Origin of the sequence: Serratia sp. JKS000199 (genome assembly GCF_900215455.1) — a bacterium.
GTDB classification, from domain to species: Bacteria; Pseudomonadota; Gammaproteobacteria; order Enterobacterales; family Enterobacteriaceae; genus Serratia; species Serratia ureilytica.
On sequence record NZ_LT907843.1, the window covers coordinates 961,996 to 1,017,517 of the forward strand.

Genomic DNA, 55,522 nt, shown 5'->3' on the forward strand with positions numbered 1-55,522 from the left:
GCAGGTTCGGCGATGCGGTATCCTCATCTTGGTCCACATATTCTGGTTGATTTTTAACCGTTGACATGATGCGGCAGACCGCACATCCGAACCTTTTCTTTTCTGCAATGTTACCGGTAATGTAGCAATGAGCTCAGGGCGTATACAGAACTGCCAACTGTGCGTGATTTTGTAAAGATTGTTATGGCTGCGATAGGTACATGCTTAGGAATAATCATGTACAATAAAGCAATGCATCCCTACTATGTTGTATAACTATATGATTACAATGTAGTAATTATCTCAGACAGGAGTTCCTAAATGTCCAAGCAACAAATCGGCGTTGTCGGCATGGCGGTAATGGGCCGCAACCTCGCGCTGAACATCGAGAGCCGTGGTTACACCGTTTCCATTTTCAACCGTTCTGGCGACAAGACTGACGAAGTGATCGCTGAGAACCCGGGCAAAAACCTGGCGCCGTATTACACCGTTGAAGAGTTTGTCGAATCGCTGGAAAAACCGCGCCGCATCCTGCTGATGGTGAAAGCGGGCGAAGCGACGGATAAAACCATTGCCTCGCTGACTCCGCACCTGGACAAGGGCGATATCCTGATCGATGGCGGCAACACCTACTATCAGGACACCATCCGTCGTAACCGCGAACTGTCCGACCAGGGCTTCAATTTCATCGGCACCGGCGTTTCCGGCGGTGAAGAGGGCGCGCTGAAAGGGCCTTCCATCATGCCTGGCGGCCAGAAAGAAGCTTACGAGCTGGTGGCGCCGATCCTGGAGAAAATCGCTGCGGTTGCGGAAGGCGAGCCTTGCGTGACTTATATCGGCGCTGACGGTGCCGGCCACTATGTGAAGATGGTGCACAACGGCATCGAATACGGCGACATGCAGCTGATTGCCGAAGCCTATTCTCTGCTGAAGCAGGCGCTGAACCTGAGCAACGAGCAGCTGGCCGAAACCTTCGCCGAGTGGAACAAGGGTGAGCTGAACAGCTACCTGATCGACATCACCAAAGACATCTTCACCAAGAAAGACGAAGAGGGTAAATACCTGGTCGATGTGATCCTGGACGAAGCCGCCAACAAAGGCACCGGCAAGTGGACCAGCCAGAGCTCGCTGGATCTGGGCGAACCGCTGTCGCTGATCACCGAATCGGTGTTCGCACGCTACCTGTCCTCGCTGAAAGATCAGCGCGTTGCCGCGTCTAAAGTGCTGACCGGGCCGAAAGTGGCACCGTTCACCGGCGACAAAGCCGAGTTCATCGAGAAAGTGCGTCGCGCGCTGTATTTGGGCAAGATCGTATCCTACGCGCAGGGCTTCTCTCAGCTGAAAGCCGCGTCCAAAGAAAACAACTGGGATCTGCACTACGGCGAAATCGCCAAGATCTTCCGCGCCGGCTGTATCATCCGTGCCCAGTTCCTGCAGAAGATCACCGACGCTTACGCAGCGGATGCCGATATCGCCAACCTGCTGCTGGCGCCATACTTCAAGCAAATCGCCGACGAGTACCAGCAGGCGCTGCGCGACGTGGTGGCCTATGCCGTGCAGAACGGTATCCCTACGCCAACCTTCTCCGCCGCGATCGCTTACTATGACAGCTACCGTTCAGCGGTGCTGCCGGCTAACCTGATCCAGGCGCAGCGCGACTATTTCGGTGCGCACACCTACAAACGCATCGACAAGGAAGGCGTGTTCCATACCGAATGGATGGAATAAGCCCACTCGTTGAGCGATAAAAAAAGCCGCCGAGGTTAACGCCCGGCGGCTTTTTTATTGCGCGTGATTTAATGTCACGCTTTTTTCTGATGCCGCTCGCGCAGCCGGCCGATCACCGCGCTCAGATCCAAATCCTGGTCCTGCAGCAGCACCAGCAAGTGATAGATCAGATCCGAGGCCTCGTTGGTCAGCTCTTCGCGATCGTTGACCGTGGCGGCCAGCGCGGTTTCCACGCCTTCTTCCCCGACCTTCTGCGCGATGCGTTTGGTGCCGCTGGCGTACAGGCTGGCGGTGTATGAGCTGTCCGGGCTGGCATGCTTGCGCTCCGCCAACAGCTGTTCCAGCTGATAGAGGAACGTCCAGTCGCTGGCGGCCGGATGGAAGCAGCTGCTGTTGCCCAGGTGGCAGGTCGGGCCGATCGGGTTGGCCAATACCAGCAGCGTGTCGTTATCGCAGTCCGGCGTGATGCTGACCACCTTGAGGAAGTGGCCGGAACTTTCGCCTTTGGTCCACAGGCGCTGCTTGGTGCGCGAAAAGAAGGTGACATTGCCGCTCTGCTCGGTGGTCGCCAGCGCTTCCGGCGTCATGTAACCCAGCATCAGCACTTCGCCGGAAACGGCGTGTTGCACGATGGCCGGCATCAGGCCGTCGGTTTTCTCCCAGTCCAGCTGGTTTCTCTGTTGTTCTGTCAGCACACGCGAATCTCCACGCCTTGTTCGACCAGGAACCTTTTCAGTTCGCCGATATTGATGATTTGTTTGTGGAACACCGATGCCGCCAGCGCGCCGTCGACGTCCGCATCGCGGAACGCTTCCAGGAAGTGCTCCATCGTGCCCGCGCCGCCGGAGGCGATCAGCGGCACTTTGCAGACCTCGCGCACCCGACGCAGCTGCTGCAGATCGTAACCGTTGCGCACGCCGTCCTGGTTCATCATGTTCAGCACGATCTCACCGGCGCCGCGGCGCTGCACTTCCTGCACCCAGTCGAGGGTTTCCCACTGGGTGACGCGGGTGCGGCTCTCGTCGCCGGTATATTGATTGACGTGATACTTGCCGGTTTCACTGTCGAACCAGGTATCGATGCCCACCACGATGCACTGCACGCCAAAGCGATCCGCCAGGCGGCTAATCAGATCGGGATCGGCCAGCGCCGGTGAGTTGATGGAGATTTTGTCGGCGCCGAAAGACAGGATCTGGCTGGCGTCCTCGGCGCTTTTAATGCCGCCGGCGACGCAGAACGGAATATCAATCACCTCCGCCACGCGCGACACCCAGCTTTTGTCCACCACCCGGCCGTCGCTCGATGCGGTGATATCGTAAAACACCAGCTCGTCCGCGCCTTCTTGCGCATAGCGCTGCGCCAGCGGCACGATGTCGCCGATGATTTCGTGGTTGCGGAACTGCACGCCTTTCACCACTTGCCCGTCTTTAACATCCAGACACGGGATTATCCGTTTTGCCAGCATGCAATCGCCTCCTCAACGCTAAATTTACCTTCCAGCAGGGCGCGCCCGACGATCACGCCGGCAACGCCGCTGCCGCGCAACTGGGCGATGTCGTCCATATTGCCGATGCCGCCTGAGGCCTGGAAGGCCACTTGCGGATAGCGGCGGCTGATCGCCTGATACAGTGCCACGTTGGAACCGGCCAGCGTGCCGTCGCGCGAAATGTCGGTGCACAGCACGTGTTTCAGCCCGTAGGGCAGGAACTGCTCTACCACCTGTTCAAGCGTGGCGTCGGAATCCTCCTGCCAGCCGCTGATGGCCACTCGCTTCACGCCCTGCGCGTCGATGCGCACATCCAACGCCAGTACCAGCGCGTCGGCGCCATAGCGTTCGAACCAGCTTTGCACCAGCTGCGGCTGTTTCACCGCGGTGGAGCCGATCACCACGCGCGTGGCGCCGGCCTCCAGCAGGGCGCTGACGTCTTGCTCGTTGCGGATGCCGCCGCCGACCTGCACCGGCACGTTAACCCCCGCCAGCAGCTTGCGCAGCAGCGGGATCTGGCGCGCGGCCGGATCTTTGGCGCCGGTCAGATCGACCAGGTGCAGCACCTGGGCGCCCTGTTGTTGATAGTCCTGCAGGCGCAGCAGCGGATCGTTGCCGTAGTCGCGCTGTTGGCCGTAATCGCCCTGATGCAAACGCACCACGTTGCCGTCGATCAAATCCAAAGCCGGAATAATCATGCTGCCTACATCTCCAGAAAGTTTTTCAACAGTTGCGCGCCGGCCGCTCCAGATCGTTCTGGATGAAACTGTACGCCGAAGAAGTTGTCTTTTTGCACGGCGGCGGTGAAGGGCTCGCCGTAGTTCGCCTGAGCGATGGTGCTGGGGCATATCGGCATCGCATAGCTGTGAACGAAATAGAAGTAGGCGCCGTCATCGATGCCGCGGAACAGATGGTGGCCCGCCTGCGCGGATACCTGGTTCCAACCCATATGCGGCAGCGGCAGGCCGAAGTCGGTCATCTGCTTTACCGGCGTATCGATGAGGCCGAGCGTCGTTATGCCGCCGTTCTCTTCGCTGCTGGCCGCCAGCAGCTGCATGCCGAGGCAGATGCCCAGCACCGGCTGAGTGCAGGCCCTGATCAGTTCGATCAGATCGCGTTCGCGCAGCTGATCCATCGCCGCCTGCGCGGTGCCGACGCCCGGCAGGAACAGCTTGTCGGCGCGCAGCACGATCTCCGGATCGCGGCTCACTTCCGGCTGATAGCCCAGGCGCCGCACCGCATAGGTGACGGAGGCCAGGTTGGCGCAGCCGGTATCCAAAATCACCACGTTCATCACAGCACTCCTTTCGAGCTCGGCAGGGTATTGCCCTCGACGCGGATCGCCTGGCGCAGCGTGCGGCCAAACACTTTGAACAGGCTTTCGACCCGGTGGTGGTCGTTTTTGCCTTTGGTCTTCAGGTGCAGCGTGCAACCCATGGTGTAGGAGAGCGAGCGGAAGAAGTGCTCGACCATTTCGGTGCTGAGATCGCCGACGCGCTGATAGTTGAACTCGGCCTTGTACTCCAGGTGCGGGCGGCCGGAGATATCCAGCGCGCAGCGCGCCAGACACTCGTCCATCGGCAGCACGAAGCCGAAGCGGGCAATGCCGCGCTTGTCGCCCAGCGCCTTGTTCAACGCTTCGCCCAGCGCCAGGCCGGTGTCCTCTACGGTGTGGTGATCGTCGATATACAGGTCGCCTTTGACGTCGATCTCCATGCGGAAGCCGCCGTGGGTGGCGATCTGATCCAGCATGTGGTCGAAGAAGCCGACGCCGGTTTTGATTTTGCTGCCGCCTTCGCGATCCAGCCAGACGTTGACATCGATCTGCGTCTCTTTGGTCACGCGGTTAACCCGCGCATGGCGGTCGCGCAGGGTCAGCTGGTGCACGATCTCTTTCCAGCCCAGCACGCCGCGCTGGTAGCGCAGCCCCTGAATGCCCATGTTTTCTGCCAGCTGCACGTCGGTCGGCCGATCGCCGATCACGTAGCTGTGGGCGGTATCGAGCACGCCGGGTTCGAGATAACCCTTCACCAGCGCGGTCTTCGGCTTGCGGCAGTCGCAGTTGTCCGCCGGCAGGTGCGGGCAGATCAACACGTCGGCGAACTGAATGCCCTGCGAGCTGAGGATCTGCATCATCAGGTTGTGCGGCGGATCGAAGGTTTCCTGCGGGAAACTGGCGGTGCCGAGCCCATCCTGATTGGTGATCATCACCAGCTGATACCCCGCCTGTTGCAGCGCCAGCAGGGAAGGGATCACGTCTGGCTCGAGCGCCAGCTTGTCCAGGCGGTCAACCTGGAAATCTTCCGGTGGCTCGGCGATCAGCGTGCCGTCACGATCGATAAAGAGGATTTTTTGGCTCACATTGGCTCCTGGCGAGTCTGGTTGGCACCGGGTAGGGTGGACAAGGCGTCCACCACGCGTTGACATTCGTCGCGGGTGCCTATGGTGATGCGCAGGCAGCCGGACAACCCGGGCTGTTTGTTTTGGTCTCGTAAGATAATGCCCTGATCCCACAAGCTTTTAAACACATTACTTGAGGCGGTGAAGCGGGCCAGCAGGTAATTGCTGTCGCTGGCGAAAACCTGCTCGACGCAGGCGCATTTCTCCAGCTGTTGCTGCAGCCAGCTGCGGGTAGCGGCGATGTCGGTGACGCGCTGGCGCATGGTGCGGATACCTTCTTCGCTCAGCGCCTGCGCGGCGATATCCGCCACCGGTGTCGAGAGCGGGTAAGGCGCGATCACCTTCAGCAGCAGGGCGATCAGATCTTCGTTGGCGAGCGTAAAGCCGCAGCGCAGGCCGGCCAGCGCAAAGGCCTTCGACAGCGTGCGCAGAATAGCCAGGTGTGGATAGTCGCTCAGCCACCCGGCCACCGAGGCCTGCGGGCAAAACTCGATATAGGCTTCGTCCACCGCGACGATCGCTCTGCCTTTGGCCATCTCCAGCAGGCTGCGCAGAGAGTCCGGGTCAATCAGGTTACCGGTCGGGTTGTTCGGGCTGCAGACGTAGATCAGTTTCACGTTGTCCAGGCTGTCCGCGATGGCTGGCAGATCCAACTGCCAGTCCTCTTTGGCGGCCACGGTGCGGCGCTCCACGCCAAAGGTTTCGGCGCTGACGGCGTACATGCCGTAGGTCGGCGGGCAGAACAGAATGGCGTCTTTGCCCGGCTCGCAGAAGGCGCGGATCAGCAGCTCGATGCCTTCATCGGCGCCGCGGCTGACCAGCACCTGCTCTTTCTTGACCCCGGCATAGGCGGCGTAGCGTTCGATCACCTGCGCCGGCTGGCACTCCGGATAGCGGTTGAAGGTTTGCGCGGTCAGCTGGAATTCCGGGGCGATCGGGTATTCGTTGGCGTTCAGCCATACGTCGCCCTTGCCGCCGAGGCGGCGCGCCGATTGATAAGGGGTCAGCTCGCGAACGTTGGCGCGCGCCAGTTTTTCGATGCTCATGCTTGCTCCTTCAGGGCGGCGACGCGCAGGGTCACGGCGTTCTTGTGGGCGATCAGCTGCTCGGCGGCAGCCAGCGTCTCGATGGTGGCGGCCAGGTTGCTGAAGCCCTGCGGCGTCAGCTCCTGCACCGTCATGCGTTTTTGGAAATCGGCCAGCCCGAGGCTTGAGCAGGTGGCGGTGTAGCCGTAGGTCGGCAGCACGTGGTTGGTGCCGGAGGCGTAATCGCCGGCGGACTCCGGCGACCAGTCGCCGAGGAACACCGAACCGGCGCTGGTGATGCCGTCCACCAGATCGCGCGCATTGCGGGTCTGAATGATCAGGTGCTCCGGGCCGTAACGGTTGCTGATGGCCACGCACTCCGGCAGATCGCGCGCCACGATCAGGCGGCTGCTCGCCAGCGCCTGGCGGGCGGTGTCGGCGCGCGGCAGCTCGGCCAGCTGGCTTTCCACCGCGTCGGCCACCGCCTGCGCCATCGCCGCGTCCGGCGTCAGCAGGATCACCTGCGAATCCGGGCCGTGCTCGGCCTGCGACAGCAGATCGGAAGCGACAAACGCCGGGGTGGCGCCGGCGTCGGCGATCACCAGCACTTCTGAAGGACCGGCCGGCATGTCGATGGCCGCGCCGTCGAGGCGCTGGCTGACCTGCCGCTTGGCTTCGGTCACGAAGGCGTTGCCCGGCCCGAAGATCTTCGCCACGCGCGGCACGCTTTCGGTGCCGAACGCCAGGGCGGCGATCGCCTGCGCGCCCCCGACCTGAAACACTTCCTGCACGCCGCACAGCTGCGCCGCATACAGGATCTCATCGGCGATCGGCGGCGGCGAGCACAGCACTACCCGGCGGCAGCCGGCGATGCGCGCCGGCGTCGCCAGCATCAGCACGGTGGAGAACAGCGGCGCCGATCCGCCGGGAATATACAGGCCCACCGAGTCGATTGGGCGGGTCACCTGCTGGCAGCGCACGCCCGGTTGCGTTTCGACGTCCACCGGCGGCAGTCGCTGCGCGTTGTGGAAGGTTTCCACGTTGGCGACGGCCACCGCCATCGCCTGTTTGATGTCGTCGCCCAACCGCGCGGCGGCGGCGGCGATCTGCTCGGCGCTGACGCGCAGCGCCGAGACTTCCGCTTTGTCGAAACGGGCGCTGTAGTCGCGCAACGCCCGATCGCCGTTGGCCTTCACGTTGTCGAGGATCTCGTTCACCGTGCGGGTGATGCTGTCGGAAGCGGCGATCGCCGGACGCATCAGCAGCTCGGCCTGGCGTTCGGCGCTGCACGTCGCCCAATCGATCGGCGTGTTGAAGGTCGACATGGCGTTACTCCATCATCTTTTCAATCGGCAGCACCAGAATCGAGCTGGCGCCGAGCGCTTTCAGTTTTTCCATGGTTTCCCAGAACAGGGTTTCGCTGCTGACCATGTGCATCGCCACGCGGTTCTGCGCGCCGGCCAGCGGCAGAATGGTCGGGCGTTCGGCGCCCGGCAGCAGCGCGACGATCTCGTCCAGCTTCTCGCTCGGCGCGTGCAGCATGATGTATTTGGATTCGCGCGCCTGGATCACGCCCTGAATGCGGGTCATCAGGCGGTCAATCAGCTGCTGTTTGGCTTCAGGCATTTCGCCGTCGCGCTGGATCAGGCAAGCTTTGGAGCGGTAGATCACCTCCACTTCGCGCAGGCCGTTGGCCTCCAGCGTGGCGCCGGTAGAGACCAGATCGCAGATGGCGTCGGCCAGGCCGGCGCGCGGCGCCACTTCCACCGAGCCGTTCAGCAGGCAAGATTTGAAGCGCACGCCCTGTTTGTCGAGGTATTGCTTCAGCAGGTGCGGGTAAGAGGTGGCGATGCGGGCGTCCTGCAGGCTTTGCGGGCCGGCGTATTCGGCGTCGAGCGGGGTGGCCAGCGACAGGCGGCAGCCGCCGAAATCGAGGCGGCGCAGGGTGAAGTAGCGCGGGTCTTCACCCTGTGCGCGGCGGCTGAGCAGCTCTTCTTCGAGCACGTTCTCGCCGATGATGCCGAGATCGACCACGCCGTCCATCACCAGACCCGGAATGTCGTCGTCGCGCACGCGCAGGATATCGATCGGCATGTTTTCGGCGAAGGCGATCAGACGCTGCTGCTGCAGGTTAATCTTGATGCCGCAGCGCGCCAGCAGTTCCTGGGATTCATCGCTCAGGCGGCCCGACTTCTGCATTGCGATCCGTAAACGTGTCTTGTCCAGCATGGTAACCTCTGTTTAATCTGTAATTTTATGAATTTATTGTAAAAACTATTCTTTTCTGTCTGTCCGGAGCCAAAAAAAAAACCCTCGGAAGAAATCTTCCGAGGGCTCTCTCTTGCGTTCTGCGCGCCACTGGAAGATTAACAAACCGTCTTCCAGCACACATCGCCTGAAAGACTAGTCAGGGTGATGGTGATGATGGTGGTTGAACTGAACGCGTGTCATGGTGTTTTCTCTCAGCAAAAGTCGGTAAAAAACCGTATGGCAATTAAGCTAAACTATCCGCTGTCCGCCGTGCAACTCTTTTTTATCGTCATAAATTTAATTTATTGAAACAGGTTGAGTTATTAGCCAAACACGGCTTTACCTAACCTTAAGCCGGTCAGATTGTATCGCCGCGCGCAGTGGCGTAGCCTTAAGGGCAGGGCGCTGCGATCTTCAGGAGAGGAAGAGGATGAAAAAGGTAGCCATTATTGGTCTGGGTTGGTTGGGCATGCCGCTGGCGTTGTCGCTGATGGGCCGCGGGTACGACGTGGTCGGCAGCAAAACCACGCCGGACGGCGTCGAGGCCGCGCGGATGAGCGGCATCGAATGTTATCAGTTGGAGCTGACGCCGGAATTGATCTGCGATCCGGACGATCTGGCGTCGTTGCTGCGCGTGGATGCGCTGGTGGTCACGCTGCCCGCGCGCCGCACCGTCGAAGGCAGCGAGAATTATTTCAATGCGGTGCGCATGCTGGTGGACAGCGCAATGGCTTTCGGCGTGCCGCGGGTGATCTTCACCAGTTCCACCTCGGTGTATGGCGAAACCGCCGGCACGCTGCGCGAAGAGTCGCCGCTGCGGCCGGTCTCGCCGTCCGGCCGGGTATTGGCCGAGCTGGAGCGCTGGCTGCACGAGCTGCCGAATACCTCGGTGGACATTCTGCGCCTGGCGGGGCTGGTGGGCGCCGATCGTCACCCCGGCCGCTTCCTGGCGGGAAAGCTCGATGTGAAGGGCGGGTCGCAGGGGGTGAATCTGGTGCACCAGGACGACGTCATCGCCGCCATCCAACTGCTGCTCAAGCTGCCGAAGGGCGGCCACGTGTACAACCTGTGCGCGCCGCGTCATCCGGCCAAGCGCGATTTTTATCCGGCCCTGGCCGAGCAGTTGCACCTGGAGCCGCCGCAGTTTGCCGACGAAGCGGAACAGGATGAGCGGCTGGTGGACGGCAACCGCATCTGCAACGAGCTGGGTTTTGAATACCAGTATCCCGATCCGGCGCGCATGCCGGTCAGTTAACGTCCGTCAGGCCCCGCACATGCGGGGCTTTTTTTCGCCGGCGCGCGCCAAATCCTCCAACAGCGCGTTCAACGCCTCGTCGGGTTGGACGGGGCGGCTGACCAGGCTGAGCGTGGCGCGGTAAGAGAGCGCTGCGCCGCCCAACTGCCGCAGCAGCCCTTGCTCCACCCAGCGCGCCGCATAGTGGGTGGGCAGATAACCGAGACAGGTGCCGCTCAGCACCAGATGGGCGACGCTCTCCATGTGGTGGGCCACCGCGGCCAGATGCGGCGGGGCGATCGGGCACAGCTGCTGCGCCAGCAGGTAGCCGCGCTTGACCCAGCGCGCGTTTTCAATCTGCTCGCGCTCGGGTTCTTCCACCGCGAACAGCGGGTGATCCTCACTGCAATAGATCGCCTGCGTCTCCTCCAGCCACGGTTGATAACGCAACGCCTCCAACTGCTGGCCAAAGTAGCCGATGCCCAGATCGAGCTGCCGGTGCAGCAGCCCTTGTTCAATCTCGTTCGGTGAACAGATGCGGCACTGCAATTGCACGTCCTGGTGGCGCCGCTGAAAGTGCTTGATGGCCTGACTGAACGGGTTGCCCGGCAGTGAAACCAGGTTATCCACCAAACCAATTTGCAGATCGCCGGTCAGCAGGCCGTTCAGCGACTGGCTGACCCGGGTGAAGTCGCGGGCGGCGTTGAACAAGGAGCGGCAGGCGATCAGCATGCGTTCCCCTTTTGGCGTCAGCCGGAAGCCGGAGCGCCCGCGCTGGCACAGGCGAAAACCCAGTCGCGTTTCCAGCGAGGCCAGATGGGTGCTGATGGTGGATTGGTTCATCAGCAGCGTTTCCTGTGCGGCGCTGACGCCCTGGGCTTCCGCCACCGCGACGAACACCCGCAACAGCTTCAGATCGATATCGCTTAGGTTAGTGAGCATCGCCCCCTCCGCAGAACGTCGGCCGCTTAACCCATTTTTAACATCGAAGAAATAGGCGCGGCGCTGAAGATATGGCCTTTCTTATGGCATGAGATTGAAATAAAAATCAACACTTCAATGGGTTAGTTACATCGTGTTTTTCGATGTTTACATGCAAAAGCGGGAATGGTAGCCGGTGCGGTCAACGGGGTAGTCTGCGAATGTTGCTTAAATGTTTCAATTTATCGCAAGCCCAAGACAAGGAAACGCCATGCTGAACCAACCCCAAAGCGGCAACGACATGCCGCGCTTTGCCGGTCTCCCCACCATGATGCGCCTGCCCGCCGCCGATCAGGCGCGTGGTCTGGACGCCGCCTTTGTCGGCATTCCTCTGGATATCGGCACCTCCAATCGCAGCGGCACCCGCTATGGCCCGCGCCAGATCCGCCAGGAGTCGGTGATGATCCGCCCCTACAACATGGGCACCGGCTCCGCCCCATTCGAACGGCTGCAGGTGGCCGATCTGGGGGACGTCGCCATTAACCCCTACAGCCTGGCGGACAGCGTACGGCGCATCGAGGCGGCTTACCGCGAGATCCTGGCGCACGGCTGCACGCCGTTGACGCTTGGTGGCGACCACACCCTGACGCTGCCGGTGCTGCGCGCCATCGCCCATCGACATGGCCCGGTCGGGCTGATCCACGTCGATGCGCATTCCGACACCAACGAGGAGATGTTTGGCGAACAGCTGGCGCACGGCACCACCTTCCGCCGCGCGTTTGAGGAGGGGCTGCTGGCACCGGAAAAAGTGGTGCAGATTGGTCTGCGCGGCAGCGGCTATGCGGCGGATGACTTCGATTGGTCACGGCGCCAGGGCTTTCGCGTGGTGCCGGCCGAAGCCTGCTGGCATCGGTCGCTGACGCCGCTGATGGCGGAGATCCGCGAGCAGATGGGCGATGCGCCGGTTTATCTCAGTTTCGATATCGACGGGCTGGATCCGGCCTTCGCGCCGGGCACCGGCACGCCGGAGGTCGGCGGACTGTCGGTTTGGCAAGGGCTGGAGATCGTGCGCGGCTGCCGTGGGCTGAACCTGATTGGCGGCGACGTGGTGGAGGTGTCGCCGCCTTACGATCGTTCCGGCAATACGGCGCTGCTGGCGGCCAATCTGCTGTTTGAAATGCTGTGCGTGCTGCCGGCCCGCTGAGGCCGTCGTACTGACCCTGCCGGCGGAGCGGTTGCGTCGGGCCCCCTGATAACAATAACAACGGAGTGGAGGTACCCATGAATCTCGATCTGCTGGTTGTGGTGATTTACTTTCTGGTGATAGGCGCGGTGGGGTGGATGGGCATTCGCCGCGCCAACTCCAAAGAGGCGTATCTGGTGGCCGGGCGCAACCTGGGGCCGGGGCTGTATCTGGGCACGCTGTCGGCGGTGGTGCTCGGCGGTGCGTCGACCATCGGCAGCGTCAAGCTCGGCTACACCTACGGCATCTCCGGCGTCTGGCTGTGCGGCGCGCTCGGGCTGGGCATTGTGGTGCTGAGTCTGGTGCTGGCCAAACCGCTGCTCAAACTGAAGCTGTATACCGTCAGCCAGGTGCTGTCGCGGCGGTATCACCCGGCGGCGCGGGTCACCAGCGGCGCGATCATGCTGGCGTATGACCTGATGGTGGCGGTGACCTCGATCATCGCCATCGGCAGCGTGATGCAGGTGATGTTTGGCCTGTCGTTCAGCGCGTCTATCCTGCTCGGCGGCGGGCTGGTGGTACTGTATTCGACGCTGGGGGGCATGTGGTCGCTGACGCTGACCGACATCATTCAGTTCATCATCATGACCGTCGGCATGATGCTGGTGCTGGTGCCGATGAGCATCGTCAAGGCCGGCGGCTGGGAGGCGTTCACCAGCCTGCTGCCCGCCGGTTACTACCAGCTGTCGTCGATCGGGCTGGATACTATTCTGGTATTTTTCCTGATCTACTTCTTCGGCATTTTGATCGGTCAGGACATCTGGCAGCGGGTGTTCACCGCCCGTAGCGCCAATGTGGCGCGCTTCGCCGGGCTGGGGGCGGGCGTCTATTGCGTGCTGTATGGCGTGACCGGCGCGCTGATCGGCATGGCCGGCAAGATCGTGCTGCCGTCGCTCAGTAATACCGACGGCGCCTTCGCCGCCATCGCGCAGGCGGTGTTGCCGGTCGGCGTCAGCGGGCTGGTGGCCGCGGCGGCCCTGGCGGCGCTGATGTCCACCGCCAGCGCCTGCCTGCTGGCCTCTTCGACCATCGCACTGGAGGACGTGTTGCCGGCCATCCGGCGCAAACCTTCTGGCGGGCTGGCCGCCGGGCGCTTCACCACGCTTTTCATGGGCGCGGTCATGCTGGGGCTGGCGTTTGTGGTGCGCGACGTGCTGGCGGCGCTAACGCTGGCTTACAACCTGTTGGTGGGCGGCATGCTGATCCCGTTGGTGGGGGCTATCTTCTGGCCGCGCGCCACCAGCGCCGGCGCTATCGCCAGCATGCTGACCGGCAGCCTGTGCGTGGTGGGGCTGATGATCTGGCACGGCATCGACGCCAACAGCCCGATCTACGGCGGTCTGGTGGGCGGCGGCGTCGCCTTCGTGCTGGGCAGCCTGCTGAGCCGCCCGGCGCCGCAGCTGCAGACCCAAACCGAGCGTTGAAACGACGAGGTGGGACATGAACAATCGCAATGTGGCGCCACGCCCAAAAATTGAAGTGCGCTCGATAGACTATGTGCCCCGTCACGAGCGGCATGGCAAGGTTTGGCATCAGGCGCCGTTTTGGTTCACCGGTAATTTCGTTTTGACGACGATGGTGGTCGGTTTCACCGGCCCGGCGTTGGGGTTGGGCGCGCTTTATTCGATGCTGGCCATTGTCGTCGGCGTGGGGTTCGGCACGTTCTTCATGGCGTGTCATGCCAATCAGGGGCCGCGCATGGGGCTGCCACAGATGATCCAGTCGCGGGCCCAATTCGGCCTGCGTGGCGCCATCGTTCCCTTTGCCGCCGTGGTGTTTGTTTACATCGGTTTCAACGTGTTCAACGTTATTCTCGCGACCGATGCGATCAACACGGTATTGCCGGGTCACCGTCTGCCCTGGTATGCGTTGCTGATCGCGGTGGCCGTGCTGTTGGCGATCGTCGGCCACGATATGCTGCATGCGGTGCAGCGCTGGCTGACCTATGTGATGATGGCGGTGTTCGGCGTGCTGACGGTCGGTGCCGTGCTGTCGCTGCGGATGGACGCCGTCGTCGGCGCCGGGCATTTTTCGTGGGCGGCTTTTTTGATTCAGCTGTCGGCGGCCGCCGGTTATCAAATCAGCTACGCGGTGTACGTCTCCGACTACTCACGCTATTTGCCGCATGAAACGCCGTCTGCCAACGTGATCTTTTGGACTTATCTGGGGGCGGCCGGATCGGCGCTTTGGCTGATGTCGCTGGGCGCGTTTCTGGCCTCAGCCTTACCGGCTCCCGATGCGATCGGCAGCGTACAGACGGTGGGGAATGGCATCTATCCGGGGTTCGGCACGCTGGCTGTGCTTTTCGCCGTGCCTTCGCTGGTCGGTATCATGGCGGTCAACTGTTATGGCGCAATGCTGACCAGCCTCAGCGCGATTGACGCGTTCCGTAAAGTGACGCCAACGTTGAAATTACGCATGGCCGGCATCGGCGTCGTCGCTCTGACGGTGTTCGCGGTGGCGTTGGCTATCCCGGCGAGCTATCTCGCCAGCTTCAATACCTTCGTGCTGCTGATGCTGTATTTCCTGGTGCCCTGGACGGCGGTGAATCTGATGGACTTTTACGTGGTGCGCAGCGGACATTACGCGATAGGTGAAATCTTCAACCCGGCGGGGATCTACGGCCGTTGGGGCGGCTCCGGTCTGACGGCCTACGCGATCGGCCTGCTGGCGATGGTGCCGTTCATGACGTTGGGCTTTTACACCGGCCCCTTTGCTGTTTTACTGGGCGGCGCGGATATCGCTTTTCTGATCGGCTTGCTGGTGGCCGGGAGCGTTTATGTCGTCATGTGCCGAAAGCTCGATCTCGAAGCCGAACGGCGGGTGGCGTTGCGTTGCGAGGGATTATTGGAAGGAGAACGGGAGTGAAGGAAAAAATCAGCGTCGCATGCTGCCAGTTGACGCTGCGGGTAGGGGAAGCGGAACATAATCGGGCGCTGTCCGCCCAGGCGATCCGCCGGGCGGCGCAGCGCGGCGCCAACGTCATCGTGTTGCCGGAGTTGGTGAACAGCGGCTACGTGCTGCGCGACAAGGCGGAGGCGCGGGCGTTGGCCGAGGCCGAAGATGGGCCCAGCCTTAGCCTGTGGTGTGCCCTGGCGAGTGAGCTGGATGTGGCGATCGTCGCCGGTTTTTGCGAGCGTCTGCCTGATGGCGAGGTGGCCAACAGCGCGGCGTTGATCGATGCGCAGGGGGTGAGGGCGATTTATCGCAAAGTGCACCTGTGGCATGAAGAGAGTTTGATCTTTACCGCCGGCGATCGGCCGCCGCCGGTCGTCGAGACGCGTTTTGGCCGGTTGGCGGTGATGATCTGTTACGACCTCGAGTTTCCGGAGTGGGTGCGCTTGCCTGCGTTGGCCGGTGCTCAGCTGCTGTGCGCGCCGGTCAACTGGCCGCTGGCGCCGCGCCCGCAGGGCGAACGGCCGGCGGAGATGGTGAAGGCGCAGGCCAACGCCGCCGTCAATCGGCTGTTCATCGCGGTGTGCGATCGTTGCGAAACGGAGCGCGGCGTTGCGTGGATCGGCGGTTCGGTGATCGTCGACGCCGACGGCTATCCGTTGACGCAGAGCCTGACAGGCGAAGGCATGGTGCTGGCATCGATGGATATCGGCGCGGCTGATGACAAGCACATCGGCCGCCACAATCACGTGCATCGTGATCGGCGTCCGATGCTGTATTGAAGCAACGGGGGCGGCTGGTGATCCCAGCCGCCCCGCGATCGTTTTCGTCGGCGGGAAAAGCGCCGTTCTGGCGCTTACAGCCAGCCCGATTTCTTCAGTTTCTGATACAGGAAAATGCAGCCGACGGCGGTCACTCCCAGCGTGGCGTGATAGGCCCACGGGAACTTCAGTTCCGGCATGTCGGCGAAGTTCATCCCGTACAGGCTGAAGACCACCGTCGGGATGGCCAAGATTGCCCCCCAACCCGCCAGCCGTTTCACCACTTCGTTTTGTTTGACCGTCACCAGCGCCAGGTTGACGTGCATGGCGTTGGTCAGCATTTCGCGCATGTCGTCGATATTGCTGACCACCTGATGGGCGTGATCTTGCACGTCGCGCACGTAGGCGCGCAGCTCTTTCGGGATCACCTCTTCGTGCAGGCGGATCAGCTGGTTGCAAATTTCATCCATCGGCAGCGCGGCGTTGCGCAGCGCCAGCAGATGGCGGCGCAGGGTATAGACGTTCTCGATCGCCGCCTGATCGAACTCTGACTGAAACATGTTGGCTTCAATGTTCTCGATGGTGCTCTCGAAGCGCGCCACCACGCTGCGGTAGTTATCCACCACGAAGTCCAACACCGAATAGAGGGCGAAGCCCGGCCCGCGGCACATCTGCTTGTGGTTCTCTTCCGCCTTGGCGCGGATCGGCGCGTAACTGGGCGAAGCGCCGTGGCGCACCGTCACCAGAAAGTTTTTGCCGACGAAGAAGTGGGTTTCGCCGTATTCGATTTCGTCGTGCTCGCCCCACTGCGCGGTTTTCACCACGATGAACAGCGAGTCGCCGTAGGTCTCCAGCTTCGGCCGCTGGTGCGCGCACAGCGCGTCTTCGATCGCCAAATCGTGCAGCCCGAACTCCGCCTGCACCTTGCGCATAAACGCCGGCTCCGGCTGCCTTAATCCCAGCCAGATGAAGGTGTCGGGCTGTTTGACCACCTCACTGATATCGTCGATGGTCACTTCGCCCAGCCGTTGGCCGGCTTTGTACGCTACACAGTTCACCACCATGCTTTTGCTGTCCATCCGTCCATCCATTAATCAGTCAGCGTTTTGGTAAGTAAATAACACTCATGTTCTACCGGATACTCTTTCAGCGTCATTTGCAGCTGATAGCCGAGCTTTTCGTAGAACGGCCGCGCCTGAAAGCTGAAGGTGTCGAGGCGGGCGTAGCGGCAGCCGCGCGCCTGCGCCTCGTGCTCGGCGGCGCGCATCAGCCGACCGCCGAGGCCGCTGCCGCGCTGGGTATCCGCCACCCATAGCCACTCGACGCTCAGCCAGTTGCCCCAGGTTTCGGCGGTCAGGCCGCCGATCACCGCGCCGGCTTCGTCGCGCGCATAGACGCTGAGCGGCTTGCGGTGGCTGGCGTCGATATGCGGCAGGTTGTAAGCGCGCAGGCCTTGCCTGATCGCATCGAGGGTTTGTTCGTCGATCGCGTCGGTAACGGTAATGTCCATTTTTCCTCCTGGGTAATGGATTAACTTAAGCACATGGCGGCTAAAAGGCAACCCGTTGAAATGTAATGCAAACGACCGCGGCCGCTGAGTGGGCTACACTAAACGGGTCATTTTATCTTCAGGAGGACGCCATGTCCCGATTGACTCTGCTGGCCGGTTTGCTGCTGTGCAGCGGCCTGGCGCACGCCGCGCCGACGGTCAGCCAATTGCAGGACGGCCTGGAACACCCTTGGTCGCTGGCCTTCTTGCCGGCGGAACAAGGCCTGCTTATCACCGAACGGCCCGGCCGGCTGCGGCTGTGGCAGCAGGATAAAGGACTGTCGCCGCCGATCGCCGGTGTGCCGCAGGTCTACGCCGAAGGGCAGGGCGGCCTGCTGGAGGTGCTGCCGGCGCCCGATTTCGCCGCCAGCCGCCGGGTGTATCTCAGCTTCGCCGAACCGGGCGAGGGCGGCAAAGCCGGCACGGCGGTCGGCTATGGCCGCCTGAGCGACGATGGCGCGCGGCTGGAAAACTTTAAGGTGATCTTCCGTCAGCAGCCCAAGCTGTCGGTCGGCAATCACTTCGGCGGCAAATTGGCGTTTGATCGGCAAGGCTACCTGTTTATCACGCTGGGCGAAAACAATCAGCGGCCGACGGCGCAAGAGACCGACAAACTGCAGGGCAAACTGGTGCGGCTGACCGCCGAGGGCGCCGTGCCGCCGGACAACCCCTGGGTCGGCCAGGCAGGTAAACGCCCGGAGGTTTGGTCTTACGGCCATCGCAATCCGCAAGGGCTGGCGTTGAACCCGTGGAGTGGCGCAATCTGGGAGCATGAGCACGGCCCGCGCGGCGGCGATGAGCTCAACATCCCGCTGCCGGGTAAAAACTACGGCTGGCCGCTGGCCACCTACGGCATCAACTATTCCGGCCAGCCGATCCCCGAGGCGAAAGGGGAGCGGGTGCCCGGCACCGAACAACCGCTCCACTATTGGCGGGTTTCGCCCGGCCTCAGCGGCATGGCGTTCTATGATGGGCAGCGCTTCCCCGCCTGGCGGCACTCGCTGTTCATCGGCGCACTGGCGCAAAAGGCACTGATTCGCCTGACGCTGAAGGGGGACAAGGTGGTGGCGGAAGAGCGGCTGCTGGGCGATCGCGGCGAACGCATCCGCGAGGTGCGCAGCGGGCCGGATGGTTACCTGTATCTGCTGACGGACGAACGGGACGGCAAGCTGCTGAAGGTCGGGGCGTCGTAACGCCCCGCACGCGTCAGGTGAGTGCGCTCATCACGCCGCGCTGGTAGGCCGGGCGTGCGCGCAGTTGCTGATACCAGCGCTCCATGTTCGGCCGCGGGCGGCGGGCGATCGGCATTTCGAACCAGGCGTAGGCGAAGCTGCCGAGCGGGATATCGCCGAAACCGAACGCGCCGCCGGAGAGGTAAGGCTGGTGCGCCAGCGTCTGTTCGATGACGTCGAAGTGTTTTTCCAGCGTGGCGATCGCCGTTTCGATTTTCGCCATGTCGCGCAGCTCCGGCGCGGTGCGTATCAGGCCCCAAAAGACGATGGTGAAGGCCGGGACAATCGTCGAGGTGGTCCAGTCCATCCATTTCTCGGCGGCGGCGCGCGCCTGCAGATCTTGCGGATAGAACGTCGCGTCGCCGAATTTCGCCGCCAGGTAGCGCACGATGGTGTTGGACTCCCACAGCACGAAGTCATCGTCCTGCAGCAGCGGCACCAGGCCGTTCGGGTTCAACGCGCGGTAACTCTCTTCGTTGACTTTGCCGAACGCCCCGCCGGCGTTGATGTGGGTGTAGTTGAGCCCCAATTCGGCGGCGCACCACAGCACCTTCCTGACGTTGTTCGAATTCTCACGACCCCAAATGGTCAGCATGGGATAACTCCGTTAGCGGATAATAAGGACCCTCTATACCTACGCCACAACGCGCTTTTTGTCACACCGCAGGGCACTTTTTGTCTGCCGCTCAGCGTTCCCAGCGGCACACTTCCCAGCCGCGCTCCGCCGCCAGCGCGCTCAGTTCGCTGTCGGGGTTGATCACCGTGGCGCTGTCGACGAATTGCAGCATCGCCTTGTCATTGAGAGAGTCGCTGTAGCCGTGGCTGTGCTCGAACTTCAGGTGCGGGTGCTGCGCCAGCCAGTGCTGCAGGCGGATCACCTTGCCCTGTTGATAGGTCATGGTGCCGTAGGTGTTGCCGGTGAAGCGGCCATCGCTGATTTCCACGCCGATCGCCAGCGCATCGTCGGCGCCGAGCTGTTCGGCGATCGGCGCCACCAGATGCTCGCCGGTGGCGGAGATCACCAGGATGCAGTCGCCGCGTTCGCGGTGCCACTGCAGGCGTTCACGGGCGGCGGGATAGACGCGCGGCAGGATGTCGCGGCGGATGTAACGCTGCACCCAGCCGGCCACGGTTTGCACGCTCAGGCCGGCCAACGGCGCCAGCGTGGCCTGCATGTAGTCCTCCATCGACAGCTTGCCCTGATAGTAGAGCTGCATCAGCTGCTGCTCCTGCAGTTCCAGCTCCGCCGGCGCGAACCCCTGGCCGACCAGCCAGCGGATCCACAGGCTGGCACTGTCATCGTCAATCAGGGTTTCATCCAGGTCGAATAAGGCTAAATCCATCAGTATTTCTCCGGCAGGCAGGGTATGAGGTCGTTTACAGGATAGCGGATAGCGCACATCGCCAGCCAGCGGCGTCGGCGAAATTGCGCAGAGCATAAGAAACATTGATGACGGTTTTGCGACAGTTTGTTGAACGTTTGCATAACTTAGAACGCAACAATATTGGCCGCTCCGGCGAGCGCGGTGATAACTATGAAGCAAATGCAGCTACCCGCTGGGGAGTGACAATGTTGATTATTCGCCTGTATGGCAGCCCGATCGTGATCGGGGAAGAAGAGGAACCGCATGATGACGCATCTGACGACGCAGAAGACGCTGCCGCTGCTGGATCTTTCGCAGCTTGACGGTGATGCGCGCCAACGGCGCGCCTTTCTCGACGATCTGCGCGCGGCGGCCCGCGACGTCGGTTTTTTCTATCTGCGCGGCCACGGCGTGGACGGCGCGCTGAATGCGCGGCTGCAGCACGCCGCGCGGCAATTCTTCGCCCTGCCGGAAGCCGACAAGCTGGCGGTGCAGATGGTGCATTCGCCGCACTTTCGCGGTTACAACCGGGCGGCGGCGGAACTCACGCGCGGGCAGCCTGACTGGCGCGAGCAGTTCGATATCGGCGCCGAACGCCCGGCGCTGACGCTGTCTGATGACACGCCGCGCTGGGCACGCCTGCAGGGGCCAAACCAGTGGCCGGCGGCGCTGCCGACGCTGAAACCGCTGCTGCTGCAGTGGCAACAGGCCATGACCGCCATGTCGCTGCGGCTGCTGCGCGCTTTCGCTTTGGCGCTGTCGCTGCCGGAGCAGGCGTTCGATCGTTTGTACGGCGAGAAGCCCAACGAGCACATCAAACTGATCCGCTACCCGGGGCGGGACGCCACCGGCAGCGCACAGGGCGTCGGCGCGCACAAGGACTCCGGGTTTCTCAGCTTTTTGCTGCAGGACGCGCAAAAAGGGCTGCAGGTAGAGGTGAGCGAAGGGCAATGGATAGACGCGCAGCCGCGTGAAGACACCTTCGTGGTGAACATCGGCGAGCTGCTGGAGCTGGCGACCAACGGCTACCTGCGCGCCACGGTGCACCGGGTGGAAACGCCGCCGGCGGGGCGCGACAGGTTGTCGATCGCTTTCTTCCTCGGCGCGCGGCTGGACGCGGTGGTGCCGCTGTATCAACTGCCGCCGCAGCTGGCGGCGCAGGCGCGCGGCCCGGCCAGCGATCCGCTCAACCCGCTGTTTCGCGACGTGGGCGACAATTACCTGAAAGGGCGCATCCGCTCTCACCCCGATGTGGCGCACCGTTTTTATCAGGACGTCATCGGCGTCTGAACGCCGGGCGTAAAAAAGCCCGGCGCGTCGGCCGGGCTGATGGTGCGCTGATGCGGTGATTATTCCGCCAGCGCCTGCTGCAGATCGGCGATCAGATCTTCCACATCCTCGATCCCTACCGACAGGCGCACCAGCTGCGGCGTGATGCCGGTTTCCAGGCGCTGTTCCAGCGGAATGGAGGCGTGCGTCATGCTGAATGGCTGGCTGATCAGGCTTTCCACGCCGCCCAGGCTTTCCGCCAGGGTGAACAGGCGCGAACGCTGGATGACCCGGCGCGCATAGGCGTCGTCGCCTTTCAGCCGTACCGAGATCATGCCGCCGAAGCGCGTCATCTGGCGCGCCGCCAGCTCATGCTGCGGATGGCTCGGCAGGCCGGGGTAATAGACGTTTTCCACCTGCGGCTGGCTCTCCAGCCACTGGGCGATGCGCAGCGCGCTGTCGCTGTGGCGCTGCATGCGCAGTGCCAGAGTGCGAATGCCGCGCAGCGTCAGGAAGCTGCTGAACGGATCGAGAATGCCGCCGACCGCGTTTTGCAGGAAACCGAGCTGTTCCGCCAGCGCCGGGTTATTCCCCACCGCCGCGACGCCCGCCACCACATCGGAGTGGCCGTTAAGGTATTTGGTGGCGGAGTGCACCACCACGTCAAAGCCCAGATCCAGCGGACGTTGCAGATACGGCGAGGCGAAGGTGTTGTCCGCCACGCTGATGAGCTGATGCTTTTTGGCGATCGCGGCGATGGCGCTCAGATCCGCCAGCTTGAGCAGCGGGTTGGTCGGCGTTTCGACCCAGATCATTTTGGTATCCGGCTCGATCGCCTGTTCCAGCCCGGCGAGATCCGCCGGCGACACGTAAGTCACGCGCAGGCCGGCGGTGCGGCTGCGCACTTTTTCCAGCAGGCGATAGGTGCCGCCGTACAGGTCGTCTACCGCGATCAGGTGGCTGTCTTTATCGAGCAGCTCCAGCACCGTGGAGCAGGCCGCCAGACCGGAGGCGAAGGCGTAGCCGCGGCTGCCGCCTTCCAGTTCGGCGATGGCGCTTTCCAGCGCGGTGCGCGTCGGGTTGGCGCTGCGGGAGTATTCGTAGCCGGTATGTTCGCCCGGTGCCGGTTGGGCGTAGGTGGAGGTGGCGTAAATCGCCGGCATCACTGCGCCGGTCGCGTCCGGGGTGTAACCGGCGTGAACGGTCAACGTATCAAACTTGGCCATAATGGGTCCTTATTAACGTAATTTTTGGCGCCAGGCGTTAAGCACGTCTGTGCGGGTAATCAGGCCGAGGAAGCGCTCGCCGTCGAGCACCACCGCGACGTGGCCATGGTTGAAGGTGGCCTGTAATTCCTCGTAGCCGGCTTCCTTTTGCAGCGTCTGGACCTGCTTGGTCATCGCGCTGCCGGCCGGCAGGCTGAAGTGGGCGGCGTCGGCCTGGACGGCGTTCAGCAGATCCCACTCATCGATCAATCCGACCACCCGATCGCCTTCCAGCACCGGTAGCTGCGAGATGTCGTACAGCCGCATGCGGGCGTGCACGATCGCCAGCGTGTCGTCCGGCGCGGCGGAAACGGCGGCGCCTTCGTCGTGGCGATAAGCGATCAGATCGCGGAGATCGCCGTGCTGCGGTTTGCTCAGCAGGCCCTGCTCCAGCATCCAGTGGTCGTTATACATTTTAGACAGGTATTTGTTGCCGCTGTCGCAAACGAAGGTCACGACCCGCTTGGGTTCGGTTTGCGCGCGGCAGTAACGCAGAGCGGCGGCCAGCAGGGTGCCGGTGGAGGAGCCCGCCAGCACGCCTTCCTTGCGCAGCAGATCGCGCGCGGTGGTGAAGGCTTCTTCATCGCCGATGCGGTAAGCGTGGCGCACCTGGTCAAAGTCGCTGAGCGGCGGGACGAAGTCTTCGCCGATGCCTTCCACCAGCCAACTGCCCGCTTCGCCGATTTGGCCGTGGTCGAGATAGTCCGCCAGGATAGAGCCGGCAGGGTCGGCCAGCACGAATTCCGTCTGCGGCGAAACCTCGGAGAAATAGCGGCTCAACCCGCCCAGCGTGCCGCCGGAACCGACGCCGACCACGATGGCGTCCACGTCATGATCCATCTGCCGCCACAGTTCGGGCGCGGTGGTGGTGGTATGGGCCGCCGGGTTGGCCGGGTTGTTGAACTGATCGATATAAAAGGCGCCGGGGATCTCCCCGGCCAGGCGTTTAGCGTAATCCTGATAATAAGCCGGGTGCCCCTTGCCGACGTCCGAACGGGTCAGCAACACCTCTACCCCCAGCGCGCGCAGGTGGAAGATCTTTTCGCGGCTCATCTTGTCCGGCACCACCAGCAGCAGCTTATAGCCTTTCAGCGCCGCCACCAGCGCCAACCCCAGGCCGGTATTGCCGGCGGTGGCTTCGATGATGGTGCCGCCCGGCTGCAGTTTGCCGTCGCGCTCGGCCTGCTCGATCATCGACAGCGCCACGCGGTCTTTGATCGAACCGCCGGGGTTTTGGTTCTCCAGCTTGACGAACAGCCGGCACGGGCCGGTATCAAACTGGGTCAGTTCCAACATCGGGGTATTGCCAATCATCTCGATGACGGAATGGGGGATCGCCATGACTCATCTCCAGGATTATTCGGTATAAAAGTCGTTGTGCGGATGATAGCGCTGAGGATAAGCGCTTTAAAAAGAACAAATAACGGTTCTATATGCCATTATGGAATATATTAATCTTTTTTAGACGTATGGAAGCGCAGATGTTTAGCGGTGCAGATGCTTGGCCGTTTAGCCGTGGATGGGGGCGAAAGTGCGCGTCTCGATGCTTTTTTGAACGATAAATGCGTGCCTGCGTACAGTTATGTAAAAATGCTGAAAATTCACGCTAAACCCTGCAAAAATAAGATAAATCACATAAACTCACAGCAAGGGCATTTTCGGTGTGTTGTGTTACCCGCTACGGGCGCCGCAGGGGGTTGCGGCCGGCACGCGCGCACCGGGCCACTCTCGCTGGTTGGCTTAAAACGTGAACATGTTTGAAAGTTAACGCTATTTCAATGGTTTTGAATGGACACTCTGGCGACGTCATGATGAAAAAAAACTTATCCACTTCCCTGAAAAAACTGACCTTCAGCGTAGGCATCCTGTTGCTGGCCACCCCGGCCGTACACGCGGCCGAGCCGCCGGCGCCGCCGCAGGTAGACGCCAAGGCCTTCATTCTGATGGATTACAACAGCGGCAAAGTGCTGACCGAAGGCAATGCCGATACGCGTCTCGATCCCGCCAGCCTGACCAAGATCATGTCCAGCTACGTGATCGGCCAGGCGATCAAGGCCGGCAAGATCAAGCCGGAAGACATGGTCACCGTCGGCAAAGACGCCTGGGCGCCCGGTAACCCGGCGCTGCGCGGCTCTTCGCTGATGTTCATCAAGCCGGGCGATCAGGTGCCGGTGCTGGAACTGAATAAGGGCATCGTGATCCAGTCCGGCAACGACGCCAGCATCGCGCTGGCGGACTACGTGGCGGGCAGCCAGGATTCGTTCGTCGGCCTGATGAACAACTACGCCAAATCCCTGGGCCTGCAGAATACCCACTTCCTGACGGTGCACGGCCTGGATGCGGAAGGGCAGTACAGCACCGCGCGCGACATGGCGCTGTTGAGTCAGGCGCTGATCCGCGACGTGCCGGACGAATACGCGCTGCATAAAGAGAAAGAGTTCACCTTCAACAAGATCCGCCAGATTAACCGCAACCGTCTGCTGTGGAGCAGCAACCTGAACGTCGACGGTATCAAGACCGGTTACACCAGCGGCGCCGGCCACAACCTGGTGGCGTCCGCTACCGACGGACCGATGCGTCTGATCTCGGTGGTTTTAGGCGCGCCGAGCGATCGCGTGCGCTTTAGCGAAAGCGAAAAGCTGCTGACCTGGGGCTTCCGCTTCTATGAAACCGCGACGCCGATCAAGGCCGATAAACCGTTCGTCACCCAGAAAGTGTGGTTCGGCGACGTCAGCGAAGTGCCGCTTGGCGTGGCGAAAGACGCCTCGGTCACCATTCCGAAAGGGCAGATGAAAAACCTGAAGGCCAGCTACAAGCTGACCCAACCGACGCTGGAAGCGCCGCTGGCGAAAAACCAGGTGGTCGGCACCATCGATTTCCAGCTGGACGGCAAAACCATCGAACAGCACCCGCTGGTGGTGATGCAAGAGGTGAAAGAGGGCAACTTCTTCAGCCGCATCTGGGATATGGTGATGATGAAGCTGAGCCAGTGGTTCGGCGGGATCTTCGGCTGAATAGCCTGATGTAAGGAGCGCCCCGGGCGCACCATCCTCGACCAAGCCGCAACGGAGACGTTGCGGCTTTTTTTCGCGAGTTTCTGCGGCGCGGTGATTAAAAGTAGTCCACCAGCATGGTGGCGCCGCTGGTGAAATCGCCTTCCGCCAGGGTGACGGCGCTGTTTTTTACCGGCACCGCATCAAGCGTCGGCGGATTGGCGTAGTCGATGTCCAGCGGCGTATTGATGGCGAAGGCCTTACCGTTGGCCAACAGCTTGATGCCCAATCCAGTGACGCTGCTGGTTAACACGCTGCCGTCGAAGGCCGCCGCGCCGCCCATGATCTTCATTTTCAGCTGGCGGCTGTTATCCAGAAACTCGCATTTGATGCTGTAATCGATGCGTTGCATATAGCGGCTGCCGTCGATGCGTTTGATGCCGACCTTGCCGAAGTCGATATCGATGGTGCGCCCGTCGTTGATCACGCAAGGCGGAGGCGCCACCACGGTGGCGGTGATGTTGACTTTGGTGCCCTGATCGGCGGCCTGAGCGGCCGAGCTAATCAACTCCAGCGCCAACAGCAGGGCGCAGCCCGTTTTTATCGTCATGTTCATTCTGGCTCCCGTCTCAAGGTGCGCTGAAGATCAGCGTGGCCGAGCCCGACAGCGGACCGGTGGCGATGCTGGTGTAAGGGACATTGTTCTTCACCGGCACAAAGGTGACGGTGTCGTTGCCCAGACCGTTGACGATGCGCGTTCTGAAGGCATTGTTGGGCTTTACCACCGCGCCGTTGTGCACCATGGCCACGCCGACGTTAGGGTTGGTGGTCTTGATAAAATCGCTGGAGAAGCCGCTGGCGTCGCTGACCATCCGGATCAGAATATCCTGCGTCGCACTCTGATCGTCGCACTGGTAGCTGAGCGCTTTGTCCTGTTTGATCTGGGCGTCGTTGGCGCTCTGGGTCAGGAAGTCCTGGCGGATCTGACCAAAATCGACATTAATTTGCTGGCCGTTGTTGATGGTGCAACTGGTGGTGACGAAATAGGCGTCGTTGTCTGCGATCAGGCGCCAGCGATAAACGCCGCACTGTGGGCAGCCCGGTTGATCGTTGGTCTGAATAAAGTTGATTTGGCCGATGACATCACCCTTATTCACCTTGATGTCCGGCGTTGGGAAACGGTTCAACACGATATAGACCCGGATGGCGACAGACTGGGTCTGCAAGCCGGTGAGGCTGAGTACGCTGATGCCGGCAGGCACCGGGGAGTTATAGTCGCTGCCGTTGATGGTCGTGCCGCTGCCGATCGAGCCAAAAATCGCGCCGTTCATCGACAGCGCCGGGCTATCGGTTTTGAGATAGTCGTACCAGCTCGCGACGTCGTTTTTACAGGTGACCTGGCTGACGTTGACGATTTCGTTTTTGCCATAAGAAAGCTGCGGTCCGATGCGAACCCGGACGTCAACCGGCGTGGCCGATCCCCCTGGGGGAATAAGTCCGCCATCGGACGTGCGGCAAGTAAATGCGTTGGCGTTGCCAAACAGCAGGAAGAAAGAGAGTGCCAGGCAGCAACGTAAAAATAGCAGGGCTGTTTTTCTCACGATAATATCCCGATATATATAAATGGTGTGCGGCGTTACTCCGCAATGAAATATTGCCAATCAGGCCGGCTGGCCATATTTATTCCGTTAAAGGAGAGTGAGATGCATCTTTGTTGGGTATGCCGTTGTTATCGCCACCGCCTAACAACGCGGTGGGATACCACCTCAACGAGTTGTTGATGGAGCCGTCCGTCACAATCACTTCTTGTCGGGCGACAAGATCCAATAACAGCCGTCGAGCCCGGTAAACACCGACGTTGACGGCATTGGCCAGTTGCCGTGTCGAGAGCCACTGCTGCTGTGGCGGCGGCCCGGCGACGGGACATTGACGGGGCGATTGCGCGAATAATGTTTGCAGCAGATCGTGCTGCAATTGCCGTATTTCCTTTTGTTTCGGAGATAACGCTTCCATAGCACTTCCTCTGTATTCCGATTGCCGTATTCCTAAGAAAAAACAAACATTCGCCGTCTACCAACAACGAGGTAAAACGCGAACAAAGAAAATTCCTATCTATTTATCAGGATTGAAAAAAAAGGCGTTGCCCGCCCCGTTTTCACCTATGTTCAGGCAGGGGGGCGTCACGCAGAAACCTAAAATTTTGGTTTATTATATTCACAAAGTGCCACTTTGCGATCTGATTACTTGTGAATCTCTCAAAAACAGGATATTGCTCTATAAAAGTATTTTTTACGATCTATGAGCCTAAAAATAACAGTAAATTAACTTTAATTAGGAAATAAATTGCGAATGTTCGCCTTGATCAAAAAAAGCCTTTTTTTGCTGAGAGGCATTTGCCAGAATATTCATCGCCGGACAAGAAGGGCGGATTAGAAAGTATTGGCCCCTGCTCGTTGTGATTTCGTTTATTTTTATAGGACGAATTCATTAATGGGTGGGCCGCTGCAGACTTACCGTTATCGACTTTTTATTGTCGGTGCCTTTGGGTTTTGGCAGTTAACCAACTAGCAAGATGCTAAAGAATCAGGGCTGCGCACATATAAGCGCGAGCAGGTTTCCTGTTGCTCTTTTTCTTGATTGGAATATGCATTTTTTCTTATAAGGAATATAGGTTCTATGAAACTTAACAAAATCATGATGGCTGCAGTGATTGCATTTGGCGCAAGTTCTTTTGCACAGGCAGCCGATCAGGGACACGGTAAGGTCACCTTCACGGGCTCTATTATTGATGCGCCATGCTCTATTGCGCCTGAGTCGATCGATCAGACCGTTGATCTGGGCCAGGTGTCCAACGTGGCGTTGAAAAACGGCGGCAAATCCAACCCGCGTCCGTTTGAAATCAAGCTGGAGCAGTGCGACATCACCACCCTGAAAACCGTTAAAACAACCTTCAGCGGCGTAGCATCGTCTACCGATAAGGATCTGCTGGGCATCGCGGGCACCGCCAGCGGCGCCGGCGTAGCCATCTCTTACAATGGTCAGCCGATCAAACTGGGTGAAGCGACTACCGCGCAGACTCTGAACACCGGCAACAACACCCTGCATTTCGCCGCCTACCTGCAGGGCGAAGGCGCTTCCGCCGCCATCGTTCCGGGCGACTTCACCGCCGTAGCCGATTTCACCCTGGCTTATCAGTAAGTGAGTCCGAAGGCTTAATCAACCAGGCATGGGGTTCGCCGCATGCCTGGTGAATCTCCCTGTCAAAGGAATGTCGCGATGTTTTTACCAAGGAATCGAGCGGGTGCCGTTCTTTTGGCGTCGTTGGCGTTTGCGCCCGGCTATGCAACTTCCGCCGCGCAGGGGTGGGGCAAGGTCAGTATGCACGGCGCCATTATCGACACCGCCTGCGCCATTGCCGCCGGCAGCCGCGATCAGACGATCGATATGGACACTCTTCCTCTCGGGCAGATCATTCGTGACGGCCAGGGGATGACCAAACCTTTCAGTATTGAATTGGTCAACTGCATTTTGGAACGGCCGGAAAACAAACCTGATTGGAAATTCTTTCAGGTCACGTTTGATGGTTATGCGGAAGGCGCTCTGTTTGGCGTACAGGGCGAGGCGCGCGGCGTCGCATTGAAGATAAAAGACAGCAACGGCACGCCGGTTATTCCAGGGAAACCCTTACCGATGGAAGGAATAATACCGGGAAATAGAGTGCTGAATTATTCCATGACGTTGATGCCGAATCATCAGCCGTTGAAGGCGGGAGCGTATTTTTCCACAGTGCGTTTTAAGCTGGATTATTTTTGATTTTTTCTCGTACTGACGGTTAATTCGTTATTGAAAGGACTTTTATTATGCTTTCACCGGCAGGGAAGTTATTTCGTCTTCAAGCTTTGGGGCTCTGTGTTGCCCTTTCTCTGGGAAATCCGATCGCGTTGGTCTATGCCGCCGACGTTATTCAATTCAATACTGACGTATTAGACATCAACGATCGTAAAAATATCGATCTGAGCCAATTTACGCGCAGCGGCTACATCATGCCGGGCGTTTATACCATGGTGGTGCACGTCAATAAGAACGACCTGCCGGAACAGCCGGTGACGTTTTTGGCGCCTGAGAACGAGCCTAAAGGCAGTGAAGCCTGTCTTTCACCGGCATTGGTCAACCAACTGGGGCTGAAAGAAAAGCTGTTAAGCACGCTGAACTGGACACACGGCGGCCGCTGCCTTGACGCCTCCAGTCTGGCGGGGATGGAAGCGCGCGGCGATCTCGCCAGTTCCGCGCTGTATCTCAACATCCCACAGGCCTATCTGGAGTACAGCTCGGAAAACTGGGATCCGCCTTCGCGCTGGGATGACGGTATTCCCGGGCTGCTGTTTGACTATAACGTCAACGCCCAAACGCAAAAGCACCAGAAAGGCGGCAGCAGCTACAGCCTGAGCGGCAACGGCACCGGCGGCGCCAACCTGGGCGCCTGGCGCCTGCGCGCCGACTGGCAGGCCAACCTCAACCACCAGACCGGATCTTCTCAGCCGACTGACAAACAGTTCGACTGGAGCCGCTATTACGCCTATCGGGCGATCCCGGCGCTGCGTTCGCGGCTGACGATCGGGGAGGATTACCTGAACTCCGACATTTTCGACAGCCTGCGCTTTACCGGCGTCAGTCTGCGATCCGACGACAGCATGTTGCCGCCCAACCTGCGCGGCTATGCGCCGGAAGTGACCGGCGTGGCGAAAACCAACGCCAAGGTGGTGGTCAGCCAGCAAGGGCGCGTGCTGTATGAAACGCAAGTGGCGGCGGGGCCGTTCCGCATTCAGGACATCAACGACGCCGTTTCCGGCGAGCTGGACGTGCGCGTCGAAGAGCAGGACGGCAGTGTGCAGGAGTTCAAGATGAACACCGCCAACATTCCTTACCTGACGCGCCCGGGCACGGTGCGTTACAAGCTGGCGACGGGCAAACCGTCGGAGTGGGGGCATCACCTGCGCGGGCCGATGTTCGGCACCGGCGAGTTCTCCTGGGGCATCAGCAACGGCTGGTCGCTGTACGGCGGTGGCATCGCCGGCGGCGATTACAACGCGCTGTCGCTGGGGATCGGGCGCGATCTGATGGCGCTGGGGGCGCTGTCGTTCGACGCCACGCAGTCGCGCGCGCGTTTGCCGCAGGAGGGCACGCTTACCGGCGGTTCGTATCGGTTGAGCTATTCGAAGAACTTCGATGAATACGACAGCCAGGTCACCTTCGCCGGTTACCGCTTCTCCCAGGAGGACTTCATGAGCATGGGGGACTACCTCGATGCGCGTTACGAAGGGGGACGCAGCGGCAAGAGCAAGGAGATGTACACCATCACCTTCAACAAACAGTTCCGCGATCTGGGGCTCAGCACCTATCTCAACTACAGCCACCAAACCTATTGGGATCGGGCGCCGAACGATCGTTACAACCTGATGGTATCGCGCTACTTCGATATCGGCGATTTCAAGAACGTCAGCGTATCGCTGTCGGCCTATCGCAACCGTTACAACGAGCGCAACGACGACGGGATGTACCTGTCGCTGTCGCTGCCCTGGGGCAGCGCCGGGACGCTCAGTTACAACATGACGCTCGATCGTGAAGAGAACGCTCATCGGGTCGGTTACTACAACCGGGTCGATGAACACAACAACTATCAGATCAGCGCGGGCGCCGCGCGCAGTGGGGCGACCGCCAGCGGGTATTACAGCCATCAGGGCGATATGGCGCAGATCAACGCCAACGCCAGCTACCAGGCCGGTCGCTACAGCGCCGTCGGCATCGGCGCGCAGGGCGGCCTGACGATGGCGGCGGAAGGGGCGGTGCTGCATCGGGTCAATACGCCGGGCGGCACGCGCTTGCTGCTCGATACCGAAGGCGTCGCCGGCGTGCCGGTGCGTGGCTACGGCAGTACGGTGCTGACCAACCGTTATGGCAAGGCGGTGGTGGCGGATGTGAACAGCTACTACCGCAACAAGGCCAGCATCGATCTCAACAGCCTGGGCGACAACGTCGAGGCGACGCGTTCCGTGGTGCAGGCCACGTTGACCGAGGGCGCCATCGGCTACCGCAAGTTCGAGGTGATTGCCGGCGAGAAGGCGATGGCGATCGTCAAGCTGGCGGACGGCAGTGAGCCGCCGTTTGGCGCCACGGTGCTGAATGCCCGCAAACAGGAGACCGGCATCATCAATGACGGCGGCAGCGTTTACCTGTCCGGCCTCAACCCCGGCGAGCGCATGAGCGTGCACTGGAACGGCGCGGCGCAGTGTGAAATCCAGCTGCCGGCGCCGTTGCCGGCCGAAATGCTGATGAACACGTTGCTGCTGCCTTGCCGTCCTCTCACCGGTAACAAGCCGGCGGAGAACGCCAACTGATACCCCCGGCGGAGCGTGCTTCGCCGCTAAACCGCCGGGGCGGAATCGCCCGCCTTCGGCTGACTGGAACCGTGAAGACATGATGAATCTGACTATGACCAGAAAGACCGTTTCCCTTTTGAGCTCGCTCGCCGCCGCGTTGACGATCGGCGCGATCGGCCTGCCCGCCCATGCGGCTATCGCGCTGGATCGCACGCGCGTGATTTTCGACGGCGACCAGAAAACGGTCAGCCTCAACATCAGCAATCAGAATAAGCAATTGCCCTATCTGGCCCAGGGGTGGATTGAAGACGATCGCGGCAACAAGATCCAAAGCCCTTTCACCGTGCTGCCGCCGGTGCAGCGGGTGGAGCCGGGCAAACCGAGCCAGGTGAAGATCCAGTCGCTGCTGGCGGCGCGTCAGCTGCCGCAGGACAGGGAGACGCTGTATTACTTCAACCTGCGCGAGATCCCGCCGCGCAGCAATAAGCCGAACACGCTGCAGATAGCGTTGCAGACGCGCATCAAAATGTTTTATCGCCCGGCGGCGCTCGCCCCGAAAAAGAACGCCGCACCGTGGCAGGAGCAGCTGACGCTGACCCGGCAGGGTGACAAGTACGTGGTGAACAATCCGACCCCGTATTACGTGACGATCGTTGAGGCGAGCGCCGGCAAGGGCGGGAAAGGGGCCGCCGGCTTTGAACCGTTGATGGTGGCGCCGAAGGCCAGCGCCCCGCTGAACGTCTCAGCCGCGAGCCTCGGCAGCGGCCCGTCGCTGGCGTACATCAACGATTACGGTGGTCGGCCGCAGTTGAACTTCCGCTGCGCCGGCAATGCCTGCCAGGTCGTGCCGGTCGCCAAATGACGAGCCGCGCGCAAGCAGGTAAGACCAAGTCATGAACACAGCGGAGTGAACGAATCATGCAACGAAAGAACCCCATGCTGTTGGGAAAGGCCTATGAACGTCATCAGCGACGCACTATTGGCCTGACGGTGTTGGCCGCGCTGATGGTGCCGCTGACGGCGGGCACGATGTTGATGCTGATGCCGCCGGCCCGCGCGGTGGATAACTGGGACGTTGAGGGGGCGAACGGCACGCTCCACGTCTACGGCGCGTTAACGGAAAGCGCCTGCAGCCTGGAAATGACCACCGCCCGCCAGGAGGTATGGCTGGGCGAGACGGGAACGGCGCACTTCCAGCGCCCGGGCGATCGCGGCACGCCGGTCGCCTTCGAGCTGACGCTGAAAGACTGCCTGCGGGCGCCGGCGAGCAACCGCGACGCCTGGACCGGGGTTCTGGCCTGGAGCGGTAGCCAGCCTGCGGTGTCCGTCGCGTTTTCCGCGCCGACGGATGACGACGCGCCGGGTCTGGTCAGGGTCGCCGGCGTCACCGGTTTGGGGTTGCAGTTGGCGGATGCCCGCGGTCTGCCGGTCCGCCTCGGCGCGCGCAACAAACCGGTATTGCTGACGCCGGGACAAAACACCCTGACGTATACGGTGACGCCGGTGCGCACTCCGGCGACGCTGAGCGCCGGCGCTTACCGCGCGGCGATCGATTTCCGTCTTTATTACGACTAATACGCCGCTTGCGCCTGGCAGGCGCAAGCATAACCAAAGGGAGTGGCGTCATGCGCGCGACAGAGACGAACCGGCGCCGAAGCGCGCTGCTGGGAGCCGGCATGGTGATGCTGGCCGGCATGATGGCGCAGCCGGCGGCTGCGGCGGAAAACATGCGCTTTCACGGTACGCTGGTGGCCGAGCCGTGTGTCATACAACCGGGGGATGAGGACATCCAACTGGATTTCGGCACCATCGTCGACAAATACCTGTACCTGAACACCCGCACCCACAGCCAAACCTTCGCGTTGCACCTGACCGAGTGCGATCTCAGCCTGGGCAATACGGTGGCCATTACGTTTACCGGTACTGAGAACGCCAAACTGCCCGGCCTGTTGGCGTTGGATGGCGGCAGCCTGGCGTCGGGGATCGGCATCGGGCTGGAGGACAGCAGCGGCAAGGCGCTGCCGCTCAATCGCGCCAGCGATAAATTCCGTCTGAACGCCGGCAACACCACACTCACGCTGCAAGCCTATGTGCAGGGAGAGCCGGAAGCCATCCAGACGAAGTCCATCGGCCGCGGCACCTTCAGCGCGGTGGCCACCTTCACGTTGGAATACGAATAAGCGCCTACAAGGACAAGAAACGCAATGATGAGAAAGCACGTCAATCACGCCCTGCGCATGGGGATGCTGTGCCTGTTGGCGTTGAGCGCCGCCGCTTGCCAAAGCCAAAAGCCGGGCAAGCCTGCCGTGAACACCCAAAATCAGGCTGCGCAACCTCCGTCAGAAGAGGTGTTGCGCAAGCAACGTGAGGCCGAGCAACTGCGGCAGTGTCAGGAGCAACTGGGCGCGTTGCGCACGATCAACGAGAAACAGTATCAGCGCTACAAACAGGCGTTCGACAGCCTGATGAGCGGCGCTTCCCAGTACGCCAACCTGCGCGCCCGGGTAAACGGTGACACGCAGGAGACGGTGGATGCGCTGTATCGCTACAAGGTCAACTATCTGTGTGCCGGGGTGAATCAGGCGGTGTTGACCGGGCTGGCGGATCGCGGGGAGCAGGTTAAATGAGGCTGCGTCTGCTGGGCTGTGTCGCTTTGCTGTTCGCCGGCGTCGCGCAAGCGGACGACGGCGTGCCGGCGCTGCTGCAGTTTGCCGAGCAGTATCAACGGCAGAATATCGGTCCGGCGACCGAAAAAACGGCGCCGGACGACCGTGAGTCAGGGAAAAAAAAGCGTGAGCCGGCGAAGCGCCTGTCGGACAACAGCCAATCCACCTCACCGGCCAAAACGTTTACGCTGAGCCAGGAGTTATTGGCGCGCGATCAACAGCTGGCGCGCCAGCGAATGGCGCTGACGGCGCTGCGCCAGGAGCTCGCCGCGCTGCGGGCGGAGAAAGCGGCGCCACCCGTCGCGGCGTTGCCGGACTCGTCAACGCTTCAACAGTGGATCGCCGGGCTGGGCGCCGCCTGGCGCGGTTCGCCCGACGTGCAGCGCGCCGAGGCGCTGTTGCGTCAGGCGACGCAGGAAACCGCCAAAAGCAGAGCGACGGCGGCGCAGGCCGAACGGCGCGTCACCGAACTTGAGTCTGCCGCGCAGGCATCGGCACAAACGCTTGCACAACGCCAACGCGAGCACCAGGAGGCGTTGCGCGCTCTGCGCGCCGCGTTGGAAGAAAGCGAGCAGAAGCGGGCCGGTGAGCAGAAGGCGACTCAGCAGGCGCGCGAAGACCTGCTGGCGTTGCGTAAGCGGCTGCAATGGGAGATGACGCCGGAGCAGTTGAAGGATGAACGCAAGCGTTTGTCCTATGCGGCGGGCAGTGCGCTGGGGCGGGATATTCAGGGGTTGATGACGGAGCGTCAAAGCTGGGGCGTGCCGGTGGATCGCGACAGCCTGTTGGCGGGCGTTATCGACAGCGTGTCGGGACGTTTGCAGCTGTCGCCGCAGGAACTGAATACGTTGACGGCGCAGGCGGATGCCGCCGCCGTGGCCGCGCGTGAGAAACGCGTTAACCAGCAGCGGCGGCGCGATGACGATTACCTGACGCAGTTCAGTCAACAAAAGGGCGTAAAGCAGTCGGCGATGGGCTTCTGGTATCGGGTGGATTATGCCGGGGAGGGGGCGCTGGCGCCAACGGCGGTGGTCGATGTTGTGGTGAAAGAGAAGCTGACCGACGGCACGGTGATCCAGGATATGGATCTGAGCGGCAAGGTGCTGTCGCAACCGCTGTCCGAATACCCGCCGCTGTTCCGGGAGGCGATAAGTCATCTGCACAACCACGGCTCGTTGACGATGGTCGTGCCGCCGGCGCTGGCCTACGGTGAAACCGGCTACCCGCCGAAGGTGCCGCCCAACGCCACCATGGTTTATGAATTGCGCATCGACAACAGCCAGGCGCCGGCAAAGGGCGTCCAGGCGGTTAAACGGGAAGCCGACACGGCGGGAGGGCAGGGATGAACACGATGATAAAAATCGCGTTATTTGATGAGAATCGATACTTCAGCGCCGGTTGGCAAGAGGCTCTGGCGCTGCACTTCAGCACTTACGGCAAGCGCACGCTGTTAGTGGATGCGCGGCAGGCTCATGAAGCCGATCTGGTGTTCTGCTATTTTCCTCCCGGCGTGCAAAGCTGTTTTTGTCACCTCTCTGAGGCGCAGCCCGTGGGGCGTAAAACGCTGTATTTCTCGTTGCGAACGCCGGAGGGACGGCATAAACGCACCGTCGGTAACCGCTGCTCGCTGGAGGCCGGCGTCATCTACCACGATATGCCGTTGGTTTCGGCGCTGTATCAGGTGAGCGCCGAGCTGGAGCGGCGCAGCAAATGGCCGGGCAGACTGAACTGTGGCAGGAACTGCGCATGCCAACACCGGGGCTTGACGTTGCGCGAACAAGAGATCATGCGCTGCATGACGCGGGAGATGGGAGTCACGCAAATCGCTCGGATGCTGGATATTAGCGTGAAGACGGTCAGCAATCACAAGATGAGCGTCATGCGCAAAATGGGATTCCGGCGTAATGCCGAACTTTACGGCTGGCTGCGGCACAGCGCTCGTCCCGGGGCTGTGGGGCTTCGCGCGGGCATTCAGCCCGGCGTTGCGGCAGGAAAGGATCGCTATTGAAACGACGCCGGCCAAGTCACACCGGCCGGCGCCTTAAGTGCCTCGCCGTGGCGATCAGTTGCAGGCCACGACCTTGATCGCCAGCCCGCCCTGTGAGGTTTCGCGGTATTTGGCGTTCATGTCTTTGCCGGTCTCGTACATGGTTTCGATCACCTTATCCAGACAAACCCGCGGTTCGCTGGTCCGGCGCATCGCCATGCGTGCGGCGTTGACCGCCTTAACGGCGGAAATGGCGTTGCGTTCGATGCACGGCACCTGAACCTGGCCGGCGAGCGGATCGCAGGTCAGCCCCAAATGGTGCTCCATGGCGATCTCCGCCGCGATGCACACCTGCGCCGGGCTGCCGCCGAGCAGCTCGGTCAACCCGGCCGCCGCCATTGAACAGGCCACGCCCACTTCCCCCTGACAACCGACTTCGGCGCCGGAGATCGAGGCGTTCATCTTGTACAGCGCGCCAATCACGCCGGACGCCAGGAAATAGCGGGTGTAGGAGTTGGCGTTCACCGGGCGGATGAACTTGTCGTAGTAGGCCAGCACCGCAGGGATGATGCCACACGCGCCGTTGGTCGGCGCGGTGACCACGCGGCCGCCGGCCGCGTTCTCTTCGTTGACCGCCAACGCGAACATGTTGATCCAATCGACCACGTTCATCGGATCGATATTGTTCTTGTCTCCGGTCACCAGAATGCGGCGCAGCGCGGCGGCGCGGCGCGGCACTTTCATCGGGCCGGGCAGCAGCCCTTCGGTGTTGATGCCGCGCTCGATACCGGCGCTCATCACCTGCCAGACATCGGCGAAATGCGCGTCGATATCCGCCTTGCTGCGCAGCGCCAGCTCGTTTTGCATCACCAGGCCGGACAAGGACAGCCCGGTCTCCTTGCAATGCTGCTGCAGATCGTGCGCTGATTTGAACGGATAGGGCACCGGCGTAGCGCCCTCGGCGGACTGGCCGAAGTGCTCTTCGTCGACGATAAAACCGCCGCCGATCGAGTAATAGGTTTTGCTGTGCAGCAGGCGTTCACCGGCGAAGGCGCGGATGCGCATGCCGTTTTCATGCAGCGGCAGGTTGTCGCTGTGGAAGTTCATGCCGCCGTGCAGCGGGAAATCCACCTCGTGGTGGCCGTTGGCCAGCGGCAGGCGGCCGCGTTGCTCAACGTCGCGAATAAAGCCCGGAATGCTGTCGATGTCTACATCGTGCGGCAGGTTGCCGGCCAGGCCCATGATGATGGCGATGTCGGTGTGGTGACCTTTACCGGTCAATGACAGCGAACCGTAGACGTCGACCACCACGCGGGTGGTGTCCTGCAACTGCTGGTGCGCGATCAGCTCGTCGACGAACTGTTTGCCGGCCTTCATCGGGCCAACGGTGTGGGAGCTGGATGGGCCGATACCGATTTTGAAAATATCGAAAACGCTGACCATGGTCTCGCCTCCTTCTTCAGGTTTCAGGCGGTGAATACGGGAAATGGGGGAGTGCGGGAGGGCCGGCGCGCAAGCGGCGCCGGCCGGGCGTGATTAGCCGAGCAGGCTGAACACGATGGCAGAGATGGCGATCAGACCCATCACAACCACGAACACGTTGCTGATGTGGCCGCTGTACTTGCGCATGGCAGGCACTTTACGGATGGCGTACATCGGCATCAGGAACAGCAGCATGGCGATGATTGGGCCACCCAGGGTTTCGATCATGCCCAGGATGCTTGGGTTCAGGGTGGCGACGATCCAGGTGGTCACCAGCATGAAGATAGCGGTCATGCGGTTCAACTTGGCGGTGCTGACGGTTTTGCCGCGGCTCTTCATCGACTTGGCGACCAGGCCGTTGAAGCCTTCACGGGCGCCCAGGTAGTGGCCCAGGAACGATTTGGTGATGGCGACGAAGGCGATAACCGGCGCGATGTACTCGATCATCGGGTTGTTAAAGTGGTTGGCCAGGTAAGACAGAATCGAGATGTTCTGCGCCTTGGCTTCCGCCAGGTTTTCCGGCGTCAGGCTCAGCACGCAGCTGAACACGAAGAACATCACGGTCAGCACCATCATGATGTGTGCATAAGCCAGAATGCGGGAGCATTTCTTCTCGGCGTCTGCGCCGTACTCTTCGCGTTTGGCGACGGCGAAGGCGGAGATGATCGGCGAGTGGTTGAAGGAGAACACCATCACCGGGATTGCCAGCCACAGGGTCATGATCAGGCCGTGACCCATGCCGGTACCGCTGCCGGACAGCGACACGTTTTCGAAGATGGCGCCGGTCCAGTTAGGGATCAGGTATACCGCCAGCAGCATCAGCACCGCCACGAACGGGAAGACCAGGATGCTCATGGTTTTCACGATGGCCTGCTCACCGAAGCGCACGATGGTCATCAGGCCGACGATCAGGATCAGCGACAGGATGGCGCGCGGCGGCGACGTCATGCCCAACTGGTGGGTAATGAAGCTGTCGACGGTGTTGGTGATCGCCACGCTGTAAACCAACAGAATCGGGTAGATGGCGAAGAAGTACAGCAGAGTAATCAGTTTACCGGCGGTGATGCCGAAGTGCTCTTCTACCACGGCGGTGATGTCTTCACCGGGATTTTTACCGGACAGAACGAAACGGCACAGGCCGCGGTGGGCAAAGAAGGTCATCGGGAAAGCGATGATGGCCATGATGATCAAAGGAATCAAACCGCCGATGCCGGCGTTGATTGGCAAGAACAGGACGCCTGCGCCGATGGCGGTGCCGTACAGGCCCAACATCCACATGGTATCCGTTTTACGCCAGGTAGTGCTGGAACCCGAAGCCGCAGAGGCAATTGTGCCGGTCTGTGTAGTGTCCATAAATATCTCCGAAGTGAACACGAATTTAAAATTAAAAGGCAAAACTTAAGGTTAAACCGTCAAACGTCCTATTCAGGCAACGCTTGCGGTAAGAATCAGGTGTTGCTTGCGGGGATGTTTTGGCGTCCCCCTGGTTGTTTATTGTGTTCATTACCACAGGCACAGCGCCGGGTAATTCACCAAAGACTTTTCACCGCCACGGGGTGATAAAAGTCGTTACCGCTGCCGACAGGTCTTTGCCTGTCGATTTTTGTTGGCGGCAAGATAACGATTTACAGTAGAAACAACCGTGATCCTGCTCTCAAATGCGTAATGTGTGCAGTTATCTGCTTTTTCATCGATTTTTCGCGCATTTGTTGCACATTTGTGTAAGATTTTGTGCTGAGAACGCTCTCATAAAAATTTCTGCGATTATGCGGCTTGTACAATAATCAGCCGGATAAAGCGCTGTGCTCAGCAGCAAGCCGAGCAATATATTTTATGCGTGGTTTTGGATCTAGCTAAAAACCCGGATTAAGCAGTTTTAGTGACGTAGATCACATTGTATTTTTAAGTCAAATGAGTTGTATTTATTTGTTTTTAAAGGAGTTTCATTGAAAATCGCCGCTAGTAACGAAGGGAAATTACTTACGTGGTTAGCGGATAAAAATGCGTAACCATTCATCATATAAATAACAGATAGCTAACAGGTATTGGCGAGATTTGCTGCAATAGCCTAACCGGCCGTTTATTTAAACATCTCGGTCTTTGGCGCGATTTATCATATAAAAGCCATAAATAGTCGTTAATTCATCCAGCCGAAAGCGGGTTTGACCAGAGAGAAAATAATCACTCGGGTGACCTGTTGCATTTTATTAACCTGATGTTGCGTGAGGATAAGCGAAAAATGCGTATCGATTGCGCATTATTTGTTCATCGCGGGCTGTGGGAAAAGAGAGATTTCAGCGGCGCGCCGTCGCTTCCGACGGCGCTGAAGGGGGATCAATAGCGGGTAGCGATGGCGTTATCGTTGAAGAACGCCATGAAGTCGGCGTCCGGCTGGCGATCGGTGATCACCCGATCGAACTGCGTCAGCGGGCCGATACAGGCCGGCTTGATTTTGCCGAACTTGCTGTGATCCGCCACCAGGATCTTTTGCTGCGCCATCGCCATTGCGCGATGCTTCATCTCCAGCTCGTCGAAGTTGAAGCAGGTGGCGCCGTGCCGCAGGCTGAGACCGGCGGCGGAGATAAAGGCGATGTTCGGGCAGATGTGATCGAGCTCATTGCGGCCGCCGACGCTGGAAAAGATGTAGTTGTTCGGTTTGAACTCGCCGCCGCACAGGATCACCTTGCAATTCGGTTTGTCTTGCAGCGCCAGGAAGGTGTTCAGCGAATGGCACACGGCGGTGAAGGTCAGTTCGTCGGCAATGGCGTCGATGATCGTCGGGGTAGTGGTCCCGCAGTCGAAAAACACCGTGTCGTTTTCATTAATCAACGGCGCCGCCAGCAGGCCGATGCGCCGTTTCTCCGTGACCTGTTTGGCTTTTTGATCGGAAACGAAGTAGTTGGTTACGCCGTTGCTGCGCGGATCGGTCACCACATAGCCGCCGAGCAGCACCACCGCCGCCGGCTCGGCGCTCAGATCGCGGCGAATGGTCATCTCCGAGACCCCCAGCAGCGCGGCGGCTTCTTTCAGGTGGATCTTGTCAGCGCGTTTTAACGCCTGAACTAACCGGTTGATACGTTCTTCGCGCCGCGTTTCCATAGATCCGTCTTCCCACAGGTAGTAGAGGTAAAAAAGCGTGCCGCCGTTTCCGGCGCTAAACACAACGATGCGGGGCAATATCGGGCCGCATCGGCCGCCCGTATTGTCCCGCATCGTTGTGTATTGGCTGCGCCCGTCAAGGCGCGCCGACGATCAGTAGCTGCCAGCCGCCGCCTGCGCGCCGGATACGATGGCAACGCCGGAGCTGGTGCCGATACGCGTGGCGCCGGCTTTGATCATCTTCTCGGCGGTGGCGCGATCGCGCACGGCGCCGGAAGCTTTCACGCCCATTTCGCTGCCCACCGTCTCGCGCATCAGTTTGACGTGCTCTTCCCGAGCGCCGCCGGTGCTGAAGCCGGTGGAGGTTTTAACGAAGGCGACATCGAGTTCGCGACACATTTCACAAACCTGGACGATCTGCGCATCGCTGAGCAGGCAGGTTTCCAATATTACCTTCAACGGGATCGCCGCGCAAACCTCGCGCACGGCGGCGATGTCGGCTTTCACTTCGTCCAGCAGGCCGCTTTTCAGCCAGCCGACGTTGATCACCATATCGATCTCTTGCGCGCCGGCGGCGATCGCCGCTTTGGCTTCAAAGGCTTTGGCGACGGTCAGGCCGGCGCCCAGCGGGAAACCGATCACCGAGCAGACTTTCACGGTGCTTTCCTGCAGCAGCTGGGCTGCCAACGGCACGTAGCCGGAGTTGACGCACACCGCATAGAAGTTGTGCTGCTGGGCTTCTTCGCACAGTTTGGCGATCTGCATTTCGGTGGCGTCCATGGCCAGCAGGGTGTGGTCGACATAGCGGGCGTAATCGATGTTTTCGGAGGTCATCGCGGTTCCTTAATGAAGTTGAGAAAAGAGCGTTGATAGAGAATGTGAAAATAATAACATTACAATGCGGGTAAACCTAGCGGGATTTGAAAAATGTCGACGAGATCATAGTTATCTCACTGTTATATGTATAACTTAGGGGAGGCGTATTTGTTATTTAAATAACATTTTCAGCGGCCGCTCGCGGCCTGCGCGGGCGAAATGTCGAGGGAAAACGATGAAAATCAACATTGATCTGGTTCCTGCCGCGTTCGGGGCGCATCGGCAGGCGCTGTTCCGCAATGCGGATTTCGCGGTGAGCGCCCATCGCTGCGCAGAGCGCGGGCCAATGCTGACGCTGGCGAATCGGCGCGGGGCACTGACGGTCTTGCCGTATCAGGGCCTGGCGATTTGGGATGCTGAATTTGACGGTTACTCATTGAAATCGGGCCGCCGCAGCGGGCGGGGCGCTGGAAGAAAGCGCGATGATGTCGCCGCGTTCTGCCCCGCCTGGCCGAGTCACGACGGCGCATTGCTCCAGATGCAACGCGTGTGGCTGCAGCTGGCGGGCGATGAGCTGACGTTGCAGGGCGAAGGCGAGCGGTTGGGCGAGGGATGGCGCATCGGCCCGGCGCTGCGTTTGGCGGCGCAGAGCGCGCAGTTCGCCATTGAGATGAAAGTCACCAATCTGGCCGATCGGCCGCAGCCGCTGCGCTATGTGTGCCGCCTCAACTACGATTGCATTCCCGACGCGGTATTCCGCCAAAACTTGCCGACGCCGGCGTTGTTGGGGGAGGCGCTCGGGCAGGAACTGCTGTGTTCCGAGGATCTGTCTCGCTACGTGGACCGAGCCGAATTCTTTATGCTTGCGCCGCAAGGCCGGCGCTATGTAACGCGTTTCGCCACCGGGCAATTCAACTATGGTCTCCGGCGCATCGCCGTTCAGGGCAACCGGCAGTTGCTTTCCTTTATCCAGCCGGCAAACTGCCGCCCGAATGCGCCAGAGGGTGAGGGAGTGATGCTGGGAGCGGGAAAAACGCGGGCGTTCTGCGTGACCACCGGCGTGGTGTGAAATAAGCAGGGGCGGTAACGCCCCTGTCATGTTGTGCAGTTACTCTTTCACCCAACCGCGGCGAATGGCGAAGGCGAACAGGAAACGATACAGGCGCGACAGCCTGTCGGCGATGACATCGCCGAACAGATTCCACACCAGTTGGGCGAACAGGCAGCCCACCAGACCGAGCAGGAAACCGCCGACCATATCCAGCGGCCAGTGCACGCCGAGGTAAACGCGTGACCAGGCGATGCCGACGGCGACGATCATCAGCAGCACGCCGGACCAAACGCGGTGCCAGAACAGGAACGCCAGCGCGAAGGTAAAGATGGCGGTGCCGTGATCGCTCGGGAACGAGCTGTCCGGCGCGTGTGGCAGGAAGGTATAACCGACGCCGGCGACGAACGGGCGCTCATGCGGCAGCAGCGCGCCAATAGCGGAAGCGGCAAGCATGGCGAACAGCAGCGCGATAGTGGTTTTCGCTACCACCTGGCGTTGCGAAACCAGCTGGCTTTGCGGCCCCCACAGCCAAAGACCGACGATCAGCAACGGCACGATGATGATCAGATCGCGCGCCAAAAAGGTGGCGAAATCGATCATCCATTCAGGAGACGCCGGAGTCGCATTGATCCAGGCGAAAAGAAAATGGTTCAACTGTTCCATAACCGTTACCTCGTCTTGCGGCGCCAATAGCCGCTAACCGTCCAATAAATAGCCAACTGGCTTAACCAAACCCACCAACCCGCCCACAGGTTATGGGTAAGAAAATGTGCGCCGCGCATGATCTGACCAAAGCCCATCACCATGCCAAGCGCGATGCCGCCGCACCAACACCACCAGGCGAGGCGCGGACGCTGCGGATAAAACAGGAAAAACAACGCCATCACCGCGAAACCGCTCGAGGCGTGCCCGCCGGGGAAACAGCGGCCGGGGCCCGGCAGCGCCGGTACCGCGCCGAATAGCGGGAAAGACATCGCTTTGCCGCCGTACTCAATCAGATCCCACGGGCAGGAGTGCGCGCTGGTGGCTTTGAGAATGCCCACCACCAGCGGGCCGATGCCAATCAGCAGCATGGTCACGATCAGGCGCGCGCTGCGGCGATAGATGCCCCAAAACAGCGTCAGCACCGCCCCTACGATCACTATCTGCTTCAACAGGCGGTGATTGATCAGATCCAGCCAATAATTGTTTTGCCACGGGAAATGCCCGCTGGCGGCATCGTACCAATAGTTGCTGATCGCCCAATCCAGCTGTTCGTTGCGGGAGAGCCACAGAAACGCCAGACCGCTGATCAGCAGGCCAAAAACCTGCCAACGGTAAAAGGATGTCGACAGGGAGTAAAGGGCGGTTGTCTTAATTTGCGGTGTCGTTGAGGATTGATTTAATGACGATTCTGGATTCACGCGCAGGCTCGGTGACAGGATTGAATGACGTCACTGTAATAATTCTGTCTTAAGAAAACCTTAGTCCGCCGGCAAGAAAACCCTATCTGATACACCCGCTTGTGCGAAGGTAATCGCTTGTTTTTCTCGTCTTAACCCGAGGGTGTGCTGGCTAATTACTCCGCTTAACGGTTTATATCAGGCGATTGTCACTATTGATTGCCTATTGTAAAGAAGATTAAACCTGTGGCGGGCTTGGCGGTAGTGTATTAGTTTATAGTCGGATTATTTGACAAAGTGTAGGGATAAAACATGAACAAGGCATCCGTTGTATTTTCCGGCCTGCTGATGGCCGTTTCCGCTGGCGCTATGGCGGCGACCTCTGGCGATGACGCAGACATGAGCAAACAGCCGCTGGAAAAAGTCGCGCCTTACCCGAAAGCCGAGAAGGGCATGAATCGCCAGGTGATCTACCTGCCGAAGCAAGAGCACGAAGAGAACTACAAGGTAGAACTGCTGATCGGCAAGACGTTGGAAGTGGACTGCAACCGCCATATGATTGGCGGCACGCTGGAGACCAAAACCCTGTCCGGCTGGGGTTACGACTACCTGGTGCTGGAGAAGCTGTCTGAACCGGCCTCGACCATGATGGCCTGCCCGGACAATACCAAGACCAAGAAATTCATCGCCGCCAACCTGGGCGACGCCGCGATGCAGCGCTACAACAGCCGCCTGCCGATCGTGGTGTATGCGCCGAAAGACGCGGAAGTGAAATACCGCATCTGGAAAGCCGAAGACACCGTAAGCCAGGCTGAGCAGAAATAACCGCCGCCTGACGCCGCTCCGCTGGCCATTCCCGGTTGGCGGAGCCTTTCTCCTTCCTGTCTCCTTATCATTCCCGCATCTTTGACACTCGACTGATTGCTTTCGGACGTGGCTTTTAGGCGCGACATGGCAACGAAATACGCAAGTCAATACCTCTTCACAAGTGCACAGGAAGCACGCAGCTGCATGGATGGAAGAGGATGCGTGCGTATAGAAATAGAGCAAAGAAATCTTTACTGAAGTGTGATAATTTTGCGCATGCCCTATTAATGGAATGACACAGAAGATAAGGATATCCAATGCGTTATCGTTCGCTAACGCTCGACGAGCCCCGTAACAGCCGCACACCTGGCGAGTTGCTTGATGATGGTGCGCCTGTGCCGACCACGGAACCCTGCGAGTGGGCAGGCACCGTATGAAACTGATTCATTTCTCCTCTGAACACACGGCGCCGGAAAGCTTTTCCAGGATACTTAACCCGACAGCAGCGCGGCATGAGCTGGAACGGCATTATTTGTTCGGCGGCGCGGCCGGCATATCGATAAGCAGCCGGTATCCGATCACCCGCAATACTCAATCCGGGATTGGCGTCACCGGTTATCGTGAGGACGTGGCTATGAAGCGCAGCGTACTCGATGAGATCAACCGGGGCGGCTTGCTGGCGATTGATCAGGGAATGGGCACCTGGACGCCGACGAAATATGCCTTTTACGTCGACGCGGAAGGCCGATTACAGCGCTACCCAGGCAGCTCTCTTCCCGCCTTTTATCCTACCGGGCGCGTGATCGCCCGCTATGAAGAAATGGTCAGCCGCTATGGCCACCGGGCAAAACCGACGGTGCTGCCGGCGAGGCAGAATACGACCCGGAATCCCCCTCTGCAACAAGCCATCGCGACCGCAGTGGCAACCGTTGCCGCCACGGTGCAGGCCATCCGCCCAATGACCAAGGCAGAACGCTGGCAAGAACGCCAGTACCTGATAGGGCGAGGCAACCGCAGCATTTACCCGGATGCGCGCATGGCGGCACAGCGCCTGGCGGAGAACAACGTCGCGGTCGAAAAGGCGAAGTTGGCTCAGAATGTCTATAAGACCACTAACCCGCTCAAGGACACGATAGACATCCCTGAAGGCTGGAAGGATATCAGTAACAATGATGGGGCGCTGGGTAAACTCGGTTTAAGCAAAGATATGCTCTATGACGATGAGGATACGCCGGGCTTTCTGGCTCGGGTTTATCAGCCTGATGAGAAGGTCTTTGGCAAAGCGATGAACCCGACGGTGGTGTTCCGCGGATCGCGTGCGCCCGAGTTCCCGGAGGGAATAAGCAAGGCTGCCCAGAAAGCGTTATTGAACGGCGATTTGTCAGGGATTAAAAACCTGAGTGACTGGTCAAATAACGGCGCTCAGGGGTTGGGGTTTAATTCTGAATACTATAAACAAGCCGTTATAATTGGCGATAAAATTTCGAAAGTATCAAATATTGACGTTGCGGGTCATTCATTAGGAGGCGGTATGGCCTCTGCGACCTCCATAGCCAGCGGCAAACCGGCTTGGACGTTTAATGCAGCAGGTCTGAATGCGGGAACCGTCGAAAAATACGGTGGCTCTATAATAGGCAGCGCCGATAATATTCAGGCGTATCGCGTAAAAGGGGAGCTGTTGACCAAGCTGCAGGAGGTTGATTTGTGGGAAGATGCCAAAGACCTTAAATTTTATCCCCCGGCGGTGATGGCGAAAGAGCGGTTGTCCATGTTGGCGCCTGACGCCGTGGGAGTAAAGCACACGCTTCCCGGTGGAACAGGTTCACTGCTGGATAAGCACGGTATAGACCAGGCGATACAATGCATTGAAAATGAGAAAGACGATGACATTGCCACAATCAAGGGACGAATATGAAAAAAATCATACTCATTATCACGATGCTAGTGTCTATGCTCATCATTCAGGGGTGCAAACAAGGTATGGATTTACAACCGCAGGATTATTTTGAAGGGACGCAGCTGGACATCGCCAACATCATCTACGAGGGTGACAGGCAAAAGCTGGATAAGGTTTTACCGACGGTAAGCAAAGAAACGTTAAATCGACCGGGCAAGGCGGAGATGACGTTGCTATTCTGGGCGATAAATAACGCTATCTTTGACAAGAACACGCCAGAGCGGCTTAAGATAATTACAGATCTGGTTAAGGCAGGAGCAGACCCACTGCAGCCAAGGCCGGAAGGGAGAAGTAGTCCCGCTGAATTTGTTATGAAAGCAGATAAGGGAATCTGGATAAAATCCATGTTAGATGGGGGGCTATCTCCTAATGCAAAAGATAAAGTCAACAATAAGCCAATTATATTTAAAAGTATTCTTGCGAAGAACACAGAGACATTAGAGGTCATGTTGGATTATGGCGCTGATATAAATATAAGAAATTCACTGGGTGATACGCTGCTCATCGATGCTTTAGATTATCACTCCTATGACCACGTCATTCTTCTATTAGAAAAAGGCGCCGATAGCGATATAAGGGGCAACTCGGGTTGGACGATGGGCAATCAACTGCAACGGCTGATTAATAGAAGTCCGGACGGCAGTGAGGCGAAAGCGTCTCTTGAGCGCATCAAAGACGAGCTAATTAAGCGTGGTGGGAAATGGCCACCTCTCCCTGTCAGTCAATAAGCCGTTCTCAGTATCCAAGGGCATAGAGGGATGCTGATACGGTGAAAAAGCAAAGTTGAACCGTGGTTACGCTTAAAATGGAGATGGCATGAGGCACAGCGCTCTTATCATTATCATGTTGCTGTCGATGCTCATGATGCAGGGATGCGAACAAGGTAGGGATCTACAGCCACAAGATTATTTTGAAGGGACGCAGCTGGACATCGCCAATATCATCTACGAGGGTGACAGACAAAAGCTGGATAAGGTTTTATCGACGGTGAGCAAAGAAACGTTAAATCGACCGGCCAAGGCGGAGATGACGTTGTTATTCTGGGCGATAAATAACGCTATCTTTGACAAGAACACGCCAGAGCGGCTCAAGATCATTACGGATTTGGTCAAGGTGGGGGCAGATCCACTGCAGCCAAGAACTGAGGGGGGGAGTAGCCCAGCTGAATTTGTTATGAAGGCGAATAAAGGCGTATGGATACAAGCTATGTTAGAGGGCGGGCTCTCTCCAAATGCTAAGGATAAGGTTCATAATCAACCCATTATATTCAATAGCATCTTTGCAAAAAATACAGAGACATTAGAGGTCATGTTGGAGCATGGCGCTGATATAAATATAAGAAATTCATTGGGTGATACGCTGCTCATCGATGCTTTAGATTATCACTCCTATGACCACGTCATTCTTCTATTAGAAAAAGGCGCCGATAGTGATATAAGAGGCAACTCGGGTTGGACGATGGGCAATCAACTGCAACGGCTGATTAATAGAAGCCCGGACGGTAGTGAGGCGAAAGCGTCTCTTGAGCGTATCAAAGACGAGCTAATTAAGCGTGGTGGGAAATGGCCACCTCTCCCTGTCAGTCAATAAGCCGTTCTCAGTATTCAAGGGCATAGAGGGATGCTGATACGGTGAAAAAGCAAAGTTGAACCGTGGTTACGCTTAAAATGGAGATGGCATGAGGCACAGGGCTCTTATCATTATCATGTTGCTGTCGATGCTCATGATGCAGGGATGCGAACAAGGTAGGGATCTACAGCCACAAGATTATTTTGAAGGGACGCAGCTGGACATCGCCAATATCATCTACGAGGGTGACAGAAAAAAGCTGGATAAGGTTTTATCGACGGTGAGCAAAGAAACGTTAAATCGACCGGCCAAGGCGGAGATGACGTTGTTATTCTGGGCGATAAATAACGCTATCTTTGACAAGAACACGCCAGAGCGGCTCAATATCATTACGGATTTGGTCAAGGTGGGGGCAGATCCACTGCAGCCAAGAACTGAGGGGGGGAGTAGCCCAGCTGAATTTGTTATGAAGGCGAATAACGGCGTATGGATACAAGCTATGTTAGAGGGCGGGCTCTCTCCAAATGCCAGAGATAAGGTTCATAATCAACCCATTATATTTGAAAGTTTTGATGCGGCGAACACAGAAACATTAAAGATGTTAATTGCATACCAAGTTGATGTTAATATCAAAGGGGCTATGAACAAAACGCCATTAATTAATGCGCTGTATAACAGTTGCCCAGAACACATTGAGGTTCTGTTGGCTCATGGAGCTAATCCATTAGCCAAAGATGATTTTAATGATAGCTTCCTCTCGCTGATTTCTGCGGAAATAGCTAAAGGGGATAAGAGCAATGCGTATATAAAGAAACTAATTAAAATTAAAGAAAAAATAAAACAGGTGAATTAGATAGTCTCGACTATCATGGGGGACAATGCTGGTCTTCTTCCAGTGCAGTAACATGACGTTATGATATACAGGAAGATGATGGAATGAGCCACCAAAGAGCACCCAGCCGACGGCGACGAGAGTGCTGTTGTTAAGTCCCGTTTGTGACGCCATCTCTTTGAACAGTGGCGAACCCACAAGCAGCGTTTCTATGTTGAAACCTGCACATTGATAGGGAGGCTGGCGTAAGCGACGCTCAGAGATAGGATGCTTTATGCCTGACGACGAGGCCGCGACAGCAGGTGTTGCGGGCTGCTTCAGGCAACAAAAAACCCGATAATCTTGAACCTAAAAGGCGGGATTATCGGGCTCCACAAAATGGGGACATCAAAGAAAAGCAGTGGCACTAATTCAGACTGCGGCCCCCAACGAAAGTTCTGGCCGGCGACAAAAAAATCAAAATATTTTTATCGCCGATCCATCTCTCCCGCTAATCGATCAGCCGAGTATGCCCGGCCATAGCACCACGATGAGTGAACCCGCCAGCGTTAACAGCACGTTAGCGATGGCGTAGGTGCCGGCGTAACCCAGCGCCGGGATGTTGCTGCGCGCGGTATCGCTGATGATCTCCATCGCCGGTGCGCAGGTGCGGGCGCCCATAATCGCGCCGAACAGCAGGGCGCGGTTCATGCGCAGCACGTAGGCACCGAACAGGAAGCAGATAATCACCGGCACCAAGCTGACGATCAGCCCGGCGATCAGCATCTGGCCGCCGACCGCGCCCAGGCTGTGGCCGATGCCGGCGCCGGCGCTCAGGCCTACGCCCGCCATAAACACCATCAGGCCGAACTCTTTCACCATGTTCAGCGCCCCCTGCGGAATGTAGCCGAAGGTCGGGTGGTTGGCGCGCAGGAAGCCGAGCATAATGCCGGACATCAGCAGGCCGGCGGCGTTGCCGATGCCGAACGAGAAGTTGCTGAACTGTATGGTGATCTGGCCGATCAAAAGGCCGATGATGAAGAAGGCGCAGAACGCCAGCAGATCGGTCACCTGGCTGTGAATCGAGATAAAGCCAATTTTCTCCGCCACGCTCTTCACCCGGCGCGCGTCGCCGCTCACCTGCAGCACGTCGCCTTTGTTGAGCACGATGCTGTCGTCGATCGGCATTTCGATCTGGCTGCGGATCACGCGGTTGAGGAAGCAGCCGTGGTCGGTCAGCTTCAGCTGGCTCAGGCGTTTGTTCACTGCGTTGCTGTTCTTCACCACGATCTCTTCGGTCACGATGCGCATGTCGAGCAGATCGCGATCGAACACTTCCTTACCGTTGCGGAAGCTCGGATCCAGCCGCGCGTGGGCGTCCGGGTAGCCGACCAGCGAGATCTCATCGCCCACCTGCAGCACCGCGTCACCGTCCGGGTTGGCCAGAATGCCGTTGCGGCGGATGCGTTCGATGTAGCAGCCGGTCTGGCGGTAGATGCCCAGCTCGCGCAGGTTCTTGCCGTCGGCCCAGGCCACCAGCTCGGGGCCGACGCGATAGGCGCGGATCACCGGCAGGTAGACCTTGCGCTGGCTGTCGGTGTCCAGGCCGCGTTCACGAGCGATTTGCTGGGCGGAGGTGGACAGATCCTGGTGCTGCAGCTTCGGCAGGTAGCGCGCGCCAAAAATCAGGCTGACCAGACCGATCAGGTAGGTGAGGGCATAGCCGAGGCTCAGATGATCCTGCGCCGCCAGCAGCGCCGGGCCGTTGACGATGGTGTTGCGCAGCGTATCGCCGGCCCCCACCAGCACCGGCGTGGAGGTCATCGAGCCGGCCAGCATGCCTGCGGTCAGGCCGATGTCCCAGTGGAACAGCTTGCCGAGACCGATGGCGATCACCATCGCCGAACCGACCATCACCAGCGCCAGCATCAGGTAATTTTTGCCGTCGCGGAAGAAAATCGAGAAAAAGTTAGGCCCGGCTTCCACCCCGACGCAGAAAATAAACAGCATGAAGCCGAGATTCAGCGCCTCGGTGTTAATGGCGAAGTGTTGCTGGCCGAGCAACAGGGAAACCACCAAAACGCCAATGGAATTACCGAGTTGGACGGAGCCCAGACGGAGTTTACCGAGGCACAGCCCCAGCGCGAGTACCACGAACAGTAACAGAATGTAGTTACCGTTTAACAAACTAGCGACGTTTATGTTCACGGAGGATAACTTATTGTTTACCAGTAAGTGCTTGATATAGATAACTATAAGAGATAAATTCAGCCTTAAAACGACGTCATAAATCACCACCAGCAGAAAGCGAAGCGAACCATCGTTCGGCGGCGTTCATTCTAGACGCTATGACCGATGACAGCCAGCACAGAAAGCTGATTTCCTGCGCCGCCGTGCGCATTTAACTCTCTTTTGACCAAGGAAAAAATTCGGTTCAGCGTCACCTCACGGGTGGCCGGGCTGATTTCTATTGATGCGGTAATTGGGCGGGGGAGAATTCGCATGACGAGTTATCGATATTGGCTGGGCATTCTCAGCTGTTTTCTGTTGTTCAACCTGGTGTTTCTCGGCCAGCAAACCGGCCTGTTCGGCAGCACGGATCATGAGCACCACGGGGAAACCGGCCTGCTGCTGTTTGTGATCCCCGGCGCGATCGCCAGCTATCTGTCGAGCCGCAAGCGGCTGCTGTGTCCGCTGCTGGGGGCGCTTTATGCCTTGCCGCTCTGCCTGCTGATCCGTCACTTCTGGCTGACGCCGTCCTATTCGTTCTGGCAGGAGCTGGCTTATGCCACCAGTGCGGTGTTCTGGTGCGTGTTCGGCGCGATGCTGATGCTGTTCGCCCTCGGTCTGTTGCACACGCTCCAGCAGCTGCATCGGCGGCAGCGGCAATAAAAAAAGGCGCGTTAAGCGCCTTTTTTTGTCGTTCAAAAACTTACTGGAACAGGTTCAGGTGTTCTTTAGCGTAAGCTTCGAAATCGGTGCAACCGCCGATGTGCTTCTCGTCCAGGAAGATCTGCGGCACGGTTTCAACCGGTTTACCGACGGTTTTTTCCAGATCGGCCTTGGTGATGCCTTCCGCGTGGATGTCAACGTAACGGAAGTTGAAATCGTCGCGTTCTTCAGTCAGTTTTTCCGCCAGTTCTTTAGCGCGGACACAATAAGGACAGCCAGGACGCCCGAAGATTACTGCAAACATGCAACGCTCCTTAATTGGATTTTCAAAAAATTGTTCGCTACCGCAACGACATCCCGTCACCGAAAAAGTCATTACCTGCGTCAGATGGCGCCTACTATGCCCGTTGAGGCGGTGAAAAAAAAGCAGGAATTACCTGTTAATCTGATTCATGCAACCAATTAGTCTGCCGGGGCTGTCGTCGTCGACGGGAATTCACTACACTGGGGGCAGACCTTCTGGAGAAGAAAAATATGCGTTCATTCGGTGACTTACCGCGCCCAGTGCTGGTGTTGGAAGGGCTGGGCATCGTGATGCTGGTATTGGCCTACCTCAGCATTCACGGGCACCTGCAGCTGCCGGGCTGGCTGGCGTCGCAGCAGGCGGCGGTCGGCATGATTTTCCTCGGCGTGGCGCTGATGGTGCCGGCGGCGGCGTTTCTGGTATGGCGCGTGGTGCAGGGGTTCGGGCCGCTGATGCGCGGCGGCCTGCCGCCGGAAAACGATCGCCGCAAGCCGCAAGATACGGACGTATCGAAAAATCATCAGGACAGCGATCCGCGCGCCTGAGCGCCGCGGCCGCTAACCCGCCTGCGGGGCAGGCGTTGGCCTTTTTGGGGTGACGAGTGAAAATTGCCATTCTTTCTCGCGACGGATCGCTCTATTCGTGCAAGCGGCTGCGTGAAGCGGCGGAAGATCGCGGGCACAGCATCGATATCATCGATCCGCTTTCCTGTTATATGAACATCAACCCGGCGGCGCCGACCATTCACTATCGCGGCCGTCAGTTGGAGCGTTATGACGCGGTGATCCCGCGCATCGGTTCCGCCATCACCTTTTACGGCACCGCGGTGCTGCGCCAATTCGAGCTGCTTGGCAGCTACCCGCTCAACGAATCCGTGGCCATTACCCGCGCCCGCGACAAGCTGCGTTCGCTGCAACTGTTGGCCCGGCAGGGTATCGATCTGCCGATCACCGGTTTCGCCCATTCACCGGACGATACCGGCGATCTGATCGAACTGGTCGGCGGCGCGCCGCTGGTGGTCAAGCTGGTGGAAGGCACGCAGGGCATCGGGGTGGTGCTGGCGGAAACTCGCCAGGCGGCGGAAAGCGTGATCGACGCCTTTCGCGGCCTGAACGCCCATATTCTGGTGCAGGAGTACGTGCGCGAAGCGCAGGGCCGTGACGTGCGCTGCCTGGTGGTGGGCGGCCGGGTGGTGGCCGCCATCGAGCGGCAGGCGAAGCCCGGCGAGTTTCGTTCCAACCTGCACCGTGGCGGCAGCGCCCGCAAAGTGACCATCACCGCCAGGGAGCGGGCGATTGCGGTCAAAGCGGCGAACACGCTGGGGCTGGACGTCGCCGGGGTGGATATCCTGCGCGCCGAGCGCGGCCCGCTGGTGATGGAGGTCAACGCCTCACCGGGGCTGGAAGGGGTGGAAACCACTACCGGGCTGGACATTGCCGGCATGATGATCGAATACATCGAGCAGCGCGGCCGGCCGGGGTTCCGCCTGAAATCGGGCGGCTGACGGTACGCGCGTTGCGCTTTTCCCGCCGAGCAATATCTTAATTAGTGAATTAAGCCGCATTGATCGTGGCGTATCGGGTGAATATTCCGTAAGCTATGCGCCTTTTCGCGTTTTGAATATTGTGAGGCTGGTTATTATGGATTCACTCATTGTCCCCGATTTGGCGCTGTTGCGGCGCTGGCTGGATCAGTCGGGCATTTCTTTCTTTGAGTGCGATTCCTGCCAGGCGCTGCACCTGCCGCACATGCAGAACTTCGACGGCGTGTTCGACGCCAAGATAGATCTGGTGGACAACGTCATTCTGTTCTCCGCGCTGGCCGAGGTGAAGCCGACCGCGCTGATCCCGCTGGTGGCGGATCTGAGCCAGATCAACGCCAGCTCGCTGACCATCAAGGCCTTTGTCGACATTCAGGACGACAACCTGCCGAAGCTGATCGTCTGCCAGTCGCTGAGCGTGGCGGTCGGCATCACCTACGAGCAGTTCACCCACTTCATGCAGCAGGGCGAAGAGCAGGTCTCGATGGTGATCCTCGAGGCGCGGGCGAACGATCTGCTGTTTATGGGGGACGAAGAAGAGATCCCCGCTGGCGCCGTGCGTCAGCCGATGCTGCACTGATCCTCGCTGTACCTTAAGCATGCCGTCGCTCCGGCGGCATGCTGCCGTGATTCCCCTCCGCAATTAAATATTCTGCACTTTGGCCTCTGTCGCCCGATCTTTCTCGGCTTTTAAGCCGTTAATGCCGTATCACATAGAGAAAAATTGCATAAAAAATCGATAAATGGCGTTTTTTACCCTGGGGGCTGGCGGGTTGCGATGGCAGCGGCTATGCTGCTGATTCTGCAAAGGGCTTGCGATTTCCCTTGTAACCACGCGAGCAGGGCAGTGCAAAAAGGCGCATGCAATCATATGCATAGCCATTCATTTCGCGGTTGCAACGATTGCGCTCAATCAGGAAAGGTTTTGTATCGCTGCAGATACAAGTTCAATTCTATGATTTACCCTGTTTTGGAGGAAGTTACGGATGGTCACCCAACGTAAAAAGTGGTTATCGGGTGTGGTTGCCGGTCTGTTGATGGCCGCGTCCGTCACGGCGTCAGCCGAAGAGAAAACGCTGCACGTGTATAACTGGTCCGACTATATCGCGCCGGATACCCTGGCCAAATTCCAGAAAGAAACCGGTATCAAAGTGGTGTACGACGTCTTTGACTCCAACGAAGTGTTGG

The 55,522-nt window shown here is 59.4% G+C and carries 57 protein-coding genes and 1 other annotated feature (1 of these 58 cut by a window edge); of the genes, 30 read left to right on the forward strand and 27 right to left on the reverse strand.

The window, feature by feature from the left end; translation table 11 throughout:
* Positions 1-300 precede the first annotated feature (300 nt).
* Positions 301-1,707, forward strand: coding sequence for an NADP-dependent phosphogluconate dehydrogenase (gene gndA / locus CPH57_RS04665; protein WP_004938815.1), 1,407 nt, complete (start codon positions 301-303; stop codon positions 1,705-1,707).
* Positions 1,708-1,781: 74 nt separating this feature from the next.
* On the opposite strand, the gene hisIE is transcribed toward gndA, so the two are convergent.
* The 9 genes from hisIE to hisL all read right to left on the reverse strand — a co-directional run bounded on the left by hisIE (position 1,782) and on the right by hisL (position 9,069).
* On the reverse strand, positions 1,782-2,402 hold the full coding sequence (gene hisIE, locus CPH57_RS04670; RefSeq protein ID WP_015377251.1) for a bifunctional phosphoribosyl-AMP cyclohydrolase/phosphoribosyl-ATP diphosphatase HisIE: 621 nt from the start codon (positions 2,400-2,402) through the stop codon (positions 1,782-1,784).
* Complete coding sequence (hisF, locus tag CPH57_RS04675; protein ID WP_033642483.1) at positions 2,396-3,172, reverse strand: imidazole glycerol phosphate synthase subunit HisF; 777 nt, start codon at positions 3,170-3,172, stop codon at positions 2,396-2,398. Before hisF ends, hisIE begins: the two co-directional genes overlap by 7 nt.
* Positions 3,154-3,891, reverse strand: coding sequence for a 1-(5-phosphoribosyl)-5-[(5-phosphoribosylamino)methylideneamino]imidazole-4-carboxamide isomerase (gene hisA, locus CPH57_RS04680; protein ID WP_096242089.1), 738 nt, complete (start codon positions 3,889-3,891; stop codon positions 3,154-3,156). Before hisA ends, hisF begins: the two co-directional genes overlap by 19 nt.
* Before the next feature lie 5 nt (positions 3,892-3,896).
* A complete protein-coding gene (hisH, locus tag CPH57_RS04685; RefSeq protein ID WP_021504315.1) occupies positions 3,897-4,487 on the reverse strand; it encodes an imidazole glycerol phosphate synthase subunit HisH in 591 nt (196 codons plus the stop codon).
* A complete protein-coding gene (gene hisB / locus CPH57_RS04690; protein ID WP_096242090.1) occupies positions 4,487-5,554 on the reverse strand; it encodes a bifunctional histidinol-phosphatase/imidazoleglycerol-phosphate dehydratase HisB in 1,068 nt (355 codons plus the stop codon). Before hisB ends, hisH begins: the two co-directional genes overlap by 1 nt.
* On the reverse strand, positions 5,551-6,639 hold the full coding sequence (hisC, locus tag CPH57_RS04695; RefSeq protein WP_038881088.1) for a histidinol-phosphate transaminase: 1,089 nt from the start codon (positions 6,637-6,639) through the stop codon (positions 5,551-5,553). Before hisC ends, hisB begins: the two co-directional genes overlap by 4 nt.
* The gene (gene hisD, locus CPH57_RS04700) at positions 6,636-7,943 is read right to left on the reverse strand and encodes a histidinol dehydrogenase (protein ID WP_033642486.1); all 1,308 of its coding nucleotides are present in this window, start codon (positions 7,941-7,943) and stop codon (positions 6,636-6,638) included. Before hisD ends, hisC begins: the two co-directional genes overlap by 4 nt.
* A gap of 4 nt (positions 7,944-7,947) precedes the next feature.
* Positions 7,948-8,847 (reverse strand): ATP phosphoribosyltransferase, encoded by a 900-nt coding sequence (gene hisG, locus CPH57_RS04705; protein ID WP_015377256.1) that lies wholly within the window; start codon positions 8,845-8,847, stop codon positions 7,948-7,950.
* A 72-nt stretch (positions 8,848-8,919) separates the two neighbouring features.
* Positions 8,920-9,046: a sequence feature (His leader region), on the reverse strand.
* The gene (gene hisL / locus CPH57_RS24260; protein ID WP_100396937.1) at positions 9,022-9,069 is read right to left on the reverse strand and encodes a his operon leader peptide; all 48 of its coding nucleotides are present in this window, start codon (positions 9,067-9,069) and stop codon (positions 9,022-9,024) included. It overlaps the preceding feature by 25 nt.
* A 229-nt stretch (positions 9,070-9,298) precedes the next feature.
* Here hisL and CPH57_RS04710 point away from each other — a divergent pair, with 229 nt between their 5' ends.
* A complete protein-coding gene (locus tag CPH57_RS04710) occupies positions 9,299-10,123 on the forward strand; it encodes an SDR family oxidoreductase (RefSeq protein WP_033642487.1) in 825 nt (274 codons plus the stop codon).
* Positions 10,124-10,129: 6 nt separating this feature from the next.
* Here CPH57_RS04710 and CPH57_RS04715 read toward each other — a convergent pair whose 3' ends face one another.
* The gene (locus CPH57_RS04715) at positions 10,130-11,044 is read right to left on the reverse strand and encodes a LysR family transcriptional regulator (protein ID WP_096242091.1); all 915 of its coding nucleotides are present in this window, start codon (positions 11,042-11,044) and stop codon (positions 10,130-10,132) included.
* Between the two features lie 250 nt (positions 11,045-11,294).
* Between CPH57_RS04715 and speB the strand changes: the two genes are divergently transcribed.
* The 4 genes from speB (at position 11,295) to CPH57_RS04735 (ending at position 15,943) form a co-directional block, all read left to right on the forward strand.
* Entirely contained in the window at positions 11,295-12,227 is a 933-nt protein-coding gene (gene speB / locus CPH57_RS04720) for an agmatinase (protein WP_046686736.1), read from the forward strand.
* 77 nt (positions 12,228-12,304) lie between these two features.
* A complete protein-coding gene (locus CPH57_RS04725) occupies positions 12,305-13,690 on the forward strand; it encodes a sodium:solute symporter (protein ID WP_096242092.1) in 1,386 nt (461 codons plus the stop codon).
* Between the two features lie 16 nt (positions 13,691-13,706).
* On the forward strand, positions 13,707-15,134 hold the full coding sequence (locus CPH57_RS04730) for a cytosine permease (protein WP_096242093.1): 1,428 nt from the start codon (positions 13,707-13,709) through the stop codon (positions 15,132-15,134).
* On the forward strand, positions 15,131-15,943 hold the full coding sequence (locus CPH57_RS04735; RefSeq protein ID WP_096242094.1) for a nitrilase-related carbon-nitrogen hydrolase: 813 nt from the start codon (positions 15,131-15,133) through the stop codon (positions 15,941-15,943). The genes CPH57_RS04730 and CPH57_RS04735 overlap by 4 nt, the downstream gene beginning before the upstream one ends.
* A gap of 74 nt (positions 15,944-16,017) precedes the next feature.
* Here the strand turns inward: CPH57_RS04735 and CPH57_RS04740 are convergent, their stop codons facing one another.
* Both CPH57_RS04740 and CPH57_RS04745 read right to left on the reverse strand, forming a co-directional pair.
* On the reverse strand, positions 16,018-17,001 hold the full coding sequence (locus tag CPH57_RS04740) for a magnesium and cobalt transport protein CorA (protein ID WP_089196831.1): 984 nt from the start codon (positions 16,999-17,001) through the stop codon (positions 16,018-16,020).
* 11 nt (positions 17,002-17,012) lie between these two features.
* A complete protein-coding gene (locus CPH57_RS04745) occupies positions 17,013-17,432 on the reverse strand; it encodes a GNAT family N-acetyltransferase (protein ID WP_033642494.1) in 420 nt (139 codons plus the stop codon).
* A 131-nt stretch (positions 17,433-17,563) separates the two neighbouring features.
* On the opposite strand from CPH57_RS04745, the gene CPH57_RS04750 reads away from it, so the two are divergent.
* Positions 17,564-18,664: a PQQ-dependent sugar dehydrogenase gene (locus CPH57_RS04750; protein WP_047024971.1), complete on the forward strand. Its 1,101-nt coding sequence runs from the start codon at positions 17,564-17,566 to the stop codon at positions 18,662-18,664.
* A gap of 13 nt (positions 18,665-18,677) precedes the next feature.
* Here the strand turns inward: CPH57_RS04750 and CPH57_RS04755 are convergent, their stop codons facing one another.
* Positions 18,678-19,298, reverse strand: coding sequence for a glutathione S-transferase family protein (locus tag CPH57_RS04755; protein ID WP_033642496.1), 621 nt, complete (start codon positions 19,296-19,298; stop codon positions 18,678-18,680).
* 91 nt (positions 19,299-19,389) lie between these two features.
* The gene (locus CPH57_RS04760; protein WP_033642497.1) at positions 19,390-20,046 is read right to left on the reverse strand and encodes an HAD family phosphatase; all 657 of its coding nucleotides are present in this window, start codon (positions 20,044-20,046) and stop codon (positions 19,390-19,392) included.
* 107 nt (positions 20,047-20,153) lie between these two features.
* Between CPH57_RS04760 and CPH57_RS24265 the strand changes: the two genes are divergently transcribed.
* Both CPH57_RS24265 and CPH57_RS04765 read left to right on the forward strand, forming a co-directional pair.
* The gene (locus CPH57_RS24265; protein ID WP_071845076.1) at positions 20,154-20,390 is read left to right on the forward strand and encodes a hypothetical protein; all 237 of its coding nucleotides are present in this window, start codon (positions 20,154-20,156) and stop codon (positions 20,388-20,390) included.
* Positions 20,335-21,357: an isopenicillin N synthase family oxygenase gene (locus CPH57_RS04765; protein ID WP_033644235.1), complete on the forward strand. Its 1,023-nt coding sequence runs from the start codon at positions 20,335-20,337 to the stop codon at positions 21,355-21,357. The genes CPH57_RS24265 and CPH57_RS04765 overlap by 56 nt, the downstream gene beginning before the upstream one ends.
* A gap of 59 nt (positions 21,358-21,416) precedes the next feature.
* Here CPH57_RS04765 and CPH57_RS04770 read toward each other — a convergent pair whose 3' ends face one another.
* Together CPH57_RS04770 and CPH57_RS04775 are read right to left on the reverse strand one after the other, a co-directional pair.
* Positions 21,417-22,562: a PLP-dependent aspartate aminotransferase family protein gene (locus CPH57_RS04770; RefSeq protein WP_033642498.1), complete on the reverse strand. Its 1,146-nt coding sequence runs from the start codon at positions 22,560-22,562 to the stop codon at positions 21,417-21,419.
* Positions 22,563-22,574: 12 nt separating this feature from the next.
* Entirely contained in the window at positions 22,575-23,942 is a 1,368-nt protein-coding gene (locus CPH57_RS04775) for a cystathionine beta-synthase (protein WP_033642499.1), read from the reverse strand.
* A gap of 467 nt (positions 23,943-24,409) precedes the next feature.
* On the opposite strand from CPH57_RS04775, the gene CPH57_RS04780 reads away from it, so the two are divergent.
* Entirely contained in the window at positions 24,410-25,615 is a 1,206-nt protein-coding gene (locus tag CPH57_RS04780) for a serine hydrolase (protein WP_172428002.1), read from the forward strand.
* 97 nt (positions 25,616-25,712) lie between these two features.
* On the opposite strand, the gene CPH57_RS04785 is transcribed toward CPH57_RS04780, so the two are convergent.
* From CPH57_RS04785 to CPH57_RS04795, 3 genes are all read right to left on the reverse strand, one after another.
* Positions 25,713-26,204, reverse strand: coding sequence for a fimbrial protein (locus tag CPH57_RS04785; protein ID WP_033650769.1), 492 nt, complete (start codon positions 26,202-26,204; stop codon positions 25,713-25,715).
* A 19-nt stretch (positions 26,205-26,223) separates the two neighbouring features.
* On the reverse strand, positions 26,224-27,042 hold the full coding sequence (locus CPH57_RS04790; protein ID WP_033633691.1) for a fimbrial protein: 819 nt from the start codon (positions 27,040-27,042) through the stop codon (positions 26,224-26,226).
* Between the two features lie 232 nt (positions 27,043-27,274).
* Positions 27,275-27,607, reverse strand: coding sequence for a hypothetical protein (locus CPH57_RS04795; protein ID WP_046686743.1), 333 nt, complete (start codon positions 27,605-27,607; stop codon positions 27,275-27,277).
* A 663-nt stretch (positions 27,608-28,270) separates the two neighbouring features.
* Between CPH57_RS04795 and CPH57_RS04800 the strand changes: the two genes are divergently transcribed.
* The 9 genes from CPH57_RS04800 (at position 28,271) to CPH57_RS04840 (ending at position 36,645) form a co-directional block, all read left to right on the forward strand.
* Positions 28,271-28,792: a fimbrial protein gene (locus CPH57_RS04800; protein ID WP_025302212.1), complete on the forward strand. Its 522-nt coding sequence runs from the start codon at positions 28,271-28,273 to the stop codon at positions 28,790-28,792.
* A 78-nt stretch (positions 28,793-28,870) separates the two neighbouring features.
* Entirely contained in the window at positions 28,871-29,407 is a 537-nt protein-coding gene (locus tag CPH57_RS04805) for a fimbrial protein (RefSeq protein ID WP_033642500.1), read from the forward strand.
* Positions 29,408-29,454: 47 nt separating this feature from the next.
* Positions 29,455-31,989: an outer membrane usher protein gene (locus tag CPH57_RS04810; protein WP_096242095.1), complete on the forward strand. Its 2,535-nt coding sequence runs from the start codon at positions 29,455-29,457 to the stop codon at positions 31,987-31,989.
* Positions 31,990-32,068: 79 nt separating this feature from the next.
* On the forward strand, positions 32,069-32,833 hold the full coding sequence (locus tag CPH57_RS04815; RefSeq protein WP_096242096.1) for a fimbria/pilus periplasmic chaperone: 765 nt from the start codon (positions 32,069-32,071) through the stop codon (positions 32,831-32,833).
* A gap of 74 nt (positions 32,834-32,907) precedes the next feature.
* Entirely contained in the window at positions 32,908-33,546 is a 639-nt protein-coding gene (locus CPH57_RS04820) for a fimbrial protein (protein WP_046897038.1), read from the forward strand.
* Between the two features lie 50 nt (positions 33,547-33,596).
* Positions 33,597-34,151 (forward strand): fimbrial protein, encoded by a 555-nt coding sequence (locus CPH57_RS04825; RefSeq protein WP_033642504.1) that lies wholly within the window; start codon positions 33,597-33,599, stop codon positions 34,149-34,151.
* Positions 34,152-34,175: 24 nt separating this feature from the next.
* Positions 34,176-34,598 (forward strand): hypothetical protein, encoded by a 423-nt coding sequence (locus tag CPH57_RS04830; protein WP_046686746.1) that lies wholly within the window; start codon positions 34,176-34,178, stop codon positions 34,596-34,598.
* Complete coding sequence (locus CPH57_RS04835; protein WP_096242097.1) at positions 34,595-35,983, forward strand: FKBP-type peptidyl-prolyl cis-trans isomerase N-terminal domain-containing protein; 1,389 nt, start codon at positions 34,595-34,597, stop codon at positions 35,981-35,983. Before CPH57_RS04830 ends, CPH57_RS04835 begins: the two co-directional genes overlap by 4 nt.
* Positions 35,980-36,645, forward strand: coding sequence for a helix-turn-helix transcriptional regulator (locus tag CPH57_RS04840; protein ID WP_060659724.1), 666 nt, complete (start codon positions 35,980-35,982; stop codon positions 36,643-36,645). The genes CPH57_RS04835 and CPH57_RS04840 overlap by 4 nt, the downstream gene beginning before the upstream one ends.
* A gap of 54 nt (positions 36,646-36,699) precedes the next feature.
* On the opposite strand, the gene CPH57_RS04845 is transcribed toward CPH57_RS04840, so the two are convergent.
* The 4 genes from CPH57_RS04845 to deoC form a co-directional block, all read right to left on the reverse strand.
* The gene (locus tag CPH57_RS04845) at positions 36,700-38,067 is read right to left on the reverse strand and encodes an L-serine ammonia-lyase (protein ID WP_033642507.1); all 1,368 of its coding nucleotides are present in this window, start codon (positions 38,065-38,067) and stop codon (positions 36,700-36,702) included.
* Positions 38,068-38,160: 93 nt separating this feature from the next.
* On the reverse strand, positions 38,161-39,459 hold the full coding sequence (locus CPH57_RS04850) for an HAAAP family serine/threonine permease (protein WP_033650641.1): 1,299 nt from the start codon (positions 39,457-39,459) through the stop codon (positions 38,161-38,163).
* Between the two features lie 981 nt (positions 39,460-40,440).
* On the reverse strand, positions 40,441-41,205 hold the full coding sequence (gene deoR / locus CPH57_RS04855) for a DNA-binding transcriptional repressor DeoR (protein WP_042784074.1): 765 nt from the start codon (positions 41,203-41,205) through the stop codon (positions 40,441-40,443).
* 153 nt (positions 41,206-41,358) lie between these two features.
* Positions 41,359-42,039, reverse strand: a complete 681-nt coding sequence (deoC, locus tag CPH57_RS04860) for a deoxyribose-phosphate aldolase (RefSeq protein ID WP_033642510.1) — start codon at positions 42,037-42,039, stop codon at positions 41,359-41,361.
* 217 nt (positions 42,040-42,256) lie between these two features.
* On the opposite strand from deoC, the gene CPH57_RS04865 reads away from it, so the two are divergent.
* Positions 42,257-43,090, forward strand: a complete 834-nt coding sequence (locus CPH57_RS04865) for a hypothetical protein (protein ID WP_089196837.1) — start codon at positions 42,257-42,259, stop codon at positions 43,088-43,090.
* Positions 43,091-43,129: 39 nt separating this feature from the next.
* On the opposite strand, the gene ybjG is transcribed toward CPH57_RS04865, so the two are convergent.
* Together ybjG and CPH57_RS04875 are read right to left on the reverse strand one after the other, a co-directional pair.
* The gene (gene ybjG / locus CPH57_RS04870) at positions 43,130-43,735 is read right to left on the reverse strand and encodes an undecaprenyl-diphosphate phosphatase (protein WP_033642512.1); all 606 of its coding nucleotides are present in this window, start codon (positions 43,733-43,735) and stop codon (positions 43,130-43,132) included.
* A gap of 5 nt (positions 43,736-43,740) precedes the next feature.
* On the reverse strand, positions 43,741-44,475 hold the full coding sequence (locus CPH57_RS04875; RefSeq protein ID WP_033642513.1) for a phosphatase PAP2 family protein: 735 nt from the start codon (positions 44,473-44,475) through the stop codon (positions 43,741-43,743).
* Positions 44,476-44,766: 291 nt separating this feature from the next.
* On the opposite strand from CPH57_RS04875, the gene eco reads away from it, so the two are divergent.
* From eco to CPH57_RS04900, 5 genes are all read left to right on the forward strand, one after another.
* Complete coding sequence (eco, locus tag CPH57_RS04880; RefSeq protein ID WP_033642514.1) at positions 44,767-45,279, forward strand: serine protease inhibitor ecotin; 513 nt, start codon at positions 44,767-44,769, stop codon at positions 45,277-45,279.
* A 415-nt stretch (positions 45,280-45,694) separates the two neighbouring features.
* Positions 45,695-47,176: a phospholipase gene (locus tag CPH57_RS04885; protein ID WP_096242098.1), complete on the forward strand. Its 1,482-nt coding sequence runs from the start codon at positions 45,695-45,697 to the stop codon at positions 47,174-47,176.
* Positions 47,173-47,946, forward strand: a complete 774-nt coding sequence (locus tag CPH57_RS04890) for an ankyrin repeat domain-containing protein (protein WP_033642516.1) — start codon at positions 47,173-47,175, stop codon at positions 47,944-47,946. The genes CPH57_RS04885 and CPH57_RS04890 overlap by 4 nt, the downstream gene beginning before the upstream one ends.
* Before the next feature lie 88 nt (positions 47,947-48,034).
* Positions 48,035-48,808, forward strand: coding sequence for an ankyrin repeat domain-containing protein (locus tag CPH57_RS04895; RefSeq protein WP_033642517.1), 774 nt, complete (start codon positions 48,035-48,037; stop codon positions 48,806-48,808).
* An 88-nt stretch (positions 48,809-48,896) separates the two neighbouring features.
* Positions 48,897-49,640, forward strand: a complete 744-nt coding sequence (locus CPH57_RS04900) for an ankyrin repeat domain-containing protein (protein ID WP_096242099.1) — start codon at positions 48,897-48,899, stop codon at positions 49,638-49,640.
* A 477-nt stretch (positions 49,641-50,117) separates the two neighbouring features.
* On the opposite strand, the gene CPH57_RS04905 is transcribed toward CPH57_RS04900, so the two are convergent.
* Positions 50,118-51,806 (reverse strand): aspartate:alanine antiporter, encoded by a 1,689-nt coding sequence (locus tag CPH57_RS04905; RefSeq protein ID WP_004938680.1) that lies wholly within the window; start codon positions 51,804-51,806, stop codon positions 50,118-50,120.
* A 294-nt stretch (positions 51,807-52,100) separates the two neighbouring features.
* On the opposite strand from CPH57_RS04905, the gene CPH57_RS04910 reads away from it, so the two are divergent.
* The gene (locus CPH57_RS04910; protein ID WP_033642521.1) at positions 52,101-52,490 is read left to right on the forward strand and encodes an inner membrane protein YbjM; all 390 of its coding nucleotides are present in this window, start codon (positions 52,101-52,103) and stop codon (positions 52,488-52,490) included.
* Between the two features lie 40 nt (positions 52,491-52,530).
* On the opposite strand, the gene CPH57_RS04915 is transcribed toward CPH57_RS04910, so the two are convergent.
* On the reverse strand, positions 52,531-52,794 hold the full coding sequence (locus CPH57_RS04915) for a GrxA family glutaredoxin (protein ID WP_004938676.1): 264 nt from the start codon (positions 52,792-52,794) through the stop codon (positions 52,531-52,533).
* Positions 52,795-53,024: 230 nt separating this feature from the next.
* Here CPH57_RS04915 and CPH57_RS04920 point away from each other — a divergent pair, with 230 nt between their 5' ends.
* The 4 genes from CPH57_RS04920 to potF all read left to right on the forward strand — a co-directional run.
* Entirely contained in the window at positions 53,025-53,339 is a 315-nt protein-coding gene (locus tag CPH57_RS04920; protein ID WP_042784084.1) for a YbjC family protein, read from the forward strand.
* Positions 53,340-53,395: 56 nt separating this feature from the next.
* Entirely contained in the window at positions 53,396-54,298 is a 903-nt protein-coding gene (gene rimK / locus CPH57_RS04925; RefSeq protein ID WP_033642523.1) for a 30S ribosomal protein S6--L-glutamate ligase, read from the forward strand.
* Positions 54,299-54,434: 136 nt separating this feature from the next.
* Positions 54,435-54,914: a YbjN domain-containing protein gene (locus CPH57_RS04930; RefSeq protein ID WP_004938666.1), complete on the forward strand. Its 480-nt coding sequence runs from the start codon at positions 54,435-54,437 to the stop codon at positions 54,912-54,914.
* Between the two features lie 406 nt (positions 54,915-55,320).
* On the forward strand, positions 55,321-55,522 hold the 5' end (the start) of the coding sequence (gene potF, locus CPH57_RS04935; protein WP_033642524.1) for a spermidine/putrescine ABC transporter substrate-binding protein PotF. It continues 908 nt past the right edge of the window; 202 of the gene's 1,110 nt are visible here — the first part of the coding sequence; its start codon is at positions 55,321-55,323; the stop codon falls past the right edge of the window.

Excerpts from the sequence above, each read along its gene's own strand:
- CPH57_RS04725 (WP_096242092.1), top strand. The coding sequence starts at position 12,305 with ATGAATCTCGATCTGCTGGTTGTGGTGATTTACTTTCTGGTGATAGGC.
- speB (WP_046686736.1), top strand. The coding sequence starts at position 11,295 with ATGCTGAACCAACCCCAAAGCGGCAACGACATGCCGCGCTTTGCCGGT.
- CPH57_RS04710 (WP_033642487.1), top strand. The coding sequence starts at position 9,299 with ATGAAAAAGGTAGCCATTATTGGTCTGGGTTGGTTGGGCATGCCGCTG.
- CPH57_RS04770 (WP_033642498.1), bottom strand. The coding sequence starts at position 22,562 with ATGGCCAAGTTTGATACGTTGACCGTTCACGCCGGTTACACCCCGGAC.
- hisC (WP_038881088.1), bottom strand. The coding sequence starts at position 6,639 with ATGAGCATCGAAAAACTGGCGCGCGCCAACGTTCGCGAGCTGACCCCT.
- hisA (WP_096242089.1), bottom strand. The coding sequence starts at position 3,891 with ATGATTATTCCGGCTTTGGATTTGATCGACGGCAACGTGGTGCGTTTG.
- hisF (WP_033642483.1), bottom strand. The coding sequence starts at position 3,172 with ATGCTGGCAAAACGGATAATCCCGTGTCTGGATGTTAAAGACGGGCAA.
- CPH57_RS04760 (WP_033642497.1), bottom strand. The coding sequence starts at position 20,046 with ATGGATTTAGCCTTATTCGACCTGGATGAAACCCTGATTGACGATGAC.
- CPH57_RS24265 (WP_071845076.1), top strand. The coding sequence starts at position 20,154 with ATGACGGTTTTGCGACAGTTTGTTGAACGTTTGCATAACTTAGAACGC.
- CPH57_RS04740 (WP_089196831.1), bottom strand. The coding sequence starts at position 17,001 with ATGGACAGCAAAAGCATGGTGGTGAACTGTGTAGCGTACAAAGCCGGC.
- CPH57_RS04895 (WP_033642517.1), top strand. The coding sequence starts at position 48,035 with ATGAGGCACAGCGCTCTTATCATTATCATGTTGCTGTCGATGCTCATG.
- deoC (WP_033642510.1), bottom strand. The coding sequence starts at position 42,039 with ATGACCTCCGAAAACATCGATTACGCCCGCTATGTCGACCACACCCTG.
- CPH57_RS04920 (WP_042784084.1), top strand. The coding sequence starts at position 53,025 with ATGCGTTCATTCGGTGACTTACCGCGCCCAGTGCTGGTGTTGGAAGGG.
- hisD (WP_033642486.1), bottom strand. The coding sequence starts at position 7,943 with ATGTCGACCTTCAACACGCCGATCGATTGGGCGACGTGCAGCGCCGAA.
- CPH57_RS04845 (WP_033642507.1), bottom strand. The coding sequence starts at position 38,067 with ATGGTCAGCGTTTTCGATATTTTCAAAATCGGTATCGGCCCATCCAGC.
- ybjG (WP_033642512.1), bottom strand. The coding sequence starts at position 43,735 with ATGGAACAGTTGAACCATTTTCTTTTCGCCTGGATCAATGCGACTCCG.
- CPH57_RS04900 (WP_096242099.1), top strand. The coding sequence starts at position 48,897 with ATGAGGCACAGGGCTCTTATCATTATCATGTTGCTGTCGATGCTCATG.
- CPH57_RS04820 (WP_046897038.1), top strand. The coding sequence starts at position 32,908 with ATGCTGTTGGGAAAGGCCTATGAACGTCATCAGCGACGCACTATTGGC.
- hisH (WP_021504315.1), bottom strand. The coding sequence starts at position 4,487 with ATGAACGTGGTGATTTTGGATACCGGCTGCGCCAACCTGGCCTCCGTC.
- CPH57_RS04815 (WP_096242096.1), top strand. The coding sequence starts at position 32,069 with ATGATGAATCTGACTATGACCAGAAAGACCGTTTCCCTTTTGAGCTCG.
- CPH57_RS04885 (WP_096242098.1), top strand. The coding sequence starts at position 45,695 with ATGAAACTGATTCATTTCTCCTCTGAACACACGGCGCCGGAAAGCTTT.
- CPH57_RS04800 (WP_025302212.1), top strand. The coding sequence starts at position 28,271 with ATGAAACTTAACAAAATCATGATGGCTGCAGTGATTGCATTTGGCGCA.
- CPH57_RS04930 (WP_004938666.1), top strand. The coding sequence starts at position 54,435 with ATGGATTCACTCATTGTCCCCGATTTGGCGCTGTTGCGGCGCTGGCTG.
- CPH57_RS04840 (WP_060659724.1), top strand. The coding sequence starts at position 35,980 with ATGAACACGATGATAAAAATCGCGTTATTTGATGAGAATCGATACTTC.
- gndA (WP_004938815.1), top strand. The coding sequence starts at position 301 with ATGTCCAAGCAACAAATCGGCGTTGTCGGCATGGCGGTAATGGGCCGC.
- CPH57_RS04830 (WP_046686746.1), top strand. The coding sequence starts at position 34,176 with ATGATGAGAAAGCACGTCAATCACGCCCTGCGCATGGGGATGCTGTGC.
- CPH57_RS04775 (WP_033642499.1), bottom strand. The coding sequence starts at position 23,942 with ATGGCGATCCCCCATTCCGTCATCGAGATGATTGGCAATACCCCGATG.
- CPH57_RS04850 (WP_033650641.1), bottom strand. The coding sequence starts at position 39,459 with ATGGACACTACACAGACCGGCACAATTGCCTCTGCGGCTTCGGGTTCC.
- CPH57_RS04910 (WP_033642521.1), top strand. The coding sequence starts at position 52,101 with ATGACGAGTTATCGATATTGGCTGGGCATTCTCAGCTGTTTTCTGTTG.
- CPH57_RS04915 (WP_004938676.1), bottom strand. The coding sequence starts at position 52,794 with ATGTTTGCAGTAATCTTCGGGCGTCCTGGCTGTCCTTATTGTGTCCGC.
- CPH57_RS04825 (WP_033642504.1), top strand. The coding sequence starts at position 33,597 with ATGCGCGCGACAGAGACGAACCGGCGCCGAAGCGCGCTGCTGGGAGCC.
- CPH57_RS04865 (WP_089196837.1), top strand. The coding sequence starts at position 42,257 with ATGAAAATCAACATTGATCTGGTTCCTGCCGCGTTCGGGGCGCATCGG.
- CPH57_RS04810 (WP_096242095.1), top strand. The coding sequence starts at position 29,455 with ATGCTTTCACCGGCAGGGAAGTTATTTCGTCTTCAAGCTTTGGGGCTC.
- CPH57_RS04730 (WP_096242093.1), top strand. The coding sequence starts at position 13,707 with ATGAACAATCGCAATGTGGCGCCACGCCCAAAAATTGAAGTGCGCTCG.
- CPH57_RS04715 (WP_096242091.1), bottom strand. The coding sequence starts at position 11,044 with ATGCTCACTAACCTAAGCGATATCGATCTGAAGCTGTTGCGGGTGTTC.
- CPH57_RS04795 (WP_046686743.1), bottom strand. The coding sequence starts at position 27,607 with ATGGAAGCGTTATCTCCGAAACAAAAGGAAATACGGCAATTGCAGCAC.
- CPH57_RS04805 (WP_033642500.1), top strand. The coding sequence starts at position 28,871 with ATGTTTTTACCAAGGAATCGAGCGGGTGCCGTTCTTTTGGCGTCGTTG.
- CPH57_RS04755 (WP_033642496.1), bottom strand. The coding sequence starts at position 19,298 with ATGCTGACCATTTGGGGTCGTGAGAATTCGAACAACGTCAGGAAGGTG.
- hisG (WP_015377256.1), bottom strand. The coding sequence starts at position 8,847 with ATGCTGGACAAGACACGTTTACGGATCGCAATGCAGAAGTCGGGCCGC.
- CPH57_RS04765 (WP_033644235.1), top strand. The coding sequence starts at position 20,335 with ATGACGCATCTGACGACGCAGAAGACGCTGCCGCTGCTGGATCTTTCG.
- CPH57_RS04745 (WP_033642494.1), bottom strand. The coding sequence starts at position 17,432 with ATGGACATTACCGTTACCGACGCGATCGACGAACAAACCCTCGATGCG.
- CPH57_RS04835 (WP_096242097.1), top strand. The coding sequence starts at position 34,595 with ATGAGGCTGCGTCTGCTGGGCTGTGTCGCTTTGCTGTTCGCCGGCGTC.
- CPH57_RS04750 (WP_047024971.1), top strand. The coding sequence starts at position 17,564 with ATGTCCCGATTGACTCTGCTGGCCGGTTTGCTGCTGTGCAGCGGCCTG.
- CPH57_RS04890 (WP_033642516.1), top strand. The coding sequence starts at position 47,173 with ATGAAAAAAATCATACTCATTATCACGATGCTAGTGTCTATGCTCATC.
- CPH57_RS04780 (WP_172428002.1), top strand. The coding sequence starts at position 24,410 with ATGATGAAAAAAAACTTATCCACTTCCCTGAAAAAACTGACCTTCAGC.
- deoR (WP_042784074.1), bottom strand. The coding sequence starts at position 41,205 with ATGGAAACGCGGCGCGAAGAACGTATCAACCGGTTAGTTCAGGCGTTA.
- eco (WP_033642514.1), top strand. The coding sequence starts at position 44,767 with ATGAACAAGGCATCCGTTGTATTTTCCGGCCTGCTGATGGCCGTTTCC.
- CPH57_RS04785 (WP_033650769.1), bottom strand. The coding sequence starts at position 26,204 with ATGACGATAAAAACGGGCTGCGCCCTGCTGTTGGCGCTGGAGTTGATT.